Origin of the sequence: Streptomyces sp. NPDC097595 (assembly GCF_044761525.1) — a bacterium.
GTDB classification, from domain to species: domain Bacteria; phylum Actinomycetota; class Actinomycetes; order Streptomycetales; family Streptomycetaceae; genus Streptomyces; species Streptomyces drozdowiczii_A.
Genome location: NZ_JBIWCN010000007.1, coordinates 1 through 55,705 on the forward strand (window position 1 = coordinate 1; position 55,705 = coordinate 55,705).

Genomic DNA, 55,705 nt, shown 5'->3' on the forward strand with positions numbered 1-55,705 from the left:
AAACGCCCGGTTACATTCCGAACCCGGAAGCTAAGCCTTTCAGCGCCGATGGTACTGCAGGGGGGACCCTGTGGGAGAGTAGGACGCCGCCGAACTCCTTTTAGGAAGAGCCCCGTGCCCTTGTGGCACGGGGCTCTTTCGCGTTTCCGGGGGCCCCCGGCACCCCTGTGCACCCGCCGGCCGGGGCTGAGGGTAGGGTCAGGGGGCATCATTGGCACGTTCTTGACACAGGAGGCCCCCGGGTGGAGGTCCAGGAGACCCGCGTTCAGACGGACCGGGTACTCACCATCCCCAACATCCTCAGCATGTTGCGCCTGGTCGGCGTGCCTGTCTTCCTGTGGCTGATTCTCCGCCCCGAGTTCGGCGGGCCCCATAGCGATGGCTGGGCTTTGCTGGTCCTGATGTTCAGCGGGGTCAGCGACTATCTCGACGGCAAGCTCGCGCGCCGGTGGAACCAGATCAGCAGCCTCGGACGGCTTCTCGACCCCGCTGCCGACCGGCTCTACATTCTTTCCACCCTCGTCGGACTCACCTGGCGCGAGATCCTGCCGCTCTGGCTCACCCTCGCTCTGCTCGCCCGCGAGCTCATGCTCCTCGTGATGGTGGGAATCCTGCGCCGGCACGGCTATCCGCCGCCCCAGGTGAACTTCCTGGGCAAGGCCGCGACGTTCAACCTCATGTACGCATTCCCCTTGTTGCTGCTCAGTGACGGGCATGGTTGGCTGGCAGAGGTGGCGACTGTTTTCGGATGGGCGTTCGCAGGGTGGGGTACAACCCTCTATTGGTGGGCAGGAATCTTGTACGTGGTTCAGGTCCGCCGCCTGGTCAAGGCGGATGCAGTAGCCGATTGAGCTCGCTGATGTGGTGCCGTGCAACGATGCCGGCCGCGCGGCTGATGACACAGAAGCTGCCCTGACGGGCGAAGTCGGCTCGACCGTCGTCTCTCAAGGAGGACGTTTCCGACATGAAGGCCGTCGTGATGGCTGGCGGCGAAGGCACTCGTCTTCGCCCTATGACCTCAAGCATGCCCAAGCCGCTCCTGCCTGTGGCCAACCGGCCGATCATGGAGCATGTGCTCCGGCTGCTGAAACGCCACGGGCTCAATGAGACGGTCGTGACCGTCCAGTTCCTCGCCTCCCTGGTGAAGAATTATTTCGGGGACGGCGAAGAGCTCGGCATGGAGCTGACCTATGCCAACGAGGAGAAGCCGCTCGGCACCGCCGGCAGCGTGAAGAACGCCGAAGAGGCGCTGAAGGACGACACCTTCCTCGTCATTTCCGGTGACGCGCTCACCGACTTCGACCTCACGGATCTCATCGCGTTCCACAAGGAGAAGGGCGGCCTGGTCACCGTCTGCCTCACCCGCGTTCCCAATCCCCTGGAATTCGGGATCACGATCGTGGACGAGCAGGGCCAGGTCGAACGCTTCCTGGAAAAGCCGACCTGGGGCCAGGTCTTCTCGGACACCGTGAACACGGGCATTTACGTCATGGAGCCCGAGGTCTTCAACTATGTCGAGGCCGACACCTCCGTGGACTGGTCCGGGGACGTCTTCCCGCAGCTCATGAAGGAAGGCAAGCCCATCTACGGCTATGTCGCCGAGGGCTACTGGGAGGACGTGGGCACCCACGAGAGCTATGTGAAGGCCCAGGCCGATGTGCTGGAGCGCAAGGTCGACGTCGAGATCGACGGCTTCGAGATCTCGCCCGGGGTCTGGGTGGCCGAAGGCGCCGACGTGGACCCCGACGCCGTGCTGCGCGGCCCGCTCTACATCGGGGACTACGCCAAGGTCGAAGCCGGTGTGGAGATCCGCGAGCACACGGTCATCGGGTCGAACGTCGTCGTCAAGAGCGGCGCCTTCCTGCACAAGGCCGTGGTCCACGACAACGTGTACATCGGTGACCACAGCAACCTGCGCGGCTGTGTGGTCGGCAAGAACACCGACATCATGCGCGCCTCCCGGATCGAGGACGGCGCCGTCATCGGCGACGAATGCCTCGTCGGTGAGGAATCGATCATCCAGGGGAACGTCCGCGTCTACCCCTTCAAGACCATCGAGGCCGGCGCCTTCGTCAACACCTCGGTGATCTGGGAGTCCCGGGGGCAGGCCCATCTCTTCGGGGCGCGCGGCGTCTCCGGAATCCTGAACGTCGAGATCACCCCCGAGCTGGCCGTCAGGCTGGCCGGTGCCTACGCGACGACGCTGAAGAAGGGCTCCACCGTCACCACCGCCCGGGACCACTCCCGAGGCGCCCGGGCGCTCAAGCGCGCGGTGATCTCCGCGCTCCAGGCCAGCGCCATCGACGTACGGGACCTGGAGAACGTACCGCTGCCCGTCGCGCGTCAGCAGACCGCGCGCGGCAGTGCCGGCGGGATCATGATCCGTACGTCGCAGGGTGTGCCCGACTCCGTCGACATCATGTTCTTCGACGAACGCGGAGCGGATCTCTCGCAGGCGCGGCAGCGGAAACTGGACCGGGTCTACGCCAGGCAGGAGTACCGGCGGGCCTTCCCCGGCGAGATCGGCGACATCTACTTCCCGTCCAGCGTCTTCGACTCGTACACCGGGTCCCTCCTGCGCAACGTGGACACCACCGGGATCGCCGACGCCCAGCTGAAGGTCGTGGTCGACGCCTCCAACGGCAGCGCGGGGCTGGTGCTGCCGAGCCTGCTGGGGCGGCTGGGCGTGGACGCGCTCACCATCAACCCCGGGCTCGACGAATCCCGGCCGACCGAGACGGCCGAAGCCCGGCGCAAGGGTCTCGTGCGCCTCGGCGAGATCGTCTCCTCGGCGCGGGCGGCCTTCGGCGTCCGCTTCGACCCCGTCGGCGAGCGGCTGTCCCTGGTGGACGAACGCGGCCGGATCGTGGAGGACGACCGGGCTCTGCTCGTCATGCTCGACCTCGTCGCCGCCGAGCGGCGCAGCGGGCGGGTGGCCCTCCCGGTCACCACGACCAGGGTCGCCGAGCAGGTCGCCGCGTACCACGGGACGCAGGTCGAGTGGACGACCACGTCGCCGGACGACCTGACCCGGGTGGGGCGTGAGGAAGGCACCATCTTCGGAGGAGACGGGCGCGGCGGCTTCATCGTTCCCGAATTCGCCAGTGTCTTCGACGGTACGGCCGCGTTCGTGCGGCTCATCGGGCTCGTCGCCAGGACCCAGCTCACGCTGAGCCAGATCGACGCCCGCATCCCGCGCGCCCACGTCCTGCGCCGTGACCTGGCGACACCGTGGGCCGTGAAGGGCCTGGTGATGCGCCGGGTCGTGGAGGCGGCCGGCGACCGGGACGTCGACACGACGGACGGTGTACGGGTCGTGGAGGCGGACGGGCGCTGGGTCATGGTGCTGCCCGACCCGGCGGAAGCCGTCACCCACCTGTGGGCCGAAGGGCCCGACGACGCCTCCGCCGAGGCCCTGCTCGACGAGTGGGCGACGGTCGTGGACAGCGCGGGCAACTGAAGGCCGGGCCGCGGGGACGGGCGAACGTACGGCCCGTCCCCGCGGCCGCACTGTCATCGGTGGGGCCATTCGGCGTAAGCAGCCGCGACATGCGACGATGTGCGGCATGTCGCAGCAGCCCCCCGGCCGGAGCACGGATCCGCCGCCCAAGCGCCCCGACGCGTCCATGTTGCTGCTGACCAACGTGATGGAACACAGCCTGGACGACGGCTACGCCGAAGCGGCGGCCCGCCGGGAGGCGGAGGGGCGTGCGGGCATGCCCCGTACGCTCAAGGCCAAGCTCGGTCTCGCCGCCTGTCTGGTCCTCGCCGCCCTGGTCGTCACCCTCGGCGCGGCCCAGGCGCGGGTGACCGCGCCGGTCCTGGCCAAGGAGAAGCAGGAGCTCATCGACCGCATCGACGCCGAGACGGACGCGGCCGACTCCCTGGAATCCCAGGTGGAGGAGGTCCGCGACGACGTCAACAGCCGGCAGCGCAAGGCCCTCCAGGAACACGGGGGAGACCAGGCCGAGCTGGTGGCGCTGCTCTCCGGGGCCACGCCCGTGCACGGGCCCGGGCTCAAGGTCGTCGTGGACGACGCCGAGGACACCGATCAGGGCGGCGGCGGACCCCGCGAGACGAGCGGCTTCTCCGACACCGGGCGGGTCAGGGACCGGGACATGCAGCGCGTCGTCAACGGGCTGTGGGAGTCCGGCGCGGAGGCCATCGCCATCAACGGGCAGCGGCTGACGGCCCTGTCGGCGATCCGGGCCGCGGGCGACGCCATACTGGTCGACAACAAACCGCTCGTGCCCCCGTACTCGGTGCTCGCGGTGGGGGACGGCAAGAAGCTGGGTGCGGCCTTCCGGGACAGTGCCGACGGCCAGTACCTACAGGCGCTGAAGGAAAGCTTCAACATCCGGACCAGCATCTCCGTCCAGGAGAAGCTGAGCCTTCCGGCCGCCCCGAGCCTGATCGTACGGACAGCAGAGCCATACAAGGCCGCAGACACAGGGAAGGGCACATCGTGATCGCCGTACTGGGCCTCGTCGTGGGAGTCGTGGTCGGACTGTTGGTCCGGCCCGAAGTTCCGGCGGTGGTCGAGCCCTATCTGCCCATCGCCGTCGTCGCCGCGCTCGACGCGGTGTTCGGCGGACTGAGGGCCATGCTCGACGGCATCTTCGTCGACAAGGTCTTCGTGGTCTCGTTCCTCTCGAACGTGGTCGTGGCGGCCCTCATCGTCTTCCTGGGCGACAAGCTGGGCGTCGGCGCCCAGCTCTCCACGGGTGTGGTGGTCGTGCTGGGCATCCGGATCTTCTCCAACGCCGCGGCGATCCGTCGGCACGTCTTCCGGGCCTGATGCCGATGAGCAACGACGACACCCATCAGGAGCTCACCGGGCGGCAGCGGCTGACGGCCGGTCTCTGGCCGCCCCGGGTGACCCGCGCCCAACTCATCGTGGCCCTCCTGCTGTTCGGCCTCGGGCTCGGGCTCGCCATCCAGGTGCGGTCCAACAGCGACAGCAACGCCCTGCGCGGCGCGCGCCAGGAGGACCTCGTGCGCATCCTCGACGAGGTGGACGACCGCACGCAGCGGCTGGAGGACGAGAAGCAGCGCCTCGACGCCCAGCGCACGGAGCTGGAGAACAGCTCCGACCAGGCCGAGGAGGCCCGGAAGCAGACCGTCGAGAAGGAGCGGCAACTCGGTGTGCTCGCCGGGACCGTGGCGGCCCACGGCCCCGGGATCACCATGACGGTCAACGACCCCGCCGGCGCCGTGCGGCCCGACATGCTGCTCGACGCCCTTCAGGAGCTCAGGGCGGCCGGCGCCGAGGCCGTCGAGGTCAACGGGGTCCGTGTGGTGGCCAATACGTACTTCTCCGGTGACGCGGGTGCCGTCAAGGTCGACGGGCGCAAGATCACCGCCCCGTACGTCTTCAAGGTCATCGGCAAGCCGCAGGATCTGGAACCGGCGCTGAACATCCCCGGGGGTGTGGTGCAGACGCTGGAGAAGGAGCAGGCCACCGTGCATGTGCTGCGGGCCGACGACATTGTCGTGGACGCCTTGCGACCGGCGGAGCGGCCTGACTACGCTCGGTCGTCGGGCCAGTGATCCCCGGGCGCCCGGGCGTCGGGGAACACGAGCGGACGGTTGCGGGGGGTCGCCGCATCGTAATCGTGGCGCGTGGTGGAAACTGTCGGGTGGATACGGACGTTGTGAAGATGTCCGGGTCGGCAGGTGTGTTCATTCAGGGTTCGTCCTGCCCCACGGGCGGGTCTGTTTCGGTCAAGGGGAATCGCCCGTGAAGTTGTTTGGGAAGTTGTTCGGCAAGAGCGCCCGCGATGAGAACGCACGTCATCGCGCGCCGCGCCATGGTCAGCCCGACGAGCAGGGCGCGGAGCGCCCGCTCTTCCGTGACCAGGTGACAGGCCAGGGGGGTGACTACCCGGGCGGTCCCGGCGCGTCGTCCGTTGACCCTGCCGGTCCCGGCCGCATAGGTTTCGGAGCCCCGAGCCAGGAGGCTTCGTCCATGCCGGTGTGTACGAGGTGCGGCCACCGCAACGCCGAGGCCAGCCGTTTCTGCTCCAACTGCGGTGCGCCGCTGCGGGGCGGGGTCCCGGAGCGCGCCTCGGAGACGACGTCGACCATCTCGATCTCGGGCCTTGAGGCGTACGAGGCGGAGGCCACCGGCCAGACCGCCGTGCCGTCGCTGTCGCCCGAGGCGCAGGCCGCCGTCGACGCCCTGCCGCTCGGCTCGGCGCTCCTGGTGGTGCGCCGCGGTCCGAACAGCGGCAGCCGCTTCCTGCTGGACGGTGAGCTGACCACGGCCGGCCGTCACCCGCAGAGCGACATCTTCCTGGACGACGTGACGGTCTCCCGCCGGCATGTGGAGTTCCGCCGGGGCGCCGACGGCAGCTTCACGGTCGGGGACGTCGGCAGCCTCAACGGCACCTATGTCAACCGTGAGCGGATCGACTCCGTCGCCCTGTCCAACGGCGACGAAGTCCAGATCGGCAAGTACCGGCTGGTCTTCTACGCGAGCCAGCGGGGCATCTGACCCGCCCCCGGACACCGTCCGGGGGGAACCCCAGGAAGGTCCATGCTGAGAACACCGAGCGGCGGTGCCCGACAAGGCACCGCCGCCGACGGCCGGCCGATGAGCATCGGCACGGTGCTCCTGCAATTGCAGGAGGAGTTCCCCGAGGTCACCATCTCCAAGATCCGCTTCCTGGAGGCCGAAGGGCTCGTCGAACCGCAGCGGACCCCTTCCGGCTACCGGAAGTTCGTCGCCGCGGACGTCGAGCGGCTCGCCCAGGTGCTCCGGATGCAGCGGGACCACTATCTGCCGCTGAAGGTGATCCGCGAGCATCTGGACGCCCTCGCCCGCGGCGAGCAGGTGGCCCTGCCGTCCCCCGACGGGGAGCCGCCCCAGGCAGACGGTGAGCCGACCGGGGTGCCGGGCCGGGCCACGGCCGCCCGGATCGGCCGCGCCGAGCTCATGGTCGCCGCCGAGGTCACCGAGAGCGAGCTGGACGACTGGGAGTCGTACGGTCTGGTCGTCCCCGCTGCGGACGGCGGGTACGACGCCGACATGGTGACCGTCGCCAGGCTTGTGGCGGAACTGGGGCGATTCGGTCTGGAACCTCGTCACCTGAGGGCCGTGCGCGCAGCCGCCGACCGGGAGGCCGGGCTCATCGAGCAGATGGTCGCGCCCCTGCGCCGGCACCGGAATCCGCAGACCAGAGCGCATGCCGAGGCGACCGCGAGGGAGCTGGCGGAGCTGTCCGTACGGCTGCACTCCGCGCTCGTACAGACCGCTCTGCAGGTACGGCTGCGCTGAAGGCGGACCAGCCCGACTACCCAAACCTGCCGGGCACGTCCTAGGGTTGCTGTGTGAACGAGCTCGACGTTGTGGGTGTCCGGGTGGAAATGCCCTCCAACCAGCCGATCGTGCTCCTGCGTGAAGTGGGAGGCGACCGGTACCTCCCCATTTGGATCGGTCCTGGTGAGGCGACCGCGATCGCCTTCGCTCAGCAGGGCATGGCTCCGGCCAGGCCGCTGACCCATGATCTCTTCAAGGATGTGCTCGAGGCCGTCGGCCAGGAGCTCACCGAGGTCCGGATCACGGACCTCCGCGAAGGGGTCTTCTACGCGGAGCTGGTCTTCGCCGGCGGTGTCGAGGTGAGCGCGCGGCCTTCCGACGCCATAGCCCTCGCCCTGCGCACCGGCACGCCGATCTACGGCAGTGACGGGGTGCTGGACGACGCGGGGATCGCGATCCCCGACGAGCAGGAGGACGAGGTGGAGAAATTCCGCGAGTTCCTCGACCAGATCTCTCCGGAGGACTTCGGGACGAACAACAGCCAGTGACGTCTTCGGCCGCGGCCACCGGCACATCCGGTGAGCCTTTCCCCGTCAACGGTCACGCGAAACCACCCTCAGGGTGATTATCACTCGGCGTGCCGAGTGTGGCGATCGTTGACGCACCCCGGGTGACTGCCTACCTTCGAGTGGGCAGGTCAAGGACGGAGGTCGGCGTGAGAAGCAGCGGCGACGGTACGGCAGCGGGTGCGCCGTATCCGCAGCAGGGGAGTACGGCCGACCGGACCATCAGGCAGTCGGCCGCGCCGGCTGCGATGGCGGGGGACGGCGTGGCATCGGCCGACGACATCGGTTATCGCGGGCCGACGGCGTGCGCGGCGGCGGGGATCACATACCGGCAACTGGACTACTGGGCGCGCACCGGCCTCGTGGAGCCGAGCGTCCGTCCGGCGTACGGATCGGGCACCCAGCGGCTCTACAGCTTCCGGGACGTCGTCCTGCTGAAGATCGTGAAGCGCTTCCTGGACACCGGAGTGGCGCTCCAGAACATCCGGACCACCGTCCAGCACCTGCGGGCCCGGGGCTTCCAGGACCTGGAGCGGATGACGCTGATGAGCGACGGGGCCACGGTCTACGAGTGCTCGTCGCCCGCCGAGGTGGTCGACCTGCTCCAGGGCGGCCAGGGCGTCTTCGGGATCGCCGTAGGAGTCGTGTGGCGGGACGTGGACGCGGCCCTGTCGCAGCTGCACGGGGAGCGCGTGGACACCGGCGAGACGCTGATCGGGCACAACCCGGCCGACGAGCTCGCGCGGCGCCGCAACCGGGCCGTCTGAGCCGCCGAGAGGGCGCCCGGGGCGGGAATCGCGGGCGCCCGGGCCCTGACGGGGCGGCGATTGTCAGTGCCGTAGGGCAGCATCGGCAGGTGTGAGAGCCGCGCCCACCATCCTGCATCTGGACATGGATGCCTTCTACGCCTCCGCGGAGCAGGCGGCGAAGCCCAGCCTGCGCGGCAAACCCGTCGTGGTGGGCGGCCTCGGGACGCGCGGGGTCGTCGCGACCGCCTCGTACGAGGCACGGCGCTTCGGGGTGCACTCGGCGATGCCGATGGCGCAGGCCAGGCGGCTCGCGCCGAACGCCGCCTATCTGGTCCCGCGCTTCACGCTGTACCGCTCGGTGAGCGACCAGGTCATGGAGCTCCTCGGCCGGCTCTCGCCGCTGGTGGAACCGCTCAGCCTGGACGAGGCGTTCGTGGACCTCGAAGCGGGCGGCACCGCCGACGACACCGCCTCCGCCCTGGAAATCGGCCGGGAACTGCGCGAGGCCATCCAGGCGGTCACCGGACTGAGCGGATCCGTCGGGCTCGCCGGCTCCAAGATGCTCGCCAAGATCGCCTCCGAGGAGGCCAAGCCCGACGGCATACGCCTGATCGAGCCCGGCACCGAGCGGGCGCACCTCGCGCCCATGCCGGTGCGCACCCTGCCCGGCGTCGGCCCCGCCACGGCAGACCATCTGCGCCGCGCCGGGATGACGACGGTGAACGACCTCGCCGAGGCGGGCGAGGCGGAGCTGGTCCGGCTGCTGGGCAAGGCGCACGGCGCCGCGCTGCACCGGATGGCCTCCGGCTTCGACGACCGGCCCGTGGTGGCGGAGCGCGACGCGAAATCCGTCTCCGTCGAGGACACCTTCGAGGTGGACCTGCACGACCGCGTCCGGGTCCGCACCGAGGTGGAGCGGCTGGCCGACCGGTGCGTCCAGCGGCTGAGGGGCGCGGGGCGCTCCGGGCGCACGGTGGTGCTCAAGGTGCGCCGGTACGACTTCTCCACGCTGACCCGCTCCGAGACGCTGCGCGGCCCCACGGACGACCCGGCGGTCGTCAGGGAGGCCGCCGCCCGGCTCCTGGAGGCCGTGGACACCACCGGCGGGGTGCGGCTGCTGGGCGTCGGCGTCACGGGGCTCGCCGACTACACCCAGGAGGACCTGTTCGCCCAGGCCGCCGGCGAGCGGGCGGCGGCGGCCCCGCCGGAGGGCGACGGGGCCCGGCCGCAGGGGGAGGACGATGCCCGCGAGGGGGCGGCGGACGAGGGGCCCGGGCCGGAGGAGGCCGCCGAGCAGCTCGCGGCGCGCCGCTGGCCGGCCGGGCACGATGTGCACCACGAGGTCCACGGACACGGGTGGGTGCAGGGGAGCGGGGTGGGGCGGGTGACCGTACGGTTCGAGGAGCCGGGGGCCACGGCACCCGGCCGGGTGCGCACGTTCCGCGTGGACGACCCCGCGCTGCGGGCCGCCGACCCCCTGCCGCTCGTCCCGGACCCGCCGGACTACTCCTCCTGGCCCGCCAGCCGGCCGAAGTCGCGGTCCGGGGCCGGTGCGCCGGGGGCGGCGTCCAGGCCGTAGTGCCGGTAGAGCTGGAGCTCCTGCTCGGGGGAGAGGTGGCGGCCCACGCCGAAGTCCGGCGCGTCCTTGATCAGCGCCCGGTCGAACGGGACGCGCAGCGTGTCGTCCACGAACTCGCTGGGCTCCAGCGGGACGAAGGCGTCACGGCTGAAGAGGCCGGTGCGCACGGCCGCCCATTCGGGGACCCCGGTCGCATCGTCGAGGTACACCTCGTCCACGGTCCCGATCTTGGTGCCCTTGCGGTCGAAGGCCTTGCGGCCGATCAGGCTGCGCGGGTCGATGTCGGTCTGCACGGTCCCTCCCACACTGGTCGCGGCTGGTCCACAGGGACTACAGAAATGCAGTTCCGTGGTCTTGGCCACTCGAGAATTCTCGTCGTGTACCCCGCTGGTAGGCTGGTCATGGCTGCTGACCCCGTGCGGGAGAGTCGTCCGGAGCCCATCCGGAGGACGCCGAAGGAGCAAATCCTCCCCGGAATCTCTCAGGCCCCCGTACCGCACGGACGAGGTCACTCTGGAAAGCAGGGCGGGTTGCGCGCGGCCTATGGGCCGTACGGAGCCTCTCCCTCACCGACGGTGAAAGCCGGTGCCCGTGTGGTGCCGGTGAAGCTCTCAGGTTGAGATGACAGAGGGGGAGGCCGTCAGGGCACCCGACGCCGTGGTGCCCCTCGCAGGTCGTGACAGACCAGGAGGCCTCCACCATGACCCCCCGTCGCACCCCGCTCACGCAGCTGGAACAGGGCATCCCCTTCGAGCAGCGCCACATCGGCCCCGACGCCGAGGCGCAGGCGAAGATGCTCGCCCAGGTCGGTTACGGCTCGCTGGACGAGCTGACCGCGGCCGCCGTGCCCGACGTGATCAAGAGCGCCGAGGCGCTGGCCCTGCCGGGGGCCCGGACCGAGGCCGAGGTGCTGGCCGAACTCCGCCGGCTCGCCGACCGCAACCAGGTCCTCGCCCCGATGATCGGCCTCGGCTACTACGGCACGTTCACCCCGCCGGTGATCCTGCGCAACGTCATGGAGAACCCCGCCTGGTACACGGCCTACACGCCGTACCAGCCCGAGATCTCGCAGGGCCGCCTCGAAGCCCTCCTGAACTTCCAGACGATGGTCGCCGAGCTCACCGGCCTGCCCACCTCCGGCGCCTCGCTGCTCGACGAGGGCACCGCCGCCGCCGAGGCCATGGCGCTCGCCCGGCGCGTCGGCAAGGTCAAGAACGGCGTCTTCCTGGTCGACGCCGACACCCTGCCGCAGACCGTCGCCGTCATCGAGACCCGCGCCGAGCCGACCGGCGTCGAGGTCGTCGTCGCCGACCTCGGCGAGGGCATCCCGGCCGAGGTGGCCGAGCGCGGCGTCTTCGGCGTGCTCCTCCAGTACCCCGGCGCCTCCGGAGCCGTCCGGGGTCTCAAGCCCGTGATCGACCGGGCGCACGAGCTGGGCGCGATCGTCACCGTCGCCGCCGATCTGCTGGCCCTCACGCTGCTCACCTCGCCCGGCGAGCTGGGCGCCGACATCGCCGTCGGCACCACGCAGCGCTTCGGCGTCCCGATGGGCTTCGGCGGCCCGCACGCCGGCTTCATGGCGGTCCGGGACAAGTTCGCCCGCAGCCTGCCCGGCCGCCTGGTCGGTGTCTCCGTGGACGCCGACGGCAACAAGGCGTACCGCCTGGCCCTCCAGACCCGCGAGCAGCACATCCGCCGCGAGAAGGCCACCAGCAACATCTGCACCGCCCAGGTGCTGCTCGCCGTCATGGCCGGCATGTACGCCGTCTACCACGGCCCCGACGGGCTGCGCACGATCGCCCGGCGCACCCACCGCTACGCCGCGATCCTCGCCGAGGGCCTGCGCGCCGCCGGGATCGACGTGGTGACCGGCTCCTACTTCGACACGCTCACCGTCCGCGTCCCCGGCAGGGCGGGCGAGGTCGTCGCCGACGCCCGGGAGCGCGGGGTGAACCTGCGCCTGGTCGACGCCGACACCGTCTCGCTGGCCTGCGACGAGACCACGACCCGCACCCAGGTTGCCGCCGTCTGGGCCGCCTTCGGCGCCGACGGGGACGTCGAGGCGCTGGACGCGACCACCGAGGACGCGCTGCCCGAGGCGCTGCTGCGCACCGACACGATCCTCACCCACCCGGTCTTCCACCAGCACCGGTCCGAGACCGCGATGCTGCGCTACCTGCGCAAGCTCGCCGACCGCGACTACGCGCTGGACCGCGGCATGATCCCGCTCGGCTCCTGCACCATGAAGCTGAACGCGACCGCCGAGATGGAGTCCGTCACCTGGCCCGAGTTCGGCGCGCTGCACCCGTTCGCGCCCGCCGAGCAGGCCCAGGGCTTCCTGACGCTGATCCGCGAGCTGGAGGAGCGGCTGGCCGAGGTCACCGGCTATGACGCGGTGTCCCTCCAGCCGAACGCCGGATCGCAGGGCGAGTTCGCGGGGCTGCTGGCCGTCCGCGCGTACCACCGCGCCAACGGCGACGAGAACCGGACCGTCTGTCTGATCCCGTCCTCCGCGCACGGCACCAACGCCGCGAGCGCCGTGATGGCCGGCATGAAGGTGGTCGTCGTCAAGACCGCCGACGACGGCGAGGTCGACATCGAGGACCTGCGCGCCAAGATCGCGCAGTACCGCGACGAGCTGGCCGTGCTCATGATCACCTACCCGTCGACGCACGGCGTCTTCGAGGAGCACGTCGCCGACATCTGCGCCGAGGTGCACGACGCCGGCGGCCAGGTCTACGTCGACGGCGCCAACCTCAACGCGCTGGTCGGTCTGGCCAAGCCCGGCCGGTTCGGCGGCGACGTCTCGCACCTCAACCTGCACAAGACCTTCTGCATCCCGCACGGCGGCGGCGGCCCCGGCGTCGGCCCGGTCGGGGTGCGCGCGCACCTGGCGCCGTACCTGCCCAACCACCCGCTCCAGCCCGCGGCGGGCCCGGAGACCGGCGTCGGCCCGATCTCGGCGGCCCCGTGGGGTTCCGCCGGCATCCTGCCCATCTCGTGGGCGTACGTACGTCTCATGGGCGGCGAGGGCCTGAAGCGTGCGACGCAGGTCGCCGTACTCGCGGCGAACTACATCGCCAAGCGCCTCGAACCGCACTACCCGATCCTGTACAACGGCCCGGCCGGGCTCGTGGCGCACGAGTGCATCGTGGACCTGCGTCCGATCTCCAAGGCGACCGGCGTCAGCATCGACGACGTCGCCAAGCGGCTCATCGACTACGGCTTCCACTCGCCGACCATGTCGTTCCCGGTCGCCGGGACGCTGATGATCGAGCCGACCGAGAGCGAGGACCTCGCGGAGCTGGACCGGTTCTGCGACACGATGATCGCGATCCGCGCCGAGATCGAGAAGGTCGCGTCGGGGGAGTGGGGCGCGGACGACAACCCGCTCGCCAACGCCCCGCACACCGCCGCCGCGCTCGGCGGGGAGTGGGAGCACGCGTACAGCCGCGAGGTCGCGGTCTTCCCGGCCGGCGTCTCGGCCGCAGACAAGTACTGGCCGCCGGTGCGCCGGATCGACGGTGCGTTCGGTGACCGCAACCTCGTCTGCTCGTGCCCGCCCCTGGACGAGTACGACAACTGATCCGGTGATCGAAGCGGTGTGACGCGGACACGCGTCGGGGCCGGTGCGGAGACTTCTCCGGGCCGGCCCCTTCTTTTCCGTACGGGCCGCTCAGGCGGCTTTGACCACCCGGCTCGCCGCCAGGGGCCTGTGCGGGGCGATGATCTGCCCGTCCGGGAGCAGCTCACCGGTGTCCTCGAAGAGCAGGACGCCGTTGCACAGCAGGCTCCAGCCCTGCTCCGGGTGGTGGGCCACCTGGCGGGCGGCCTCCCGGTCGGCTGAGTCGGCTGTCGGGCAGGGTGGCTGATGCTGGCACATGGATGGGTTCTTTCGCTGCGTCGAGTTGAGTGACCTGCGGTGTGAAGAGGTGTTCATGACCGCCCCCGTATCGATCGGTCGAATCCCAGTGTTGCCCCACGGGCGACAATCCGCAGGGATTTCGCCGCAGCGCTTCCACTCCTCCCATGACGCGTCACCCGCCCGGAGGGTTCAACTCAACTGCACTGTCACTTCGGGTGGTTCGGGGTGGCCGGATGGGACTAGTCCGGATGGGCGGGGTGTCGTACGCGTGACCGCGTGCTGTGCCCCGCCGCCGGACGGGGCGACGGGGCACAGCACGCGGAGGGAGAGGCCGGCTCAGGCCGGGGCCGGCGAGCCCAGCAGCGGGCCGGGGCCCGGCGTGATCCGGGTGGTGATCACCGGCAGCAGGTCGGCGGCCCGGTGCGGCCGGTGCGCGGCGAAGCCGGGCGGCGCCGGGGACAGCGGCACGAGCACGTCGTCCGGGCCGGGCGCGCCGCAGGAGGCGTCCGCCGTGGGGTCGCCGTGCAGCCACAGGGCCAGCATGTACAGGTTGGGGATGGACAGCAGACGCGGCTGGTAGGGGCCGCTCATCCCCTCGGCCTGGCGCAGCGCCAGCTCCGTCGAGGCGATGTACGGGCCCTCGAAGAAGTGCGAGAAGGTCCAGCCGTCCGCGGTGAGCATGGTGTCCGCCGCCGCCACCGCCCGCTCCGTGCTGCGGATCTGGAAGCGCCAGGCGGCGAGCCGGGTGGCGGGTGCGAGGTCGCCCGGGGCGACGCCCAGCACATGGACGGGCAGCGGGTGTTCGGGGCTCAGAGGTCCCTGTGCGGACCGCAGGGCGGGCGTGCGGGCCTCGCGGACCGCGGTCGGTGAACCGAGCGCCGCGAGAACGCTGCGCAGTGCGGGCGCGGGGGCCGGGGGAACATGCAGCGGCATAGTGGGTCGCCTCTCACTTCGGAGACACGGTGGTGCGCGGGCGGGTGCGGACGGCGTTGTCGGCGGGCGGGGCCAGAGGAGGCCGGTGACTGAGCCGGTGCGTCAACTCTCTGCCTCGTCCGCGGAGTTTATACGACACGTGTTCACGCGGTGTTTCCACTAGCCGCCACGGCTATTGCCGGCAAGGCGGTATCCGGACTTTATTATGCGGAGATCATGCTGATTCGGCGCGAGCGGCGCAGCCGCCGCCTCGGGTTTTTCCCGCGTCGCGGTCGGCCGAAACCCATCGGGGCTTTACGGTCCCGCCGTACGGGAAACCGCCCGCTGCGTCATGCCGAGTGAATGTGCCCGGGGCCCCGGCGCTCAGATTAGCGCGTGTGCGCCGTCCGCGGGGCGTTACGGATCACGTCCTGCGGGCATTATCGATCGTGATGCGGGCGGCCCGGGCCGCGTGCCGGCCACTTGAGGAGGACACTTCGATGGGGGAGAAGGTCGTCGCGGGCGCCTTTGACCTGTCCGACCGGCAGAGGTACCGGAGGAAGCTCCACCAGTGCGTGGAGGCCCTGTCCGGACTCCTGGCCGAGCGGCGGTTCGACCGGCCGCGCAACCTCATGGGCATGGAGATCGAACTGAATCTCACGGGCGCCGACGCCATGCCGAAGATGTTGAATGGGCAGGTACTGGAGCGCATCGCGAGTCACGATTTCCAGACGGAACTGGGGATGTTCAATCTTGAGGTGAACATAGTCCCCCACCATCTGTCGGGGCGTGTTCTGGATCAGTTGGCCGAAGAGCTGCGGACCGGGCTCGGATATGCGGACCGGAAGGCCGGTGAAGTCGATGCCGGGATCATGATGATCGGAATCCTGCCGACGCTCGGCCGTGACGACATGGTCCGGTCCAATCTCTCCGACGTCGACCGCTACGCCCTCCTGAACGATCAAATGCTGGCGGCGCGCGGCGAGAGTTTCTCGCTCGATATCGAAGGCGTCGAGCGGCTGGTCGCGACCGCCGGATCGATCACCCCGGAGGCGGCCTGCACCTCGCTGCAACTGCATCTCCAGGTCACCCCGGAACGCTTCGCCGACGTGTGGAACGCGGCGCAGGCCGTCGCCGCCGTCCAGGTCGCGCTGGGGGCCAACTCGCCGTTCCTCTTCGGCCGGGAGGTGTGGCGCGAGTCGCGGCCGCCGCTGTTCGAGCAGGCCACGGACACCCGGCCGCCCGAACTGCGCAACCAGGGCGTGCGGCCCAGGACCTGGTTCGGGGAGAAGTGGATCGGCTCGGTCGAGGAGCTCTTCGAGGAGAATCTGCGGTACTTCCCGCCGCTCCTGCCCATCTGCGACGAGGAGGAGCCGCTGCGCGTCCTCGCCGACGGCGGGGTCCCCCAGCTGAAGGAGCTGGTCCTCCACAACGGCACGGTCTACCGCTGGAACCGGCCGGTGTACGGGATCGCCGACGGCGTCCCGCACCTGCGCGTGGAGAACCGGGTGCTGCCCGCGGGCCCGACCGTCGCCGACGTCATCGCCAACACCGCGCTCTACTACGGCCTGGTGCGGGCGCTTGCGGAGGAGTCGCGTCCGGTGTGGACCCGGATGCCGTTCTCCGCCGCCGCCGAGAACTTCGAGACCGCGTGCCGCCACGGCATCGACGCCGAGCTGCTGTGGCCCAGGCCCGGCCGCTCCGGCGGGCTGACCCGGGTGCCCGTGACGAAGCTGGTGCGCGACGAGCTCCTGCCGCTCGCCGCCGCCGGCCTCGACGGCTGGAACATCGAGCCGGCGGACCGGGCGCACTACCTCGGGATCATCGAGGAGCGCTGCAAGCGGCGGACGAACGGCGCGTCCTGGCAGGCGGACACCTATCACCGGGCGCGCGACGCGGGCCTCGACCGGGGCGCCGCGCTCGCCGCGATGACCCGGCGCTACGGCGAGCTGATGCAGGGCGGCGACCCCGTGCACACCTGGCCGGCGGGCATCCCGGCGCCGTGACGGGCGGCCGGTCCGTGCCGCGGACCGGCCCCCTCCTATTCCCCGGCCGCGCGGGCGCCCTGGCCGGCCGTCATCACCGCCTGGAGGATCACCGCCTGGATCTCGGCCGGGTCGTTCACCTGGTAGCCGCCGCCCCCGGTGACCTTGGCGATCTCGTCCAGTTCCTCGCGGTCCGCCTCGGGCCCGACGGCGATGGCCAGCAGCGGGACCGGGCGCGTCGGGTCCGCGATGGACTTCAGCTCGTCCACGAGGGCGGCGCGCGAGATGGACCGCTCGTCCTGGTTCGACCCGTCCGTGAGGATCACCACCGCGTTGAACTTGCCCTTCACATACGTGCGCTGCGCCTCCTTGTACGCGGCCAGCGCGGTGTCGTACAGACCGGTGGCGCCGTCCGGCACCGGGCGCAGCGCGGCGAACGCGGCGGCGAGCTTCTCCCGGTGGGTGCCGCCCCCCTTCACGGCGTCGCCGAGTCTGGCGGTCGTCACCAGCTGCCGGTAGTCCTTGTCCCCGTCGAGCGTGGTCGCGAACTCCCAGAGCCCGATCTCGTCGTTCGGGGTGAACTGGTTGAGCGCCTGGATCAGCGACGCCTTGGTGACGTCCATCCGGGACTGGTTGCGGCCCGGGACCGTCGCGGCCATCGAGCCGGAGGCGTCGACCACGGTGGTGAGCCGTGCGCTCTGCACGGTGATCGTCCACATGCCGAGCGTCTCCTGGAGCGCCTCGTCCGTCGGGGCGGGCGGCTGCGTCGCGTCGTACGGCTGGGGCGACCGGCCGCCCGCCGCCGCGACCACCTTCTCGTCCGCCGCGCCGTACGTGGTCCGGAAGCCGTGCTCCCGGAGGGTGCGCAGGGAGCTGTCCTCGGAGAGCAGGATCATGAACCGCAGCGCGGCCCGGCTCTCGTCCGTGGAATGGTGGCGCTCGTCCACCATCGTGAGCGGGTAGTTGAGCAGCGGGGTGCCGTCCTCCGGATAGAACAGGTCCAGCTTGCCGTCGGCCGCCGATTCGGCGTTGTGGGCGAAGGCGGCCTGTTCGGAGAGGAGCACCGCCTGGTTGCGCGCCGGATTGCCCTCCTCGGCGCCCGAGCCGTCCTGCGGCAGGGTCGCCACGACCTGGGTGTCGCCGTCGGACATCCGCTGGGCGAGCAGCTTCGCGGTGGCCGCGACCCGGGTGTCGCTGTCGCCGCCCTGCTTCCCGGCGGAGGTGCCGATGCTGTTGAGGGCCAGCAGGCCGGTCGCCGAGCGCGCGGGGTCGGCGGAGCCGAGGCGTACCCGGTCGGACTCCATGGCCGCGCCCGTCAACTCGGCCCAGGTGTACGTCTTCTTCGGCCAGCCGAGCTGCTTGGCCGCCGGGGGGACCGCGGCGAGCGTGACCGGTGAGGTCGCGACGGAGCCGCCGGGCGTGATGGAGGTGCCCTCCCCGGCGCCCTTGGCCCTGGTCAGCCAGAGGTCCGAGTCGGGCAGCCATATCTGGTAGTCGGGGCGGGCTCCGCTCGCGAGCGCGTCCGCCACCTTGTACGAGTCACGGGCCACCACGTTCACGTCGACACAGCGTCCGTCCGAGCGCACCTCGTCCGTACGTGCCCGGTCGGCGATGGCACGTACGGCGGGGGCGATGTCCGGGGAGGTCACCATCGAGAGGTGGACGGCGTTCTCCTCGCACGACTTCGAGAACGAGAGCAGGCCGCCCTGCACCGCGACCGCCGCTCCCCCCGCCACGGCGAGGACGAGCACGGTGGCGATGGCCACGGTCCGGCGGCGGCGCGGTGGACGGTCCCCGCCTCCGGCCGCCGCGCGGTCATCGGGCAAGCTGTGACGTCCCATGTCGGTGGTGCCCCTCCTTGAGGATGTACAAGGAAAAGGGGGACCACGCCATCGGCAATGGCGCTCGTCCCCCGGCCAGTCGCGCATGATCTTCGTACCTGCATTCGAGACCCTAGCGGGGCGGCGAGGGGCGTGGGACGCGAATGCACAACTGAGGGCAGGTGTACAGGTGGAGGCGGGGCGCGTGGCTGATTCTTTTCCCCAGGAGGCCGTGTCACAACGGATTCTCCGGTCCGAGACGGTGCTGGTGCTGGCGCTCTCGCTGGGGGCGAGTGGCGTGTCCGCCCTTATCAGCTTTGTCGGATCGCTGACGAAACCAGGGGGTTTGAAGGATCAGGCGGCGACCCTCAACAGCTCGGCCGCCCCGGGACGCCCTTGGCTGGATCTCGCCTGGCAGCTCTTCGGTATCGCGACCGCGCTGGTGCCCGTCGCGCTCGTCGCGCATCTGCTCATCCGGGAAGGGACCGGGCTGCGCGTCCTCGGCTTCGACCGCACCCGGCAGGGGCAGGACGTGGCACGGGGCGCGTTCGTCGCGGCGGGCATCGGCAGCGCCGGGCTGGCCTTCTATCTGGTGGCCAGGGCCGCCGGCTTCAACCTCACCGTCGTGCCCGAGTCGCTGCCCGACGTGTGGTGGAAGTTCCCCGTGCTCATCCTGTCGGCCCTCCAGAACGCCGTGCTGGAGGAGGTGATCGTCGTCGGCTATCTGCTGCGCAGGCTGGGGCAGCTGGGCTGGACGCCGATGGCCGCGCTGCTGGCGAGCTCCGTGCTGCGCGGCTCGTACCACCTCTACCAGGGCATCGGCGGGTTCATCGGCAACATGGTGATGGGCGTCGTCTTCGTGCTGCTCTACCGGCGCTGGCAGCGGGTGGGCCCGCTGGTCGCGGCGCACGCGCTCCTGGACATCGGCGCGTTCGTCGGTTACGCGCTGCTCGCCGGCAAGGTGGGCTGGCTGCCCACCCCGTGAGCCCCGGGGTCACGGGCCGACGAGCAGTTCGCCGTCCAGCACGGTGACCGCGCGGCCGGTCAGCAGGGTGCGCGCGCCGCGCAGCGATGTCCGTACGAGACCCGAGCGCGCGGACGCCTGGAGTCCGGTCAGCTCGTCGCGGCCGAGCCGGGCCGACCAGAACGGGGCCAGGGCGGTGTGCGCGCTGCCGGTCACCGGGTCCTCGTCGATGCCCACGGCCGGGAAGAAGCCGCGCGAGACGTAGTCGTACGCACGCGTCGGCGCCGCGGCGGCCGTGGCGATGACACCGCGCCGCGAGAGACCGGCCAGCGCCGCGAAGTCCGGGGCCAGACCCCGTACGGCCGCCTCGTCCTCCAGCTCCACCAGCAGGTCCCCGACGTGCGCACCGGTGTCGTGCACGGACAGCGGCTCCGCGCCCAGGGCCTCCGCCAGACCGTCCGGCGCGGGCTCCGGGGTCAGCGGGGCGGTCGGGAAGTCCAGCGTCAGCGAACCGTCCGGACGGGCGGTCGACGTCAGCGTGCCGCACCGGGCGGCGAAGCGGACCGTGCCGGTGGCGGCGCCCGTGGTGTGCAGGACGTGGGCCGTGGCGAGCGTGGCGTGGCCGCACATGTCCACCTCGGTGACCGGGGTGAACCACCGCAGCGCCCAGTCCGCGCCACCGCCCGGCGGCAGCGGATGGGCGAACGCGGTCTCGGAGAGGTTCAGCTCGGCGGCGACCCGCTGGAGGAAGGCGTCCTCGGGGAAGCCGTCGGGGCCGAACAGCAGGACGCCGGCCGGGTTGCCGGTGAAGGGGCGGTCGGTGAACGCGTCTACGGTGCGAATCCTCATGGGCCGACCGTAGGCATACGTCCCGGCCCGGAACCAAGGCCAATCGCGGGCCGGTGGCCCCGGAAACCCGCCGGGCTTGACCTTGTCACGGTGACAACCGCTTCACTCGGCCGCGAGGAGGTGGTCCCCATGGCCACGGCGAACGAGGACACGGCCGTCGCGCGGGCGCTGCGCGGACTGGAACACGGTGACGCGTCGGTGCGGCTGCGGACCGCGCTGGCGGTCGGATCGGCGCCGGACGCGCGGCTGGTGGACCGGCTCGTGGAGCGGTGCGCGGACGAGCCGGACTTCTCCGTACGGGAGATGCTGACCTGGGCGCTCACCCGGCATCCGCAGGACCTGACGGTACCCAGGCTCGTCGGCGAGCTCGGCTCGGAGCACCCGCAGGCCCGCAGCCAGGCCCTGCACACCCTGTCCAAGACCGGCGACCGGCGGGCCTGGCCGGCGATCACCCGGGACCTGCTCACCGACCCCGACGACGAGGTGGCGCGTGCCGCCTGGCGCACCGCGGTCCTCCTCGTGCCCGAGGACGGGGCGCCCGCGCTCGCCGCGGTGCTGGCCGGGCAGCTCGGGCGCGGCGGACGCGAGACGCGGCTGAGCCTCAGCCGGGCGCTGATCGCCCTCGGCGCGCCGGCCGGACCTGCGCTGTACGCCGCAGCCGCGCACCCCGAGCCCCGGGTCCGCGAGCACGCGCTCGCCACCGAGGAGCTGCGGCGCGACCCGGACGCCGGGTTCGACTCCGCGATCGAGGAGGCGAAGCGGAGGGTGGCCCTCGGGCCGTACGGTGATCCAGCCTGATCCAAACGAAAGGCCCCAAGTGTTGATCGGTGAGGTGGCGCGGCGGTCCGGGGTCAGCGCGCGGATGCTCCGGCACTACGAGTCGCTGGGGCTGGTGCGGCCCACGGGGCGCAACGACGTCGGATACCGGGAGTACTCCGGCGAGGACGTCCGGCGCATCTTCCACATCGAGAGCCTGCGGTCCCTCGGTTTGTCGCTGCGCGAGGTGGGGCGCGCGCTGGACGATCCCGGCTTCAGCCCGGCCGGTCTGGTGGACGACCTCGTCCGGCGGACCCGGGAACGGATCGCGAGCGAGACGGAGCTGCTGACCCGGCTCAGCCGGATCGGCGCCGCCGGACCGGAGGACTGGGAGGGCGTGCTGCGTACCGTCGCCCTCCTCCAGGGCCTCGGCTCCAGCAGCCCCGGCACCCGGCAGCGGGCCGCGCTGTCCTCGGGCGGCGAGGCGCCGGTGGAGGCCCTGGTCGAAGCGGTGCTGAGCGAGCGCGACCCGAGCGTGGCCGGCGCGCTGCGGTGGGCCCTGGCGCGCGCGGGCGGCGGGCTCCCCCTGCTGGCGGAGGGCCTGGACTCGCCCGACGCGGCGGTGCGCGCCCGTGCGGTGCGGGCGGTCGCCGGGATTCCGGGCGAGGCCGCGAGCGCGCTGCTGCGGGACGCCCTCGGCCATCCCGATGTCGCGGTACGCCGGTACGCGGCGCCCGCGCTCGGTGCGCGCGGGGTGGCCGAGGCGGTCCCGACGCTGATCGGCATGGTCGCGGAGGCGGTACGGGACGTGGACGCTGCCGACGCGCTCGGTGTGCTGGCCGGGGATCCGGAGACCGCCGAGCGGATCGCCTCCGCGCTCGTGGGCCGCCTCGCCGATCCCGTGCTCGACGCGCCCGCCCGCCGCCGCCTCACCCAGGCGCTGGCGGACATCCCGGGCCCGACGGCGACACGCGCGCTCGGGGAGCTGGCGGAGGACGGGGACCGGGGAGTGGCCGTGACGGCGGTGTATCTGCTGGGGCTGCGCGGTGAGGGGTGAGCCCGGCCGGTCTCAGCCCCTGGCAGCGGCGAGGGCCGCGGTGTCCATGTAGTCGCGGACATGGGTGATCAGGCCGTCGCGGACCCGGAGCACGAGCAGGCCGGGGACGGTGAAAGCGGTGCCCGCGGCCGGCAGCGTCCCCGCCACCACATGCTCGGCGACGATCACCTCCGGGTCGTCCGTCCCGTACACGGACACCCTCCTGACCGCGTCGATCCGTACGGGGCTCGCGCCCCAGACCGCCCGGTAACCCGTACGTACGGCCTCGCGGCCCTCGTATCGCGGGGGGAAGCCGGGAGCGGTGAAGGGGAACTCGTGCACCGCGTCGGCCGCGTACAGATCCGCGAGATCGTCCGCGGACTTGTCGAGCATGGCCCGGTGGTAAGCGGCCAGGGCCTCACGAGGGGTGCGGACGCGGGTGGTTTCCGGGTGCGGCACGGTACGGTTCCATTCGCTCAACGCTTGTTGAGTGTGACCGTAGGCCGGGCGGAGGGGTTCGGTCAACGGCTGTAGAGTCGCGGCGTGACCACGCCCCGGGAGACCCGCGCCGACCGCCGCCGCGCCACCGAGGCACGCATCCTGGAAAGGGCCCGGGAGGAGTTCGCCGCCAAGGGGTTCGACCGGACCACCATCCGCGCGGTGGCAAGCGCGGCCGGTGTGGACCCGGCCCTGGTCATGCAGTACTTCGGCTCGAAGCGCGAGCTGTTCGGCCGGGCCGTGCAGACGTTCGCAGCGCCTCCGCCGGAGGCCGCCGGAGCGGACGTGTTCGCCGACCGGATGCTGGCCACGCTGGGCCTGAAGCTGGGCGGTCTGCCGGAGGGGACGCTCGCGGTGTTGCGGTCCATGCTCACCGACCCGGCGGCCGCAGAGCATGTACGGACCGCGCTGGGCGGTCAGATCGCCGACGCCGGAGCCGCTGTCCCGGCGCCCGACGACCGGGAACTCCGCGCCGCTCTGGCGGTCACCACGCTGCTCGGTGTGACCATCGGTCATCAGCTCCTGGGGCTGCCCGCCCTGCGCGAGGCGTCGCCCGACCGCATTGCCGCACTGCTCCGACCGGCGCTCAACGCGCTGGCCGAGCCCGCGCCGTGAACGCGGTGCGGTGCTCCGCCGGTGTTCCCCTCCCGTAGGGCGGCCGCCGCCTCCAGCAGGGTCCAGCCGTCCAGCTCCACCCGACGCCGGTCCGACGGCTGCCATCCGTGGGCCGTCGCCGCGTCGAGCAGGGCACGGACGGCCCCCGGTTCGTGCAGGTTGAGGGAGGCGCCCCCGACGTAACCCACGTCTCCGGAGCCCAGAGGGGCGCCGCCCGGGACATAGCGGCGCGGGCCCTCGGTGAAGACGATGCGGAGGGGTCCGCCCGGGTCGCGGTGGAGCGTGAGGATCTGGCGGCTGGGCCGAGCGTACGGGTCAGTCCAGCAGGGCGGCCGTGAACGTCCGGCGGTGGTTCGCCAGCCAGGTCTGTACGCGGTCCCAGCGTTCCCATCCGCCGCGCTCGTCCAGTGCCCGGAGATAGACAGGGTCTCCGTCGGCCACGCGCCGCGCGACGAAGGCCCGGCAGACCTCCGTGGCCTGCTCGATGACGCCGGGCAACTCGACGCGGTCCTCCGCCGCGAGGCCGTAACCGTCGGCGAGGATCCGCAGCCGTGCGGCGGCGTCCAGGCCGGGCGGATAGAGGGCGGCCGCGGATACGGGATCGAGCATCGGCGCCCAGTAGCGAGCGGTCATGGCGATGTCCCAGAGGGGGCGGCCCGGGGCCGCCAGGTCGAAATCGATCAGGGCCGTCGCGCGGCCGTCGCGGAAGACGACGTTGTCCGGGCACACATCGTTGTGGCACACGGTCGTCCCGCCCTCCGGGTCGGCGAGGTCCGGAGGCCACTCGGCGCGGGTGTCGACCGCGACGGCCGCACCGGTCTCGTGCAGGCGCCGCAGCAGGCTCCCCACCGATGCGAGGGCGGAACCCGTCATCGCCCAGTCCGGGAACGGCGGCAGAGCCACGTCGCCGGGGATGAACGTCAGCTGCTCACGGCCGTCCGCGGTGAGACCGGCAGGGGCCGGTGCCGCATCGAAGCCGTGAGCCTTCAGCCCACGGAGATACGCGCGCAGGGCGCGCGCGTGGCGCGGTGCCGGCCGGTCCACCAGCTCCCCTCGGAGGAAGACCGCGCCCGCGTTCGCCATGCCACCGACCAGCGCCTCGCCCTCAGCCGTCATGGGCATCACGCTATCGCCGGACCGCCCCCGCACGGGCCGTTTCGGGCAGGGGTTGTCATGCGATCGGTTCCGATATATCGTTGAGGCGTCGCGACAGTACAGCGATAGACCAAAAGATCAACGTAAGCAGAGGAGTACGTCATGCGTTCACACGGATTCGAGCAGGGACATGCACATGGTCACGGGCGCGGCCCGTACGGCCCCGAGGGGCGACGTGGTGGTTTCGAGGGGCAGCGGGCGGCGTTCGGGCCGTTCGGGCCGCCGTTCGGCGGGGGGCCGTTCGGTGGCGGACGGGGCCGGGGCGGCGGCCGGGGGAGGGCGCGGCGCGGTGACGTGCGCGCTTCGATCCTGGCGCTGCTCAAGGACCGGCCGATGCACGGGTACGAGATGATCCAGGAGATCGGCGAGCGCAGCGGCGGGGCCTGGCGGCCCAGCCCCGGCTCGGTGTACCCGACCCTTCAGCTGCTGGAGGACGAGGGGCTGATCACCAGCGCGAGCGAGGGTGGCAAGAAGCTGTTCACGCTCACCGACACCGGCCGCACCGAGGCCGAGACCGGTCCCGAGGCGCCCTGGGAAGAGGCCGGGCGCGGGGTCGACTGGGAGGGCATGAACGAGGTCCGGCAGGCCGGGTTCGGCCTGATGGAGGCGTTCGGCCAGGTCTGGAAGACCGGCTCGTCCGACCAGCGCGACAAGGCGGTCGCCGTCATCAACGAGGCCCGCAAGAAGCTGTACCTCATTCTCGCCGACGAGCACTGAGCCCCGCCGTGGGCAGGTGTGAAGGAGCCCGGCGGCCCCCCAGGCCGCCGGGCTCCCCGCTGTTCACGTGTCCGCGGTGATGGGCCAGATCCGGGCCGCGTCGAAGCGGTCGGACGCGCGGGGGTGCGGTCCGTCGTCGTGGCAGTGGAACGCGCACCAGAAGAGGTCCGCGGGCAGGGCGTCCAGTGGCGCGTGGACCCGGTAGACGTATTCGCGCCCGTCCAGCGCCGGCAGGGACACCAGCCAGCTCACCCCGGTCCCCTCCCGCCGTGCCGCGAACAACCGCTTCGTGCTGTGGGACGTGTCCGGGCGGGGCGTCGGTTGCCCCGTCCCCAGGAGTACTGATCGAGTCAGGTGTCACCGGGGTGACGCTCCTGACCGCAGCTGTCATGATGTGCCGATGCACGCGTCTCAGGGGAGAAGCGCCGGCCTGGGACTCGCCCTCGCCTCGGCCTTCGCATTCGGTGGTTCGGGAGTGGCGGCCAAGCCGCTGATCGAGGCGGGGCTCGACCCGCTCCACGTGGTCTGGCTACGCGTCGCGGGCGCCGCGCTCGTCATGCTGCCGGTGGCCTGGCGCCACCGGGCGCTGGTGCGGAACCGGCCTGTGCTCCTGCTCGGCTTCGGGCTGCTCGCCGTCGCGGGCGTGCAAGCCTGCTACTTCGCCGCCATCTCCCGTATCCCGGTGGGCGTCGCGCTCCTGGTGGAATACCTCGCCCCGGCGCTCGTCCTGGGCTGGGTGCGCTTCGTGCAGCGGCGCCCGGTCACGCGGGCGGCTGCCCTCGGGGTCGTCCTCGCGGCCGGCGGACTCGCCTGCGTGGTCGAAGTGTGGGCCGGGCTGAGCTTCGACGTGGTCGGCCTGGTCCTCGCGCTCGGCGCGGCCTGCTGCCAGGTCGGCTACTTCGTCCTCTCCGACCAGGGCGGCGGGGCCGAACCCCCGCACCCGGTCGGCGTCATCGCGTACGGCCTGCTGATCGGCGCCCTCGTGCTCACCGTGATCGCCCGCCCCTGGGGCATGGACTGGTCGGTGCTCGGCGGGGACACGGTCATGGACGGCGCCGCGGTGCCGGCCTGGCTGCTGCTCGTCTGGATCGTGCTGCTGGCCACCGTCATCGCGTACGTCACCGGGGTGATCTCCGTACGCCTGCTCTCACCGGCCGTCGCGGGCGTCGTCGCCTGCCTGGAAGCGGTCATCGCGACCGTGCTCGCCTGGATCCTCCTCGGCGAGCACCTGGCCGCCCCGCAGCTCATCGGCGGCGCGCTCGTCCTGGCCGGCGCCCTCATCGCCCAGTCGTCCACCCCCCGGCCGCCCTCCGGTCCGGTGGCCTCGGGGGTGGGGGCGGGGGCGGGAGCGCCGGACGTCGTCGTGGATCGCGCGGACGCCCGCCGCTAGGGCAGGTACGCCGGTACCGCGATCGACGGGTCCAGATCGTCCGCCGGGACCGGGGTGCCGTGGGCCGGGGCGACGGGGACGACGCCGGACCAGTACGGCAGGCCGAGGTCCCGGGGGTCGTCGTTCGGGCCGCCCGTGCGGATCTTGGCCGAGACCTCCCGCAGGTCGAGCCGGACGACGGCGGTGGCGGCCAGCTCCTTGTCGTCGGCCGGGCGCGAGTCCTTCGAGCGGCCCGGCACCACCTGGTCCACGATCGCGTCCAGGGCGATGCGCCGCTCCTCCGGATCGGTCACGGTGTACGCGGTGCCGTGGACGACCACCGACCGGTAGTTGAGCGAGTGGTGGAAGGCCGAACGGGCCAGCACCAGGCCGTCGACATGGGTCACGGTCAGGCACACGGGCAGCCCCTCGTCGCCGCCCCCGGCCGCCCGCAGCGGCCGCGAGCCGGTCGAGCCGTGTACGTAGAGCCGCTCGCCGACCCGGCCGAAGAGCGTCGGCAGGACGACCGGCGCGCCGTCGCGCACGAAGCCGAGGTGGCAGAGGTAGGCGGCGTCGAGTATCGAGTGGACCGTCTCCCGGTCGTACGCGGCGCGGTCCCGCGACCGGGTGGGGACGGTGCGGTCCGTCGGCTCGTAGCCGGATGAGGCGTCCGGGGACGTGGTCTGCTGGGAAACGGTCTCCGGCATTGCGCACTCCATTGCACTAGTGCATACTGTTGTTTGTGCTAGGAGAGTATCGGATCAGTGGACGGCGTGCACAGGAAATTGCCGCGAGCGTCGAGCGCGGCGTCGCTTCGGGTGAGCTGCCGCCGGGTCATGTGCTGCCTCCCATGCGGGAGCTGGCGGCCCGTCTGGAGGTGAACCCGAACACCGTCGCGGCGGCCTACCGCACCCTGCGCGAGCGCGGGGTGATCGAGACCGCCGGGCGCCGGGGCAGCCGGATCAGACCGCGCCCCGCGAGCACCGCGCGCGGTTCGATGCGGGTCGAGGCGCCGCCCGGGGTGCGGGACCTGGGCGACGGCAGCCCCGATCCGGCGCTGCTCCCGCGCCTGGGCGAGGCGCTCGCCTCGGTCGCCGAGAGGTACGCACGCGAGCCCGGGCTGTACGGGGAGGCGGCCGTGGACCCGGAGTTCGCCGCGCTCGCCCGGGCCGCGATGGACGCCGACGGGGTGCCGGCCGGACCGGTGGCGGCCGCCTCCGGTTCGCTGGACGCGATCGAGCGGGTGCTCTCCGCCCACCTAAGGCCCGGTGACCGGGTCGCGGTCGAGGACCCCGGCTGGGGCGGGCTCCTGGACCTGGTCCCCGCCCTCGGCATGCGGCCCGTGCCGATGGCGCTGGACGAGGACGGGCCGTTGCCGGACGCGCTCGAAGCGGCGCTCCTGGCGGGCGCGCGGGCGGTCGTGATCACGGACCGGGCGCAGAATCCGACCGGGGCCACGGTCTCCGAGGACCGGGCGGGGCGGCTGCGGGCGGTCCTCGCCCGGCATCCGGACGTCCTGCTCATCGAGGACGACCACGGCCACGCCATCGTGGACCAGCCGCTGTACCCGCTGGCCGGGGCCACGGGCCGGTGGGCGTTCGTCCGCTCGGTGGCCAAGGCGTACGGGCCGGACCTGCGGGTCGCGGTGCTGACCGGGGACGCGGTCACGGTCGACCGGGTGGCCGGCCGCCAGCGGCTCGGGCCCGGCTGGGTCAGCCGGCTGCTGCAACGGACCGTGGTGCACCTGTGGAGCACCGGCGCCGTGGACGCGCGCGAGGTGGCCCGGTCCTACGCCCGCCGCCGGGACGCCCTCGTCCTGGCCCTGGCGGAGCGGGGCGTCCCGGCGTACGGCCGCAGCGGGATGAACGTGTGGGTGCCGGTGAGCGACGAGACGGGCGCGGTGGCCCGGCTGTTGCAGGCGGGCTGGGCGGTGGCGCCCGGGGCCCGGTTCCGTATCGCCGCGCCCCAGGCGGTCCGGATCACCGTCTCCCCGCTCACCGACGCCGACATCGGACCGCTGGCCGACGCGGTGGCGCAGGCGGCGGGACCGGCGAGGCCGATGAGCTACGGGTGAGGCCCGGGAGCCACGGCCGAGGCCCCGGCGCTACGGGTGAGGCCCCTCGTTGCGGACGGAGCCCCCGTCCCTCAGGCGCGCCGTCTGCTCTGGGTGAGCGCGGCGCCGGCCAGGACGACGAGCGCGCCGACGGGGGTGTTCCAGCTCAACTGTTCCCCGAGCACCGCCACTCCGGCCGCCGTGGCGATGACCGGAATGAAGTAGGTGACCATCTGCGCGGTCGTCGGCCCGACCTCGTTGACCAGGCCGTACTGGAGCAGCACCGCAAGGCCCGTGCCCAGCGCCCCGAGCGCGACGACGGCGAGGGTGGGCACGACCGGGAAGCTGTCGGGGACGGTGGTGAACAGCGGGGTGACGAACGCGAGTTGCACGGTGCCCAGGAAGAGCTGGCTGCCGGTGAGCGCGAGGGTCGACGCGCCGCTGCCGGCCAGCGTCCGGCGCACGTAGATCCAGCCGATGGGGTAGCTCAGCGAGGCCAGGAGCGCCATCGCCGTGCCGCTGAAGTCCAGCCCGGAGAAGCCCTGCCAGGCGCCGAGCACCGTCAGGACGCCGAGGAAGCCGAGGCCGAGACCGGCGACGCGGCGGCGGGTCGGCCGGTCCTCCGAGAGGGCGACGAGCGAGAGTGCCATGCCCCACAGCGGCGAGGTCGCGTTGCAGATGCCCGCCAGCGTGGACGGGATGGACAGCTCGGCGTAGGCGAACAGGGAGAACGGCAAGGCGTTGAGGAAGAACGCCGCCACCGCCAGATGGCCCCAGGTCCGGGCCGAGCGTGGCAGCCGCTCCCGCTTGACCACCATGACCACCGCCAGGACCGCCGTGCCCGACAGGAGCCGACCCAGGGTCACCTGGAACGGGGCGTACGCGTCGGTCCCCACCTTGATCAGGAGGAAGCTGAAGCCCCAGATCAGCGAGAGCGCCGCGAACCGCAGCCGCCAGTCCAGGGCCGGGCGGCGGGCGAGGCCGGAGGCGGCGGGGGTGTTGGTGGAGGGCGGCGGTACGGCCGGGGACGGGCACGGCTCGGGGGTGGTTCTCGGTGCGGTCGGGGCGCTCATGGTGACAACGATCGCCGCCTCAACCTCGTAGCACAAGTGAGAATGTGTGCGCGGATTCGCGTAGCATCGCTTACATGTTGAACCTGGAGCGCCTGCGCACCCTCGACGCCCTGGCCAGGCTCGGTTCGGTCAGCGGCGCCGCCGAAGGGCTGCACGTCACGACGTCGGCCGTTTCGCAGCAGATGGCGAAGCTGGAGCGCGAGGTCGGCCAGCAACTCCTCGCCAGGAACGGGCGCGGGGTGCGGCTCACCGACGCGGGGCGGCTGCTCGCCGACCACGCGGCCCGCATCCTCTCGCAGGTCGAGCTGGCCCAGTCCGACATCGAGGCCCAGCGCGGCGAGGTCGTGGGGGAGATCCGGCTCGGCGCCTTCCCCACGGCCGCGCGCGGCCTCTTCCCCGCCACGCTGCTCGCCCTCCGCACCGGCCACCCCGAACTGCGGGTGCGCACCCTGGAACTGGAGCCGGAGGCCGGTATCCGGGCAGTGCTCCGGGGCGACATCGATCTCGCCGTGGTCCTGGACTGGAGCAACAAGCGGCTCCCGGTGCCCGGCGGCCTGACCCGGGCCGAACTGCTGGACGACGCACCGGACATCGCCATGCCGGCGGACCACCCGCTGGCCGACCGGTCCGAAGTGGACCTGGAGGACTTCGCGGACGACGACTGGGTGTCCTGGCCCGAGGGCGAATTCTGCTACGACTGGCTGATGTTCACGCTCCGCTCCAAGGGCATCGAACCGCGCATCGCCCACCTCGCGGGCGAGCACCACACGCAACTCGCACTGATCGCCGCCGGGATGGGCGTGTGCGTGGCGCCCCGGCTGGGGCGGGGTCCGGTGCCCGACGGGGTGCGGCTGGTGCCGGTGCGCCAGCGGATGCGCCGCCATGTCCACGCGGTGTGGCGGACGGACGCGGACCGGCGGCCCTCGGTCCGCGCGGCGGTCGCGGCCCTGCGTGAGGCGGGGCGTGGGCTGGACGAGCCCATGTTGCCGGAAAGCTGACCCCAGCCAGGCCGTCAGACCCCCAACGACCTCCGCAGGAAGTCCCGCTCAAGACGCAGCAGCCCGCTCGCCGTGCGGTCCCGGCCCACCAGATGACCGGCCCCGGACAGCGGCAGCACCGTGTGCGGGCGGCCGGCGGCGAGCAGGGCCGAGGAGAGCCGCAGCGTGTGCGCCACGGTGACGTTGTCGTCGCCGAGCCCGTGCACCAGCATCAGCGGGCGGGTCAGCGAAGCGGCCTCGTCCAGCAGCGAGTTGCGGTCGTAGTTCTCCGGCAGCACGTCCGGGTGGCCCAGGAAGCGCTCCTCCCAGTGGGTGTCGTAGAGCCGCCGGTCCGCCGGGGCCGCGCCCGCCACCGCCGCGTGGAAGACCTCCGGGTGCCGGAGCACCGCAGCCGCCGCGAGGTACCCGCTGAACGACCAGCCGCGCATCGCCACCCGGGTCAGGTCCAGCTCCGGGCGGTCGGCGGCCACCGCGTGCAGGGCGTCGATCTGGTCCTCCAGGACGGCCGTCAGGCGGTCGCCGTGCACCGACTTCTCCCACGCCTCGCCGCGCCCCGGCGTCCCGCGCCCGTCCGTGACGAGGACCGCGAACCCCTGCTCGGCGAACCACTGGGCCACCGCCGTCCACCACGTCCGCACCTTCAGCACGACCTGCATGCCGTGACCGGCGTACGGGCTCAGCAGCACCGGCAGCGGTCCGTCGCCCGGCCGGTGCCAGGACGGCAGGTAGAGGCGGCTGCGCAGCTCGCGCGCGCCGAGGCTCAGGGCCAGCGGGCGCGGGGTGACGAGCGGTTCCTCGGCCAGGACGGCGATCCGGCCCGCCTCCACGCCGTCCCGCAGCACGGTCACCGTTTGGCCCTCCGGCGTCCGGCTGTCGAGGACCACCACCGGGCCGCCGGCCGCTGCGGTGTGCACACCGGGCGTGCCGGAGACCCGAGCCAGGCCGCCCCCGGCCGCGTCGTACGACCAGACGTGGACCTCCGTGGGCTCCTCGCCGCCCGTGAAGTACACCCGCCCGTCCGCCGCCCCGAGCACCTCGCGCACCTCCAGGCCCGGGGGCGTCGCGGCACCGCCGATGTCCAGGCCCTGGGTGTCGCCGCCGGGATGCGCGGGGACGACGAGCGCGCCGGACGGCAGGCGCAGCGGGGTGCCCGGGCGCAGGGACACCCAGGCGGGGTCGTGGGCGCGGTGCACGGTCGTCGTGCCCCCGGTCGCCTCGTCCACCGCCAGGACGTGCACCGAGCGCTGGTCCCTGGTCTGTACGGAGACCAGCGGGCCCCGGTCGTCCCAGCCCGCCGCCACCACGTACTCGAACGCCCGGTCCGTCCAGGCGGATTCGGGGTGCCCGTCGCCCGCCGCCTCGGGGAGGCGGACGGCGGTGCGCTCGCCGGAGAGCCGCACGAGGTGCAGCGAGACCTTCGCGTTGGGGGTCCCGGCGGCCGGGTACGCGAGCTCGCGGGGTGGCCGTTCGGGGTGGGCGGGGTCGGTGAGATAGTGGCGCCGGACGCGGGAGGTGTCGGTGCGGGCGACCAGGAGGGCGTCGCCGCGCGGGGACCACCAGTAGCCGCGCGGACGGCCGATGGACTCCTGCGACACGTAGTCGGACAGGCCGTACGTGAGGGACGCGCCGTCCGGGCCGGCGAGCGCGCGGTCGCCGGTGCCGTCCGCCCGTACCGTACGCAGCGCGCCGCCGGAGACGTACGCGATCAGCGAGCCGTCCGGGGAGGGGCGGGGGTCCACGGCGGGGCCGGCCGTGGGCAGCCGGCGGGGTGCGGAGCCGTCCGTGGGGACGAGCCAGAGGGTGCCCGCGAGGGCGAAGGCCGCCAGGCGCACCGAGGCGTCGGTGGCGTACGAGACGACGCCGGACGAGGTCTCGTGGGCGCGCTCGCGCCGGGCCCGCTCCTCAGGCGGGACCTCGCCGGGGTCGTCCTCCGCGAAGCCCGGTCCGAGCGGGTCGGCGAGCATCCGCTCCGTGCCGTTCTCGTACAGCCAGAGCCGGCTCACCGGGTCGGTGCCCGAGGTGCCCCGGACGAAGAGGACCCGCTCGCCGTCCGGGGAGACGGTGAACTGCCGGGGCACGCCCAGCGAGAAGCGCCGGGTGCGGGCGAACTGGTCGGGGAAGAGGTCGGCGGGCGAGGGGGAGGGGTCGGTCATCTCGACACCATGACAGGTGGTGCGGCGCGGAAGCCGTCCGGGGCCCGTTCACCGTGAACGGGCCCCGGACGGGGGGTCAGTGCGCGGCCGGCTGGGCCGCCGCCGTCTCCTCCGCCAGGCGCTCCATGCCGCTCTGGGTGCGCAGCGGCTTCTCCTTGATGAAGAGGACCGCGACGAGTGCCAGGAACGCGAAGGGGGCGCCGATCAGGAAGACGTCGGCGGTGGCGACGCCGTACGCGTTCTCCACGATGACGCGCGCCGGTTCCGGCAGCTTGCTGAGCTCGGGGACCCCGCCGCCGGTGCCGCCGCCGGCCGCCCCGCCGAAGCCCTTCTTCAGCTCCTCGGCCACCCGGTGGCCGAGAACCGCGCCGAGCGCGCTCGTACCGATGGCGCCGCCGAGGCTGCGGAAGAACGACAGGACCGAGGTGGCCGCGCCCAGTTCGGAGGCGGGCACGTCGTTCTGGGCGGCCAGGACGAGGTTCTGCATCAGCATGCCGACGCCGACGCCGAGGACCACCATGTAGACGCTGAGCAGGGCGAACGAGGAGTCGGCGCCGATCGTGGAGAGCAGCCCCATGCCCGCGGTCATGATGACGCCGCCCGCGATGAGGAAGCCCTTCCACTTGCCCCGGGCGGAGATGATCTGGCCGGCCACGGTCGTCGAGACCATCAGACCGAGGATCATCGGCAGGCTCATCAGGCCCGCGATCGTCGGGGACTTGCCCAACGAGATCTGGAAGTACTGCGAGAGGAACACCGTGCCGCCGAACATGGCGACACCGACCAGCAGGCTCGCCACGGTCGTCAGCGCCACCGTGCGGTTGCGGAAGATGTCGAGCGGGATGATCGGTTCCGCGACCCGGGACTCGACCCAGACCGCGGTGGCCAGCAGCACCACACCGGCGGAGACGAGCGCGGCGGTCTGCCAGGACGCCCAGTCGAAGTTGTTGCCCGCGAGGGTCACCCACAGCAGCAGCGAGCTGACGCCGCTCATGATGAGTACGGCACCGACGTAGTCGATCCTCACCTCGCGGCGGATCGTCGGCAGCTTCAGGGTCAGCTGGAGCAGCACGATCGCGAGCAGCGCGAACGGCACACCGATGAAGAAGCACCAGCGCCAGCCCAGCCAGGACGTGTCCACCAGGACCCCGCCGATGAGCGGACCCGCGACCGTGCCGACGGCGAAGACGGCACCGAAGATGCCGGAGTAGCGGCCGAGTTCGCGCGGCGGGATGATCGCCGCCATCACGACCTGGGCGAGCGCGGTCAGACCGCCCGCGCCGATGCCCTGCACGACACGGCTGACGATGAGCAGCCCCACGCTGTGCGAGAAGCCGGCGACGAGCGAGCCGACCACGAACATCGACAGCGAGAGCTGGATGAGCAGCTTCTTGTCGTACAGATCGGAGAGCTTGCCCCAGATCGGCACGGTCGCCGTCATGGCGAGGAGTTCGGCCGTGACGACCCAGGTGTACGAGGACTGGGTGCCGTGCAGGTCGGCGATGATCCGGGGCAGGGCGTTGGAGACGACCGTGGAGGCCAGGATGGCGACGAACATGCCGGCCATCAGGCCCGACATGGCCTGGAGTATCTGGCGGCGCGTCATGCCTGACGCGGCCCCCTCGGTCTTACCGGCGGCGCCGGTTTCGGGTGTGACGGCAGCGGTCATCGGCTGACGTTCCTCATTCTCTGGTGACTGGCTCCGCGCCCAGTGGTACGGGCGCGGAGGGTGGTGCGGTGGGGGCTCAGCCCTTCAGGCCGGCGGCCAGCGAGGCGAACGCCTCGCGGTACAGGCTCTGGAAGGTACGGGTACGGCCCGTGGCCACCCAGACCTCGACGGCGGCCCGCACGGCGGCGACGGCCGCATGCGCGAGGAGCCGGGGATAGAGGTCGGTCTCGGGGTCCTGGCCGAGGCGCTCGGCGACGACGGCGACCATCGCGGTCTCGTCGGCGCCCCGGGCGGCCAGGAAGTTGGGGAGCAGCGCCGGGCTCTTCTTCAGCACCTCCATCTGGAGCTCCCAGCGCTCGTGGTCCTCCTCGATGGAGGCGAGCTCCTGCGCGATGGCCTCGCTGAGGGCGTCGAGCGCGGTCAGGTGCTCTGGGGCGTTGAGCACGGCCCGGCGGGTCCGTTCGGCGGTCTCCTGGACGGGGCGCGTGATCGCGTCCTCCAGGCACGGGAAGTAGTTGAAGAACGTGCGTACGGAGACCCCGACGGCATCCGTGACCGCTTCCACGGTCACCTGCTCGAAGCCCCGGTCCGCGGCCATCCGCAGCGCCGCGCCCGCCAGGGCGTCACGCGTGGCGCGCTTCTTGCGTTCACGCAGCCCCAGGGGCGGGTCGTCGCTCATGAAGGTGCATGCTATGCAATTTTGCAGCCCGGGCAAAATTTTAGGGAGGCGGTCGAGGGCGCGGGCGGGGCGCGGGCGAGGCGCGGGCGCGTAAATCGGTGTCCGGTGCGTGGATCTCGGTGATAGGCAGTCCCGGTGACCTCACCTCATGACTTCACCACCCTGCTGCGGCTCATCGACGAGCGGTCCGCGGCCTTCCGCGCCGCGATAGCCTCCGCGCCAGGCTTCGACGCGCCCGTGCCGGGCTGCCCCGGCTGGGATCTGTACGACCTCGCCCAGCACTTGGGCGGCGGTGACCGCTACTGGGCCGACATCGTCCGGGCCGGCCCCGCCGCCGCCCCGCCCGCCGAGGCCCTGGTCGCCCGCGCCGCCCTCGTCGCGCCGCGCGACCCGGAAGCGGTGGTGGCCTGGCTCGCCGAGTCCACGGGGCAACTGCTCGACGCGCTCCGGGACGCGGGTCCGGAGCACGGCTGCTGGACCTGGTGGGCGCCGGCCCGGACACCGCAGAACGCCTGGGGTGTCGCCCGCCACCGGGTGCAGGAGAGCGCGGTGCACACGTACGACGCCCAGTGCGCCCTGGGTACACCGGAGCCGCTGCCGGAGGAGGTGGGGCTCGACGGTGTCGAGGAGTTCCTGTTCACCTGCGTCGCGACGCCGAGCCCCTGGCCGCATGCGCCGGCCGCCTTCGACTTCCACGCCTCCGAGGGCCGCTCCTGGCGCCTCGTGGTCGACGCCGATGGTGCCCGCCCCGACCGCATTCCCGCGCCCACCGCCGAGGGCGCCGGCACGGCCGGGGTGGCCGCCCGGGGTCCGGCCGGCGACCTGGTCCTCTATCTGTACGACCGGATCCCGGCGGAGGCCCTGCGGATCGACGGGGACGGGAAGCTGTTCGACCTGCTCCGGGACTGGGAGCCGGAGGCGTAGGGGCCGGCGCCTCGGCTCAGCCGGGCTGTCCGGGGAGCGTCGGGAGGATCTTCTCCACGATGCCGAGGATGACGTCGTCCTCGGGCAGGACCGCCCCGGACTTACTCCACACCGTGAAGTCGAAGGTGCCGCCCGGGTCCTTGCGGTCGAGGGCCACGGTCAGCGTCCTCGCCAGGGGGCCTTCCGTGGCGGTGCTGCTGGATCCCTCGCCCCCGATACGGAACTGCATGAGGTGGTCGGAGGTGAAGACCGCGGGCCGGCCGAGGACCTTGTCCGTCCGGTGGTCCATCGTCTGGGGCGCCAGCACCTTCGCGTACTGGGCGACCGTCAGGTGGTTGTACGTGGCCGAGAACTCCACGGTGTACGTGTCGAACTGGACCCGGGCCTCCGATTCGGCGACCTTGTCGGCGGTCAGGGACGCGGTGCCGCTGTTGCCGTACGCCACCAGCGGCGTTTCACCGGGCGTGCCGAGGAGGTCCGCCAGGTCGGAGCGGTTGAGCGCCTTGCACAGCTCGTTGCCGGTGACCGCGCCCGGCGTCCGGGCGTACGCCTTCGGCAGCTTCTTCCCGGGGTCGTTGTCCGAGCAGGTGGCGGGCTTCCGGGCAGCGGCGGTGCCGTCCCCCGTGACGCGGGGAGCCAGCCACACCGCGCCCACGAGCGCACCGACCAGGGCCAGGGCCACGAAGACCTGGGCCGCGGTGTTGGGCCCCTTCTTCGCCGGCGCCGCCGGACCGTCGACAGGGCGCGGCTGCACCTGCGGCGCCGGGGCGCCGGCCGCCTCCCTGCGGGCGCGCCAGGCGTGGCGCACCGTACGGATGCGGAACGCGGTGAGGGCGAGGAGGGCCACGCCGAGACCGGCCATGATCCACCGGGACTCGGATTCGGTGACGGCGTTGAACACCATGCCTACGCCGAAGAGGGAGCCGCCCAGGATGAGCAGGGGTTCGCGTACCCAGAAGGGCAGAACGCGGAGTATGAGACCGAGCATTCGGTGATCTCAGCAGAGCGTGATCATCTGCGCAATCGACTTCCGGGAACGGTTGGTGCCGCCGGCCCGGACCGGCGGCACCAACCATCCCCCGCGGGTCAGGCGCCCGCCCTCCGCTTGTTCCACACGTCGAAGCCGACCGCCGCCAGCAGCACCAGGCCCTTGATGACCTGCTGCCAGTCGGTGCCGACCCCCACCAGGTTCATCCCGTTGTTGAGCACACCGAGGACCAGGCCGCCGATGATCGCACCCAGCACGGTGCCCACACCGCCGCTCATCGACGCACCACCGATGAACGCGGCCGCGATGGCCTCCAGTTCGAAGTTCACCCCCGCCTTCGGCGAGGCCGCGTTGAAGCGCGCCGCGAAGACGAGACCGGCCAGCGCCGCGAGCATCCCCATGTTCAGGAAGACCGCGAAGGTCACCTTGCGGTCCTTGACCCCGGACAGCTTCGCGGCGGGCAGGTTGCCGCCGATCGCGTACACATGGCGGCCGATCACCGCGTTCCGCATGACGTAACCGAAGCCGACCAGCAGCACGGCCAGGATCAGCAGCACCACCGGCGCGCCCTTGTAGCTCGCCAGCAGCAGGGTGGTGACCAGCACGGCGGCGACCAGCGCCGTCACCTTCAGCGCGAACAGGCTCGCCGGAAGGGTCTCCAACGTGAACTCGCGCTGCCGCCGGCGGTCCCGCAGCTCCTGGAACACCACATACGCGGCCAGCCCCAGGCCCAGCAGCAGGGTGATGTTGTGGTAGTTGGTCTCCGGCCCCACCTCGGGCAGGAAGCCGTTGGCGACCCGCTGCATGCCCTCCGGGAACGGGCCGAGCGTCTGGCCCTTCAGGAAGATCTCCGTCAGCCCCCGGAACAGCAGCATGCCCGCGAGCGTCACGATGAACGACGGGATGCCGACGTACGCGATGAAGAAGCCCTGGAGCGCTCCCGCGACGGCCCCGAGGAGCAGAGTGAGGATCACGGCGACCGGCCAGGCGAGATGGTGCTCGACCATGAGCACCGCCCCGACGCCTCCGACCAGCGCCATCAGCGAGCCCACCGACAGGTCGATGTGCCCCGAGATGATGACGATCATCATGCCGATGGCCAGGATCAGGATGTAGCTGTTCTGGAGCACCAGATTGGAGACGTTGCGCGGCAGCAGCAGGTCGCCCCCCGTCCAGACCTGGAACAGGAGCACGATCAGACCGAGCGCGAAGAGCATGCCGTACTGGCGCATGTTCCGCCGGACGCCGTCCAGGAGCACCCGGACGACCGGGACTCCCGACGGCGGTGGACCGCCCTCGCCCGAGGGTGGTGTGGCCTTCGTGTGGGTGCTGACGTCGGTGCTCATGACTGCTGTCCTTCGGGTGGTACGGGGGTGGTGTCCTGGGTCATGTGCCGCATCAGCACTTCCTGGGTGGCGTCCTCGCGGGCGACCTCACCGGTCAGCCGGCCGGCGGCCATGGTGTACACGCGGTCGCACATGCCGAGCAGTTCGGGCAGCTCGGAGGAGATGAAGAGGATCGCCTTGCCCTCGGCGGCGAGCCGGTCGATCACGGTGTAGATCTCGAACTTGGCCCCCACGTCCACACCGCGCGTGGGCTCGTCCAGGACGAGGACGTCCGGACCGGTGAGGATCCACTTGCTGAGGACGACCTTCTGCTGGTTGCCCCCGGAGAGCCGGCCGACCGGTTCGAGGACGTTCGGCGTCTTGATGTTCATGCTCCGCCGGTACCGCTCGGCCACCTTGCGTTCCTCGTGGCCGTCCACCACACCGCGCCGGGCGAGGGTGCCGAGCGAGGCGAGCGAGATGTTGCGGCCCACCGAGTCCCCGAGGTCGAGACCGTAGTGCTTGCGGTCCTCGGTGACGTACGCGATGCCGTGCGCAACCGCCTCGGGCACCGTACGGGTACGCACCTCGCGGCCGTCCCGCAGCACGGAGCCCCGCTCGTAATGCCCGTACGAGCGCCCGAAGACACTCATCGCGAGCTCGGTCCGGCCGGCGCCCATGAGCCCGGCGATGCCCACGATCTCGCCGCGCCGGACCTGGAGCGAGACCCCGTCGACCACCTTGCGGCTGCGGTCGAGGGGGTGGCGCACCGTCCAGTCCCGGATCTCCAGGGCGGGTCGGGCGTCGGTCTCGCCGGTGTACGGGGTGCGGTCGGGGAAGCGGCTGTCGAGGTCCCGGCCCACCATGCCGCGGATGATGCGTTCCTCGGTGGTGGCCGGGTCGTTGACGTCCAGGGTCTCGATGGACCGCCCGTCGCGCAGGATGGTGACGGAGTCCGCGATCCGGGCGATCTCGTTCAGCTTGTGCGAGATGATGATCGAAGTGATGCCCTGGTCCTTCAGCTCCCGCATCAGCCGCAGCAGCTTCGCGCTGTCCTCGTCGTTGAGCGCGGCGGTCGGCTCGTCCAGGATCAGCAGCCGGACGTCCTTCGCCAGCGCCTTCGCGATCTCCACCAACTGCTGCTTGCCGACACCGATGTCGGCGACCCGGGTCTCCGGATGGTCGTCCAGACCGACCCGCTTGAGCAGCGCGGACGCCCGGCGCAGCGACTCGCGCCAGTCGATGATCCCGCGCCGGGCCGGCTCGTTGCCCAGGAAGACGTTCTCGGCGATCGACAGATGGGGGACGAGCGCGAGTTCCTGGTGGATGATGACGATCCCGCGCTGCTCGCTGGCGCGGATGTCCTTGAAGTGGCACGGTTCGCCGTCGAAGAGGATCTCGCCCTCGTACGAGCCGTGCGGGTGGACGCCGGAGAGCACCTTCATGAGCGTCGACTTGCCGGCGCCGTTCTCCCCGCACAGGGCGTGCACCTCGCCGCGCCGCACGGAGAGGGTCACCTCGGAGAGCGCCCGGACGCCGGGGAACGTCTTGACGATGGACCGCATGTCGAGGACCGGCCCTGGCGCGGCGGGGGATTCGGGCGCGGCGGTCACCCGAGCTCCTTGGCGTCGATGTAGCCGGAGTCGACCAGGACCTTCCGGTAGTTCGACTTGTCGACGCTGACCGGGTCGAGCAGGAAGGCGGGCACGACCTTCTTGCCGTTGTTGTAGGTCGATTCGTCGTTGACCTCGGGCTTCTTGCCGTTGAGGACCGCGGTCACCATGTCCGCCGCGACCTGGGCCAGGGCACGGGTGTCCTTGTAGACGGTCTGGGTCTGCTGGCCCGCGATGATCGACTTCACCGAGGCGACCTCGGCGTCCTGACCCGTGACGACCGGGAGCGGCTTGGCCTTGCTCCCGTAGTCGTCGGACTTCAGGGCGGACAGGATGCCGATGGAGATGCCGTCGTACGGGGAGAGCACCGCGTCGACGTGTGCGGTGGAGTACGCGGAGGTCAGCAGGTCGTCCATGCGCTTCTGCGCGGTGCCGCCGTCCCAGCGCAGGGTGGTGACCTGGTTGAGCCGGGTCTGCTTGGAGCGCACGACCAGCTGCTTCTTGTCGAAGTAGGGCTTCAGCACCTTCATGGCGCCGTCGAAGAAGTACTTCGTGTTGTTGTCGTCGTTCGACCCGGCGAACAGCTCGATGTTGAACGGGCCCTTCTTCGCGCCGTCCTTCAGCCCCAACTTGTCGACGATGTACGTGGCCTGGAGCTCGCCGACCTTCTCGTTGTCGAAGGAGGCGTAGTAGTCGACGTGCGGGGAGCCCAGGATGAGCCGGTCGTACGAGATCACGGGGATGTCGGCGTCCGCGGCCTGCTGGAGGACGTTGGACAGGGCCTCGCCGTTGATCGCGGCCACGACCAGCGCGTCCACGCCCTGCGTGATCATGTTCTCGATCTGGGCGACCTGCTGGTCGGGGTCGTCCTCGCCGTACTGGAGCGTGGTCGCGAATCCGGCCTTCTTCAGGCTCGCGGTCATGTTCTTGCCGTCGGCGATCCACCGCTCGGAGGACTTGGTGGGCATCGCGATGCCGATGGTGAGGTCCTTCTTGTCCTTCCCCTCCTGGCTGCCCCCCTCACTGTTCTGTCCGCATGCGGTGAGGAGCAGGGCGCAGCCGGTGGTCACCGCCACGAGGGCGGACGCGGCTCGGAAGTTCTTCATGGGCATTACCTGACAATCCCGTCGTGGCGGCGGCCTTGGTGGAGCTCGATTGTTAGCGCTCGCATCCAAGCCGTGCAAGGGTCCTCGACGTCTTTTCTTGCGCCGGTGCACGGCCGTAACCGGAGGAAAGGGAGGTAATCGTGGCGCATCCCGCAGGTTCAACCGGATGACCGCGCTACGCGCGGAGTCGGGTGTCGTCGCCGGGTCGGCCGGTGACGACAAGTGTGCACGCAACCCTTGCCCCCAGGGATTGTGAGCGCTAACAATCAACCAGGGCTGTTGTCGCCCCGCTCACCCCCGACGAGAGAGACCGCATTGTGACGCCACACGCCTCCTCCGGCCCCGCCGGACGTCACCACCCCGACGCCTGCACGGTCGGGGTGGACTTCGGCACCCTGTCCGGGCGCGCCGTGGTGGTCAGGGTCCGCGACGGCGCCGAACTCGGCTCGGCGGTCCACGACTACCGCCACGCCGTCATCGAGGACCGCCTCCCGCTCACCGGCGCACCCCTGCCCCCCGACTGGGCGTTGCAACACCCCGAGGACTGGCGCGACGTGCTCCGCACCGCGGTCCCGGCGGCGGTCGAGGCGGCCGGGGTCGACCCGGCCCGCGTCATCGGCATCGCCACCGACTTCACCGCCTGCACGGTCCTGCCGGCCACCGCCGAGGGCATCCCGCTCGCCCTGCTCCCCGAATGGTCCGACCGCCCGCACGCCTGGCCGAAGCTGTGGAAGCACCACGCCGCGCAGGAGCAGGCCGACCGCATCAACGCCCTCGCGCACGACCGGGGCGAGAAGTGGATCAGCCGGTACGGGGGCCGGATCTCCTCCGAGTGGCAGTTCGCCAAGGCCCTCCAGGTGCTGGAGGAGGACCCCGCGGTCTACGCCGCCTGCGCCCGCTGGATCGAGGCGGCCGACTGGATCGTCTGGCAGCTCACCGGCGCCGAATCGCGCAACACCTGCACCGCCGGCTACAAGGGCATCCACCAGGACGGGGCCTACCCCTCGCCGGCCTTCCTCGGGCAACTCCACCCGGACTTCGCGGACTTCCCCGCCACCCGCCTCGACCACCCGCTCGCGCCCCTGGGCTCCCGCGTCGGCGGGCTCAGCGGCCGCGCCGCCGCCTGGACCGGTCTGCCCGAGGGCATTGCCGTGGCCGCCGGAAACGTCGACGCGCATGTGGCGGCCCCCGCCGCCGGAGCCGTCGAGAACGGCCGCCTGCTCGCCATCATGGGCACCTCCACCTGCCATGTGCTGAACGGCGCCACCCTCGCCGACGTCCCCGGCATCTGCGGGGTCGTCGAGGGCGGCATCGTGGACGGCGCCTACGGCTACGAGGCCGGGCAGAGCGCGGTCGGCGACATCTTCGCCTGGTGGCTCCGGCAGGGCGTACCCGACGACTACCGCACCGAGGCCAGGGACGCCGACGAGGACCTGCACCAGCTGCTGACCCGCAAGGCCGCCGGGCAGCCGGTCGGGGCGCACGGCCTGGTCGCCCTGGACTGGATGAACGGCAACCGCTCCACCCTGGTCGACCACCACCTCTCCGGCGTCGTCGCGGGGCTCACCCTCGACACCCGCCCCGAGGACGTCTACCTCGCCCTCCTCGAATCCACCGCCTACGGCACCCGGGTGATCGTGGAGGCGTTCGAGGACGGCGGGATCCCCGTCGAGGAGTTCATCGTCACCGGCGGCCTGAAGAAGAACGCCCTCCTCATGCAGATCTACGCCGACGTCCTGCGCCGCCCCGTCTCCCTCGGCACCTCCGAGCAGGGGCCCGCCCTCGGCTCCGCCATCCACGCCGCCGTCGCCGCAGGCGCCCACCCGGACGTCCGGACCGCCGCCGCCGCGATGGGCAGCGTCCAGCGGCACGCGTACACCCCGGACCCCGGCCGGGCGGACGCCTACGACGCGCTGTTCCGCGAATACCGCGCCCTGCACGACCACTTCGGCACCGGCGCCGACCTCCTCCTGCACCGCCTGCGCCGCATCCGCAACACCGCGCGCACCGCCACCGCCGGCTGACCGGCACGGACCTGTCTTTCCAGTACAACGAGGAGCACACCCGACATGACGCTCGCCCAGCCCGACCGCGAGATCTGGTTTCTCACCGGGAGCCAGTCCCTCTACGGCGACGAGACCCTGGCCCAGGTCGCCGACCAGTCACGGGTCATCCGCGACACCCTCGCGGACCAGCCGCAGATGACGGTGCGCGTGGTCTGGAAGCCCGTCCTCACCGACGCGGCCGCCATCCGCCGGGTCTGTCTCGACGCGAACGCCGACGACCGGTGCATCGGCCTCATCGCCTGGATGCACACCTTCTCCCCGGCCAAGATGTGGATCGCCGGCCTCGACGCGCTCAGCAAACCCCTGCTCCACCTGCACACCCAGGCCAACCGCCGACTGCCCTGGTCCACCATCGACATGGACTTCATGAACCTGAACCAGGCCGCCCACGGCGACCGCGAGTTCGGCTTCGTGCAGACCCGCCTCGGCGTCCCCCGCAAGACCGTCGCCGGCCACGTCACCACCCCCGAGGTGGTCGACCGCATCGCCGGCTGGGCACGCGCCGCCGTGGGCCGCGCCGAGCTGGCCGATCTCAAGCTCGCCCGGTTCGGCGACAACATGCGCGACGTCGCCGTCACCGAGGGCGACAAGGTCGAGGCCCAGCTGCGGTTCGGTGTCTCGGTCAACACCTACGGCGTCAACGACCTGGTCACCGCCGTCGACGGCGCCGACGAGGACACCGTCACCGCACTCGTCAAGGAATACCAGGACCTCTACACCCTCGCCCCCGAACTGCGACCGGGCGGCGAACGCCACGACTCCCTGCGCTACGCCGCCCGCATCGAGGCCGGACTGCGCGCCTTCCTCACCGAGGGCGGCTTCCGCGCCTTCACCACGAACTTCGAGGACCTCGGCGGGCTGCGCCAGCTCCCCGGGCTCGCCGTCCAGCGCCTGATGGCCGACGGCTACGGCTTCGGCGGGGAGGGCGACTGGAAGACCTCCGTCCTGCTGCGCACCCTCAAGGCCATGGCGCACGGGCTGCCCGGCGGCACGTCGTTCATGGAGGACTACACCTACGACCTCACACCCGGCCAGGAGCTCATCCTCGGCGCCCACATGCTGGAGGTCTGCCCCTCGCTCACCACGGCGACCCCCAGCTGCGAGATCCACCCGCTCTCCATCGGCGGCCGCGAGGACCCGGTCCGGCTGGTCTTCGACGCGGCCCCCGGGCCCGCCGTGGTCGTCGGGCTCGCGGACATGGGCGACCGCTTCCGGCTCGTCGCCAACCACATCGACGTCGTCACCCCGCCGGAGCCGCTGCCCAAACTGCCGGTCGCCCGCGCCGTGTGGCGGCCCAGCCCCGACCTGCGTACCTCCACCGAGGCATGGCTGACGGCCGGCGCACCGCACCACACCGTCCTCACCACCGCAGTCGGCGGCGAGGAGCTGGAAGACCTCGCCGAGATGCTGCGCACCGAACTCGCCGTCATCGACCGGGACACCACCATCCGCCGCTTCACCCGCGAACTGCGCTGGAACCAGGCGTACCACCGGCTGGCCCAGAGCCTGTGACCGCCGCCGACACCTCCACCAGGACGGAGCCCTCCGTGGCCGGGACCGTATCGAACGAGCTGCGCCGAGAAGTGCTCGAAGCCAACCTCCGCATCCCCCTGGCCGGGCTCGCCACCCTCACCTGGGGCAACGTGAGCGGAGTCGACCGGGAGGCCGGTGTCTTCGTCATCAAGCCGTCCGGGGTCTCCTACGACGCGCTGGGCGCCGACGACCTCGTCGTCGTCTCGCTGGCCGACGGCAGCGTCGTGGAGGGCCGGCTGCGCCCGTCCACCGACACCGAGACGCACCGCAGCCTCTACCTGGCGTTCCCCTCGATCGGCGGGGTGACCCACACCCACTCCACCCACGCCGTCGCGTTCGCCCAGGCCAGGCGTCCGATCCCGGTGCTCGGCACCACCCACGCCGACACCTTCAACGGGCCCGTCCCGGTCACCGCCGCGCTGACACCCGAGCAGTGCGCCGAGGACTACGAGTACAACACCGGGCAGGTCATCGTGGACCTCCTGGAGCGCGACGACACCCGGGCCGGGGAGGTGCCCGGCGCCCTGGTCGCCCACCACGGTCCGTTCACCTGGGGCGCCGACGCCACCAAGTCCCTGGAGCACGCCATCATCTGCGAGGCGGTGGCGGAGATGGCCCTGCACACCATCGCCCTGGGCACGGTGGAACCCCCGCAGCACCTGCTGGACCGCCACTTCACCCGTAAGCACGGCCCGGACGCCTACTACGGCAACCCCGGAGCCGCGTGACACCACCGCACGGCACACCTGCCCGGGCGCCGGCGGACCGGGTCAGCGGCCGGCGGGTGGCCGTACGCTCTCCCGGCGGACGAGCTCCGGGGTGATCACGGGCTGCGCGCCCTTCGTCTCGGCACCGTTGATCAGCCCGAGCAGGAGGTCGAGCGTCGTGGTGGCGACGGCGCCGAAGTCCTGGCGCACGGTGGTCAGCGGCGGCGAGTAGAACGCCGACTCGGGCACGTCGTCGAACCCGATGATGCTCACCTGGTCCGGGACCGAACGCCCCCGCTCGGTCATGGCGCGCAGGGCGCCGAGTGCCTGGTGGTCGTTGGCCGCGAAGACCGCGGTGACCTCGGGCATCCGGGCCAGCATCTGCCCCGCCCGGTGCCCGGAGGCGGCGGACCAGTCGCCCGTGCTGACCGGCGGCACCTCCGCCCCGGCCTCCTGGAGCGCCCGGCGCCAGCCCCGGATGCGGCCCGCCGCGTCGAACCAGTCCGGCGGGCCCGAGATGTGCCACACCGTCTCGTGGCCCGCCTCCAGCAGGTGCTTCGTGGCCTCGTACGCGCCCTGCTCCTGGTCGACGGCCACCATCGGCGCGCCGCGCTCGGGGTCGCCGTCGATGGTGACCAGGGGGACCTCGGCGGGCACCGCGGCCAGCGCGGCGTCGGCCGACGCGGTGGGCGCGATGACCACGATCCCGGCCACGCGCTCGTCGCGGTGGCGCTCGACGGCGGCGGTGATCGAGGACTGCCCCAGCTCGGGCACCCGGTGCACGCTCACCGCGAAGCCCTGGCGGGCGGCGGCGATCTCGAAGGCGGCCAGGAGCGAGGAGGGTCCGTACAGCGTGGAGTTCTGGGCGATCACGCCGATCAGCTGGGAGCGCCCCGTCACCAGGGCGCGCGCCGCACGGTTGGGCCGGTAGCCCAGCTCCTTCACCGCCGCGAGCACCCTGAGCCGGGTCTGCTCGCGCACATTGGGGTGGCTGTTGAGTACCCGGGACACCGTCTGATGGGACACGCCCGCGAGCCGCGCGACATCGGTCATCGCCGGTTCCCGCACCACTGGACTCGTCGCCGTGGCGTCCTCCACACCCATCTCCTCCTGACGGTGACCGCCCCGCCCCCGGCTATCCGCCGGCGGCCGCGGGTGATCCGCATTGAACGTTCAATCTACGCCCGGCCGAGGTGCGGCCCTCGCGGTGCGGGCTCCCACCGCCATACGGCGGTGCGGGAGCGTCGCTACGAACGGCCGGAAGCCGTCGAGGTGTGGGCGGCGTACGTGCACCTCGGACCGTAATTGGACTGCCGGGCCCTGGCGTGATGCGCGGTGGCAGTGGAGCCACAACGAACCACGCCCGACCCGCGTCGGCGCGGCCCGGGGTTGTCGCTGGATATCGATGCATCTTCCTTGATCAGGAGTTACATTGATTGGTTGGCTCTGTTCCGTAGCCGGTGGTTACGGTACGTGACAGTGGTAGTTGGCAGTACATGCGAACGTTTTCTCGTCCTGTTCCGGTATGTGGGGTACTGGCCGAGAAAGTTCACGGATACCACGGCTGAACCGTTACGGATGTGCCGGTCGACGGCCGCTAGGCACCACGATCTGGTGGCCACCTTCGAGAGCTGCCTGCAACCGACTGCCCCGCCACTGGCCCGTGTCCGACACAGGAATCTGATACATGGGATCATCCTCGACCACTGAACCGTCCCCACCCTCGGCGTCCGGCCCGCCCGCACCGGCGCCCCCAGACCGGTGGCCCGTGCCGCTGCGCCGGCACCGTCCGCTGCTGCTCCTGGTCATCGAGCAGCTGACGAGTTCGGTGGGGCGACAGGTCACCGCCCTGGCGCTTCCGCTGCTCGCCATCGCCCATCTCAACGCCGGTCCGCTGGGCGCCTCCACGCTCATGGCGATGACCTATCTGCCCGCTGTCGTGCTGAGTCCGCTGATCGGGGTCGCCGTCGACCGAACCCGGCTGCGCCGTCTGCTGGTGACCACCACCTGGGCCCAGGTCCCCGTCATCGGCAGCTTGACGCTCGCGGCGGCCTCGGACGGACTGACCTGGCCGCACCTCCTCGCCGTGGCAGCCGTCTCCGGCACCCTGAACTCCACGCAGAGCGTGGCCCTGCAGTCCTGTCTGCCCCGCGTGGTGCCCTCGGAGCAGCTGCTGCCGGCCAATACCTCGCTCGCCGGGGCCCGGACGATCGGCCTGATCGGGGGGCCGGCGCTGGGCGGCATCCTGATCGGCATCATCGACCCGGCGCCGGCGCTGCTGGTGGAGTGCGTCGCCTACGTCATCGGCGGGGGCCTGTTCCTCGCGTTGCCGATGGTGCTGAACCGGTCGGTGAACGACGCCGACGCGAACCCGAAGTCCAGGATCGACGCCCTCAGGGAAGGGCTGACGGTGATCCGGCGCGAGACGCTGCTGCGTCGTCAGGCGCTTGCCGCGGCCGGCCTAAACCTGGGCGGTGGTGCGGGCAGTGGTTTGTTCATCCTGTACGCGGACCAGCAACTGAGGCTCCCTACATGGCAGTTGGGTACGGTGTACGCCGCGTACGCTGTCGGCATGGGGACCGGTGTGCTCGTCGCGACGGCGGCCACCCGTGCGCTGGGCATGGCCCGGGCCATCCAGGTGTGCGCCCTGGGGGCGGGGGCAGCCCTCTTCCTTATCCCCGCGGCCTCCCTGGGGCTGGCGTTCCCGGTGCTGGTGCTGTACGAGCTGCTGTCCGGGCTGATGGCCACCGTGTGGTCGATCGCCATGGTCACGGGGCGGCAGCTCATCACCCCGCCTCATCTGCTGGGCCGCGTCAACTCATTCCTCCAGGCGGTCCTGACCGCCACCCTGCCCGTCGGCGCCTTCGCGGGAGGGTGGCTCGCCTCCCGGGTCGGCATCGTGCCGGTGCTGATCGGGGCGGCGGCGGTCGCCCTGGCGGGCGCGAGCAGTCTGTGGTTCCCGCGCGATCTGCTCGCCGATGTCGAACGGGCGGCGGACACGCCCTAGCCGCGGAAAAGTTTTCGTCACTGGCGGGGAGATCCTGCACCCTGTGGACGTCAATACCCTGCAGGCTGCCCTGCCGGCGGTGCGGCTCCTGAACGTGTACGGTCCCACCGAGACCAACGTGTGTACTTTCCACGAGATCAACCCCGCCTTGAAACCCGAGGAGGAAGTGCCCATCGGGCGCGTGCTGCCCGGCGCGGAGCGATGCTGATGACCGGCTACCTTGCCCCCGCGCAGACCGCCGCGCGGTCGACGGTGCGGACCGCCGACGGTCGCGAGTGGTAGGCGAGTGGCGACCAGGTCTGCGAGAACCCAGACGGTGACCTGCGGTTCATCGGGCGGGTGGACGCGCAGATCAAGTCGCACGGCTACCGCGTGGAGCTCGGCGAGGTGGAAACGACCGTACGACGCTGCAGGGGCATCCACGAGGCGGTGGCCGCCGGCACCCCGGACCCCGTCTTCTCCAACCTGATCACGGTATTCGACACCGCAGAAATGGAAGCGGCTCGCGCACTCTGCGGACGACCGCCGGAGTACCTGCCGCTCCATATGCTCCCGCATCACGTCGTGCACGTCGACGGAGAACTCCCCAGGCTCAGCAACGGAAGGGTTGACCAGAAATCACTCTCTGAGTTGGGGAGTTCGCCGCGGCTGCCCATAATGAGCGGCTTCGCGATCTTCAACCAGTGGATGGAGGCGCTCTTGTGGTGACCACAGAGGGAAAAGCCGAATCCGAGTCCGAAGTCCTTCGGGTTCCCGGCTTCAGGCGACTGTGGGGATCGAACGGGCTGCGGTTCTCCGCGGCCGAGATCGCCAGCTTCGCCCTCCCTATCACGGCAGTGACGTTGCTGCACGCGAACCCGTTCGAAGTCGGTCTGATCTTCGTCTTCAGCCGTCTCGGCTACCTGTTGGTCGGTTTGCCCGCCGGCGTCTGGGTCGACCGCTGGAACCGAAAGTCTGTCCTGCTGTGGTCGGACGCGATCTACGTAGTCAGCTTCGCCAGCATTCCGCTCGCCTACGTCCTCGACGCCTTAACCGTGCCGCATCTCATAGCGACGGCCTTCGTCGGCAGCGTGAGCGGCGTGTTCTTCGACGTCGCGCACAACAGCATCCTGCCGCAGCTGTTGCCCAAGCGTCAGATAGCCGACGCCAACGCCCGGCTGCAGACCTCCTCCACCACGATCATGGCGATCTCGCCCGGCGCGGCAGGCCTGGCGACCCGGGCCGTCCCCGCCCCCTCCTGTACCTGTTCGCCGTCGTCTGCCACGTCGTGTCCATCCTGATGGTCAGAGGCATCAAGCCCGCCGAGATGGAGCGACCCCTCAATGAGAAGCGCAACTTCCGCCGCGAAGTCGTCGAGGGCGTACGATTCCTCTTCAAGCACCCCCTGCTCCGCCTGATCGTTTGCCAGGCCGCCTTGAACAACCTCGGCGCCAGCATCATGCTGGCGATGCTGCCGGTCTTCCTCCTGGACGAGATCGGGGTCTCCTCCTGGGTCTTCGGCCTGCTGTCCACGCTGGGTGCCGTGGCCGGTATCGTCGCCTCGCTGTTCTGCCCGCGGCTGCGGCGCCGGTTCGGCGAGATCCGGATGACGATGGTCTTCTCCGCGCTCGCCCCCTTCGCCCTCGTTGCCGCGCCTCTCGCCGCCGTCTTCCGCGGCGCGGCCGTTCCCCTCGTCGCCACCGCCCAGATCCTCATCGGCTTCGTCGTGGTCGGCCGCGCCGTCGCCGTCGCCGGACTGCGCGCCCGTGCCACCCCGCTCGCCTATATGGGGCGCGTCACCGCCGCCAACGGTGTCGTCACGCAGGGTGCCACCCCGCTCGGGGGGTTGATCGGCGGTCTGCTGGCCGGTGTCTGGTCGACCACGGTCGCCCTCTGGGTCGGTGTGGTCGTCACAGCGATACCCGTCGTCATTCTGCTGCGTTCGCCGCTTCGCTCACAAAGGATCTTTCCCTCGGAGTGGGAGGTGTAACGGGCTCGACACCCGCGCCGCACGCCTCCATCGGCTGTGGCCCCGGCCGGCACGCCACCCATTCACTGAAACAGGGCCGCCAAGTGCTCGGCGTAAAGTCCTCGCCCGGCGCAGCCGACATCGCCCGCTTGCGGGGGGAGAGAAGAGAGAGACGCTCACCACCACCGTCGAGGGCCTCACGCCCGACATCGGTAGGTTCGACACCGTGCTCCTCGTCGGCCAGAACATCTGGCTCTTGGGCAACCGCGAGAAGGCCGGGAAGATTCTGAGCCGTCTCGCCGTCGTAACGCGCCCCGGAGGCTCATTCCTCGGCGTGAGCGTCGACCTGCATGCCCTGAGCAGCGCCTGGATCCGGGCCTACCGGCCAAGGCCGGCGTCATCCCGCCACGTGTCGAGGGGGCGACAGCCTGGCAGTGGGCGGCGGCCCCGAAGGACGGCTTTCCACATGCTCCGGCACACCTGTGCGTCGATCATGTTGGAGGCCGGAGAGCCTGTCGTGATGCTGGCTCGGTGGCTCGGACGTTCCCCGCCTGCGATCACCCTCCGTTACTATGCTCACTCATGCCGGAAGCTGGCGGTAAGGGGCGCGGTGCCATCGACGGTCTGCTCGGGGAGCGGGGACAACGGCTGGTCGGTCGGCGGCCCGTGATTCCTGCCTCCGCGCTCCGGAGAAGTCGTCCATGGATGGCAAGGCTGAAGAGATGGGTGGCCTGGGAAAGTGTTGCAAGAGGTTGTAGCGACCCGCTATGTCACGCCCTTGCGTGAAGGCGGCTCGCTCCCCGGGATCGTCGAGGCCGACGACCTCGGCACGTACGTCATGAAGTTCACCGGAGCCGGGCAGGGCCGCAAGACCCTCGTCGCGGAGGTGATCTGCGGGCAGCTCGGGCGGCGGCTCGGTCTGCGGGTGCCCGAGCTCGTGCAGATCCAGCTCGACCCGGTCATCGGGCTCGCCGAGCCCGACCAGGAGGTGCAGGAACTACTGAAGGCCAGCGGCGGCCTGAACCTCGGGATGGACTTCCTGCCCGGCTCCCTCGGCTTCGACGCGCTCGCCTACGAGGTCGACCCGCGCGAGGCCGGGCGGATCGTCTGGTTCGACGCGCTGATCAACAACGTCGACCGGTCCTGGCGCAACCCCAACATGCTGATCTGGCATGGCGACCTCTGGCTCATCGACCACGGCGCCACCATGATCTGGCACCACAACTGGCCCGGCGCCCAGGCGTCCGCCGCCAAGCCCTACAACGCGTCGGACCACGCCCTCGCCCCCTTCCGCCCCGACATCGCGGCCGCCGCCGCCGAGCTCGCCCCGCTGGTGACGCCCGAGCTGCTCGCCGAGGCCGCCGCCGACGTCCCCGACGAGTGGCTGGTGGACGAACCGGGCTTCGGCTCGACGGACGAGCTGCGGCAGGCGTACGTGGACGCGCTGGCCGCCCGTGCGGGCACCATCCACGAGCGGATCGTCCTGGACGCGCCCACCCCCGACAAGCCGTCCCAGGCCCCGGGCTGGATCACCGAACGCCTCGACCCGACCACCCACGCCAGGACCGGAGAGAAGGGCGGCCGGGCATGAGCGGGCGCGATGTCTTCGAGTACGCGCTGCTGCGCGTCGTCCCCCGCGTCCAGCGCGGGGAGTGCTTCAACGCCGGGGTGGTCGTCTACTGCCGCGCCAAGGGCTTCGTGGCCGCTCGCACCGAGCTGGACGAGGCCAAGCTGAAGGCGCTCGACCCCGGCGCCGACGTGACCGGGGTCCGGGCGGCGCTGCACGCCGTCGAGGGCGTCTGCCGCGGTGGTACGGACGCGGGCCAGGCCGCCGGTGACGACGCGGGCAGGCGCTTCCGCTGGCTGATCGCGCCGCGCTCCACCGTCGTACAGCCCGGGCCCGTGCACAGCGGCCTCACCGCCGATCCCGAGGCCGAGGTGGAGCGGCTGCTCGACCTGCTGGTGCGCTGATCCGCGCCCCGGGCCGCCGTCCGCGCACCGCGTGACGGCGGCCCGGCGGGGTGTGACATGCGCCGCTGCGCCCGTGGCCCGTTGACACCGGGTGCCAGGGCTTCTAGCGTCTCGTCTGCTGAAGGTACTAAGCGGTTGCTCAGTCATCGGGCGGTTTCTCTCCGGAGCCCCCGACGTCCGCTGAGCCGCTATCCAAGGGCGAGGAGAGCCAAGCATGTCGACCAGCGAGCAGCGCGTAGCCATCGTGACGGGAGCGGCCCGGGGCATCGGTGCCGCCACCGCGGTACGTCTGGCGGCCGAGGGCCGCGCCGTCGCCGTACTCGACCTCGACGAGGCGGCCTGCAAGGACACCGTCGAGAAGATCACCGCCGCCGGGGGCAAGGCCCTCGCCGTCGGCTGCGACGTGTCGGACAGCGCCCAGGTGGAGGCCGCCGTCGCGCGGGTCGCCGCCGAGCTCGGCGCCCCGACGATCCTCGTCAACAACGCGGGCGTGCTCCGCGACAACCTGCTCTTCAAGATGAGCGAGTCCGACTGGGACACCGTGATGAACGTGCACCTCAAGGGCGCGTTCCTGATGGCCAAGGCTGTCCAGAAGCACATGGTGGACGCCAAGTTCGGCCGTATCGTCTCGCTGTCCTCCTCGTCGGCGCTCGGCAACCGCGGCCAGGCCAACTACTCGGCGGTCAAGGCCGGTCTCCAGGGCTTCACCAAGACGCTCGCCAAGGAGCTCGGCAAGTTCGGCATCACCGCCAACGCCGTCGCGCCCGGCTTCATCGTCACCGAGATGACCGCGCAGACCGCCGCCCGCGTCGGCATGGGCTTCGAGGAGTTCCAGGCGGCCGCCGCGACGCAGATCCCGGTCCAGCGCGTCGGCGTCCCCGACGACATCGCCAACGCCATCGCCTTCTTCACGGGCGACGCCGCCGGCTTCGTCTCCGGCCAGGTCATGTACGTGGCCGGCGGACCGCTCAACTGACCCGAAGGGCTGCGGACAACATGACTGTGCAGGACAGCGGCAAGGTCGCGCTGATCACCGGCGCGAGCCGGGGCATCGGCTACGGCATCGCGCAGGCGCTCGTGGAGCGCGGCGACCGGGTGTGCATCACCGGGCGCAACGAGGACGCCCTGAAGGAGGCCGTCGAGACGCTCGGCGCCGACCGGGTCATCGGCGTCGCCGGCAAGGCGCACGACGAGGCGCACCAGGCGGTGGCCGTCGCCCGCACCATGGAGGCGTTCGGCCGGGTCGACTTCCTGGTCAACAACGCCGGCACCAACCCGGTCTTCGGGCCGATCGCGGAGCTCGACCTGAACGTCGCCCGCAAGGTCTTCGAGACCAACGTGGTCTCGGCGCTCGGCTTCGCCCAGCAGACCTGGAAGGCGTGGCAGAAGGAGAACGGCGGCGCGATCGTCAACATCGCCTCGGTCGCCGGTGTCTCCGCCTCGCCCTTCATCGGCGCGTACGGGATGAGCAAGGCGGCCATGGTCAACCTGACCCTCCAGCTGGCGCACGAGTTCGCGCCGGTGGTCCGGGTCAACACGATCGCCCCGGCGGTCGTCAAGACCCGCTTCGCCCAGGCGCTCTACGAGGGCCGCGAGGAGGAGGCCGCGGCCGCCTACCCGCTCGGCAGGCTCGGCGTCCCGGAGGACATCGGCGGCGCCGCCGCCTTCCTCACCTCCGGCCAGTCCGCCTGGATCACGGGCCAGACCCTGGTGGTCGACGGGGGCATTTTCCTGAATGCCGGAGTCGGCTGATCCGGCCTGGGCCGATATGGCCCCGATTGCCTCAAGTGCCCCGCCGGACCTGCGGATTGACCCGGCGGGGCGCTGCGGTATGGTCTGCCGACCCATGGCTGATCGAGGAGCGTGCACGTGTTCTACCGGGCCAGTCTGCAAGCCGCTGCAGCCCTTGCGTCCCTGTCCTTGCTGGCCGGCTGCGGGCTGTTGCCCGGCGGCGGCTCGGAGGTGGACCAGAAGCTCGCCGTCGGGACGACCAGTGAGCCGTCGACCCTCGATCCGGCGGCGGCGTGGGACGGCTCCTGGGAGCTGATGCGGAACGTCTTCCAGACCCTGGTCAGCTTCCCCACCGGCAGTACGAAGCCCGAGCCGGACGCGGCCGAGGAGTGCAGGTTCACCGACCGCACCAGCACCGCCTACCGGTGCACGCTCCGCAAGGGGCTGAAGTTCTCCAACGGCGACAAGCTGGACGCGGCGGCCGTGAAGTACTCCATCGACCGGATCTCGGAGATCGCGGTCAAGGGCGGACCCGTCGGCATGCTCGGCTCGCTCGACCGGGTCGAGACCAAGGGCGACGACGTCGTCATCTTCAACCTGAAGAAGCCCGACGCCACCTTCCCGTTCGTGCTGGCCACCCCGGCCATGTCCCTGGTCGCGCCGAGCGCGTACTCGAAGCACAAGATCCGCGACGACGGCAAGGTCACCGGCTCCGGCCCCTACCTGCTGGACTCCTACACGCAGGGCGACCGCTCCGAACTGGTGAAGAACCCCGACTACGAGGGCTTCGCCGACCGCAAGAACGACGCCGTGACCATCCGGTACTTCAAGGAGTCCGGCGCCATGGTGAAGGCGCTCCGGGAGAACGAGATCGACGCCACCTACCGCGGCCTGTCCGCCGAGGACGTCGTCAGCATCGAGGACAGCAGGAGCAGCGGCGACGGGAAGGGCAGTGACCTCCAGATCGTGGAGTCCACCGGCGCCGACATCCGCTTCCTGGTCTTCAACCCGGACGACCCCGCCGCCGGGAAACCGGCCGTCCGGCGGGCGATAGCCCAGCTGGTCGACCGGGACGCGCTCGTCGCCAAGGTCTACCGGGGCACGGCCGAACCGCTGTACTCGATGGTCCCCAAGGGCATCGCCACGCACACCACCAGCTTCTTCGACACCTTCGGCAACCCCAGCAAGGACAAGGCCCGCCAGATCCTGGCCGACGCGCACATCACCACGCCCGTCCCCATGACCTTCTGGTACACCACCGACCGCTACGGCTCCTCGACCGAGCCCGAGTTCGATGAACTGAAGCGCCAGCTGGAGCAGTCCGGACTCTTCCGCATCACCCTGAAGCACCGGCCGTGGAAGACCTTCCAGGAGGGCTTCACCAAGGGGGAGTATCCGGTCTTCGGCCGCGGCTGGTTCCCCGACTTCCCGGACCCGGACAACTTCATCGCCCCCTTCGTGGGCA

53 protein-coding genes, 1 rRNA gene and 1 riboswitch (1 of these 55 cut by a window edge) are annotated in these 55,705 nt (G+C 71.5%); of the genes, 36 read left to right on the forward strand and 18 right to left on the reverse strand.

Translation table 11 applies throughout. From position 1 onward, the window contains the following. From rrf to ACIQZN_RS13020, 11 genes are all read left to right on the forward strand, one after another. A 5S ribosomal RNA gene (rrf, locus tag ACIQZN_RS12970) occupies window positions 1-95 on the forward strand; the annotation flags it as partial. A 147-nt stretch (window positions 96-242) separates the two neighbouring features. After that, the gene (locus ACIQZN_RS12975) at window positions 243-851 is read left to right on the forward strand and encodes a CDP-alcohol phosphatidyltransferase family protein (RefSeq protein ID WP_403991655.1); all 609 of its coding nucleotides are present in this window, start codon (window positions 243-245) and stop codon (window positions 849-851) included. Between the two features lie 113 nt (window positions 852-964). Beyond that, window positions 965-3,460, forward strand: a complete 2,496-nt coding sequence (locus ACIQZN_RS12980) for a sugar phosphate nucleotidyltransferase (RefSeq protein ID WP_403991658.1) — start codon at window positions 965-967, stop codon at window positions 3,458-3,460. A gap of 106 nt (window positions 3,461-3,566) precedes the next feature. Further along, entirely contained in the window at window positions 3,567-4,469 is a 903-nt protein-coding gene (locus ACIQZN_RS12985) for a DUF881 domain-containing protein (RefSeq protein ID WP_403991661.1), read from the forward strand. Then, window positions 4,466-4,798, forward strand: a complete 333-nt coding sequence (locus ACIQZN_RS12990; protein ID WP_003970459.1) for a small basic family protein — start codon at window positions 4,466-4,468, stop codon at window positions 4,796-4,798. Before ACIQZN_RS12985 ends, ACIQZN_RS12990 begins: the two co-directional genes overlap by 4 nt. Continuing rightward, the gene (locus ACIQZN_RS12995; RefSeq protein ID WP_403991664.1) at window positions 4,798-5,550 is read left to right on the forward strand and encodes a DUF881 domain-containing protein; all 753 of its coding nucleotides are present in this window, start codon (window positions 4,798-4,800) and stop codon (window positions 5,548-5,550) included. Before ACIQZN_RS12990 ends, ACIQZN_RS12995 begins: the two co-directional genes overlap by 1 nt. Window positions 5,551-5,632: 82 nt before the next feature. Beyond that, entirely contained in the window at window positions 5,633-6,496 is an 864-nt protein-coding gene (locus tag ACIQZN_RS13000; protein WP_403992301.1) for an FHA domain-containing protein, read from the forward strand. Window positions 6,497-6,538: 42 nt separating this feature from the next. After that, window positions 6,539-7,279 (forward strand): MerR family transcriptional regulator, encoded by a 741-nt coding sequence (locus ACIQZN_RS13005; RefSeq protein ID WP_403991666.1) that lies wholly within the window; start codon window positions 6,539-6,541, stop codon window positions 7,277-7,279. Between the two features lie 53 nt (window positions 7,280-7,332). Beyond that, window positions 7,333-7,809, forward strand: coding sequence for a bifunctional nuclease family protein (locus tag ACIQZN_RS13010; protein WP_026171779.1), 477 nt, complete (start codon window positions 7,333-7,335; stop codon window positions 7,807-7,809). A gap of 167 nt (window positions 7,810-7,976) precedes the next feature. Continuing rightward, entirely contained in the window at window positions 7,977-8,594 is a 618-nt protein-coding gene (locus ACIQZN_RS13015; protein WP_403991670.1) for a MerR family transcriptional regulator, read from the forward strand. A gap of 91 nt (window positions 8,595-8,685) precedes the next feature. Beyond that, a complete protein-coding gene (locus ACIQZN_RS13020) occupies window positions 8,686-10,155 on the forward strand; it encodes a DNA polymerase IV (protein ID WP_403991673.1) in 1,470 nt (489 codons plus the stop codon). On the opposite strand, the gene ACIQZN_RS13025 is transcribed toward ACIQZN_RS13020, so the two are convergent. Further along, window positions 10,080-10,448, reverse strand: coding sequence for a PRC-barrel domain-containing protein (locus ACIQZN_RS13025; RefSeq protein ID WP_164401929.1), 369 nt, complete (start codon window positions 10,446-10,448; stop codon window positions 10,080-10,082). The genes ACIQZN_RS13020 and ACIQZN_RS13025 overlap by 76 nt on opposite strands. A 116-nt stretch (window positions 10,449-10,564) precedes the next feature. Further along, window positions 10,565-10,662: riboswitch (glycine riboswitch) on the forward strand. Window positions 10,663-10,855: 193 nt separating this feature from the next. Between ACIQZN_RS13025 and gcvP the strand changes: the two genes are divergently transcribed. Then, window positions 10,856-13,741 (forward strand): aminomethyl-transferring glycine dehydrogenase, encoded by a 2,886-nt coding sequence (gene gcvP / locus ACIQZN_RS13030; RefSeq protein WP_403991676.1) that lies wholly within the window; start codon window positions 10,856-10,858, stop codon window positions 13,739-13,741. 90 nt (window positions 13,742-13,831) lie between these two features. Here the strand turns inward: gcvP and ACIQZN_RS13035 are convergent, their stop codons facing one another. Next, window positions 13,832-14,038 (reverse strand): DUF5999 family protein, encoded by a 207-nt coding sequence (locus ACIQZN_RS13035; RefSeq protein ID WP_073969024.1) that lies wholly within the window; start codon window positions 14,036-14,038, stop codon window positions 13,832-13,834. Between the two features lie 318 nt (window positions 14,039-14,356). After that, entirely contained in the window at window positions 14,357-14,953 is a 597-nt protein-coding gene (locus ACIQZN_RS13040) for a hypothetical protein (protein ID WP_403991679.1), read from the reverse strand. A 479-nt stretch (window positions 14,954-15,432) separates the two neighbouring features. On the opposite strand from ACIQZN_RS13040, the gene ACIQZN_RS13045 reads away from it, so the two are divergent. Then, on the forward strand, window positions 15,433-16,938 hold the full coding sequence (locus ACIQZN_RS13045; RefSeq protein ID WP_403991682.1) for a glutamate-cysteine ligase family protein: 1,506 nt from the start codon (window positions 15,433-15,435) through the stop codon (window positions 16,936-16,938). A gap of 35 nt (window positions 16,939-16,973) precedes the next feature. Here ACIQZN_RS13045 and ACIQZN_RS13050 read toward each other — a convergent pair whose 3' ends face one another. Next, window positions 16,974-18,758 carry a substrate-binding domain-containing protein gene (locus ACIQZN_RS13050; RefSeq protein WP_403991685.1) on the reverse strand — a complete coding sequence of 595 codons (1,785 nt, stop codon included), beginning with the start codon at window positions 18,756-18,758 and terminating at the stop codon, window positions 16,974-16,976. A gap of 184 nt (window positions 18,759-18,942) precedes the next feature. Here ACIQZN_RS13050 and ACIQZN_RS13055 point away from each other — a divergent pair, with 184 nt between their 5' ends. Further along, on the forward strand, window positions 18,943-19,722 hold the full coding sequence (locus ACIQZN_RS13055) for a CPBP family intramembrane glutamic endopeptidase (RefSeq protein ID WP_403991688.1): 780 nt from the start codon (window positions 18,943-18,945) through the stop codon (window positions 19,720-19,722). 9 nt (window positions 19,723-19,731) lie between these two features. Here ACIQZN_RS13055 and ACIQZN_RS13060 read toward each other — a convergent pair whose 3' ends face one another. After that, window positions 19,732-20,550 (reverse strand): PhzF family phenazine biosynthesis protein, encoded by an 819-nt coding sequence (locus ACIQZN_RS13060; RefSeq protein WP_403991690.1) that lies wholly within the window; start codon window positions 20,548-20,550, stop codon window positions 19,732-19,734. A gap of 129 nt (window positions 20,551-20,679) precedes the next feature. Here ACIQZN_RS13060 and ACIQZN_RS13065 point away from each other — a divergent pair, with 129 nt between their 5' ends. Beyond that, window positions 20,680-21,348 (forward strand): HEAT repeat domain-containing protein, encoded by a 669-nt coding sequence (locus ACIQZN_RS13065; RefSeq protein ID WP_403991693.1) that lies wholly within the window; start codon window positions 20,680-20,682, stop codon window positions 21,346-21,348. 19 nt (window positions 21,349-21,367) lie between these two features. After that, window positions 21,368-22,363: a HEAT repeat domain-containing protein gene (locus ACIQZN_RS13070; RefSeq protein ID WP_403991696.1), complete on the forward strand. Its 996-nt coding sequence runs from the start codon at window positions 21,368-21,370 to the stop codon at window positions 22,361-22,363. Window positions 22,364-22,375: 12 nt separating this feature from the next. Here ACIQZN_RS13070 and ACIQZN_RS13075 read toward each other — a convergent pair whose 3' ends face one another. Further along, window positions 22,376-22,801: a nuclear transport factor 2 family protein gene (locus tag ACIQZN_RS13075; RefSeq protein WP_403991699.1), complete on the reverse strand. Its 426-nt coding sequence runs from the start codon at window positions 22,799-22,801 to the stop codon at window positions 22,376-22,378. Window positions 22,802-22,885: 84 nt separating this feature from the next. Between ACIQZN_RS13075 and ACIQZN_RS13080 the strand changes: the two genes are divergently transcribed. Then, window positions 22,886-23,455 carry a TetR family transcriptional regulator gene (locus tag ACIQZN_RS13080; protein WP_403991702.1) on the forward strand — a complete coding sequence of 190 codons (570 nt, stop codon included), beginning with the start codon at window positions 22,886-22,888 and terminating at the stop codon, window positions 23,453-23,455. A 315-nt stretch (window positions 23,456-23,770) separates the two neighbouring features. Here the strand turns inward: ACIQZN_RS13080 and ACIQZN_RS13085 are convergent, their stop codons facing one another. Further along, on the reverse strand, window positions 23,771-24,571 hold the full coding sequence (locus ACIQZN_RS13085) for a phosphotransferase (protein ID WP_403991705.1): 801 nt from the start codon (window positions 24,569-24,571) through the stop codon (window positions 23,771-23,773). A gap of 141 nt (window positions 24,572-24,712) precedes the next feature. On the opposite strand from ACIQZN_RS13085, the gene ACIQZN_RS13090 reads away from it, so the two are divergent. After that, window positions 24,713-25,327 carry a PadR family transcriptional regulator gene (locus tag ACIQZN_RS13090; RefSeq protein WP_403991708.1) on the forward strand — a complete coding sequence of 205 codons (615 nt, stop codon included), beginning with the start codon at window positions 24,713-24,715 and terminating at the stop codon, window positions 25,325-25,327. A gap of 63 nt (window positions 25,328-25,390) precedes the next feature. On the opposite strand, the gene ACIQZN_RS13095 is transcribed toward ACIQZN_RS13090, so the two are convergent. Beyond that, entirely contained in the window at window positions 25,391-25,579 is a 189-nt protein-coding gene (locus ACIQZN_RS13095) for a hypothetical protein (protein ID WP_161210305.1), read from the reverse strand. A 148-nt stretch (window positions 25,580-25,727) separates the two neighbouring features. Here ACIQZN_RS13095 and ACIQZN_RS13100 point away from each other — a divergent pair, with 148 nt between their 5' ends. Beyond that, window positions 25,728-26,717: an EamA family transporter gene (locus tag ACIQZN_RS13100; protein WP_403991711.1), complete on the forward strand. Its 990-nt coding sequence runs from the start codon at window positions 25,728-25,730 to the stop codon at window positions 26,715-26,717. Here the strand turns inward: ACIQZN_RS13100 and ACIQZN_RS13105 are convergent. Further along, entirely contained in the window at window positions 26,714-27,403 is a 690-nt protein-coding gene (locus ACIQZN_RS13105; RefSeq protein ID WP_403991714.1) for a pyridoxamine 5'-phosphate oxidase family protein, read from the reverse strand. The two genes, ACIQZN_RS13100 and ACIQZN_RS13105, sit on opposite strands and share 4 nt — an antisense overlap. Before the next feature lie 35 nt (window positions 27,404-27,438). Between ACIQZN_RS13105 and ACIQZN_RS13110 the strand changes: the two genes are divergently transcribed. Then, on the forward strand, window positions 27,439-28,770 hold the full coding sequence (locus ACIQZN_RS13110) for an aminotransferase class I/II-fold pyridoxal phosphate-dependent enzyme (RefSeq protein ID WP_403991716.1): 1,332 nt from the start codon (window positions 27,439-27,441) through the stop codon (window positions 28,768-28,770). A 71-nt stretch (window positions 28,771-28,841) separates the two neighbouring features. Here the strand turns inward: ACIQZN_RS13110 and ACIQZN_RS13115 are convergent, their stop codons facing one another. Then, complete coding sequence (locus ACIQZN_RS13115) at window positions 28,842-29,822, reverse strand: DMT family transporter (protein ID WP_403991719.1); 981 nt, start codon at window positions 29,820-29,822, stop codon at window positions 28,842-28,844. Window positions 29,823-29,896: 74 nt separating this feature from the next. On the opposite strand from ACIQZN_RS13115, the gene ACIQZN_RS13120 reads away from it, so the two are divergent. After that, the gene (locus ACIQZN_RS13120; RefSeq protein ID WP_403991722.1) at window positions 29,897-30,820 is read left to right on the forward strand and encodes a LysR family transcriptional regulator; all 924 of its coding nucleotides are present in this window, start codon (window positions 29,897-29,899) and stop codon (window positions 30,818-30,820) included. A gap of 14 nt (window positions 30,821-30,834) precedes the next feature. On the opposite strand, the gene ACIQZN_RS13125 is transcribed toward ACIQZN_RS13120, so the two are convergent. From ACIQZN_RS13125 to ACIQZN_RS13135, 3 genes are all read right to left on the reverse strand, one after another. After that, the gene (locus ACIQZN_RS13125; RefSeq protein ID WP_403991725.1) at window positions 30,835-32,973 is read right to left on the reverse strand and encodes a prolyl oligopeptidase family serine peptidase; all 2,139 of its coding nucleotides are present in this window, start codon (window positions 32,971-32,973) and stop codon (window positions 30,835-30,837) included. 76 nt (window positions 32,974-33,049) lie between these two features. Continuing rightward, window positions 33,050-34,642, reverse strand: a complete 1,593-nt coding sequence (locus ACIQZN_RS13130) for an MDR family MFS transporter (protein WP_403991728.1) — start codon at window positions 34,640-34,642, stop codon at window positions 33,050-33,052. A 76-nt stretch (window positions 34,643-34,718) separates the two neighbouring features. Then, window positions 34,719-35,321, reverse strand: coding sequence for a TetR family transcriptional regulator (locus tag ACIQZN_RS13135; protein ID WP_403991731.1), 603 nt, complete (start codon window positions 35,319-35,321; stop codon window positions 34,719-34,721). Between the two features lie 135 nt (window positions 35,322-35,456). On the opposite strand from ACIQZN_RS13135, the gene ACIQZN_RS13140 reads away from it, so the two are divergent. Then, window positions 35,457-36,245, forward strand: coding sequence for a maleylpyruvate isomerase family mycothiol-dependent enzyme (locus ACIQZN_RS13140; RefSeq protein ID WP_403991734.1), 789 nt, complete (start codon window positions 35,457-35,459; stop codon window positions 36,243-36,245). A gap of 16 nt (window positions 36,246-36,261) precedes the next feature. On the opposite strand, the gene ACIQZN_RS13145 is transcribed toward ACIQZN_RS13140, so the two are convergent. The 4 genes from ACIQZN_RS13145 to chvE form a co-directional block, all read right to left on the reverse strand. Beyond that, complete coding sequence (locus ACIQZN_RS13145) at window positions 36,262-37,233, reverse strand: DUF6215 domain-containing protein (protein ID WP_403991737.1); 972 nt, start codon at window positions 37,231-37,233, stop codon at window positions 36,262-36,264. Window positions 37,234-37,331: 98 nt separating this feature from the next. Then, a complete protein-coding gene (gene mmsB / locus ACIQZN_RS13150) occupies window positions 37,332-38,579 on the reverse strand; it encodes a multiple monosaccharide ABC transporter permease (protein ID WP_403991740.1) in 1,248 nt (415 codons plus the stop codon). Further along, window positions 38,576-40,123, reverse strand: a complete 1,548-nt coding sequence (gene mmsA / locus ACIQZN_RS13155; protein ID WP_403992303.1) for a multiple monosaccharide ABC transporter ATP-binding protein — start codon at window positions 40,121-40,123, stop codon at window positions 38,576-38,578. Before mmsA ends, mmsB begins: the two co-directional genes overlap by 4 nt. A gap of 44 nt (window positions 40,124-40,167) precedes the next feature. Then, on the reverse strand, window positions 40,168-41,277 hold the full coding sequence (chvE, locus tag ACIQZN_RS13160; protein ID WP_403991743.1) for a multiple monosaccharide ABC transporter substrate-binding protein: 1,110 nt from the start codon (window positions 41,275-41,277) through the stop codon (window positions 40,168-40,170). 317 nt (window positions 41,278-41,594) lie between these two features. Between chvE and araB the strand changes: the two genes are divergently transcribed. Genes araB through araD form a run of 3 tightly spaced genes read left to right on the forward strand, consistent with a single transcriptional unit; the run spans window position 41,595 to window position 45,604 of the window. Continuing rightward, the gene (gene araB, locus ACIQZN_RS13165; RefSeq protein WP_403991746.1) at window positions 41,595-43,301 is read left to right on the forward strand and encodes a ribulokinase; all 1,707 of its coding nucleotides are present in this window, start codon (window positions 41,595-41,597) and stop codon (window positions 43,299-43,301) included. A 45-nt stretch (window positions 43,302-43,346) separates the two neighbouring features. Next, complete coding sequence (gene araA / locus ACIQZN_RS13170; RefSeq protein WP_403991749.1) at window positions 43,347-44,855, forward strand: L-arabinose isomerase; 1,509 nt, start codon at window positions 43,347-43,349, stop codon at window positions 44,853-44,855. A 35-nt stretch (window positions 44,856-44,890) separates the two neighbouring features. Next, entirely contained in the window at window positions 44,891-45,604 is a 714-nt protein-coding gene (gene araD / locus ACIQZN_RS13175) for an L-ribulose-5-phosphate 4-epimerase AraD (protein WP_403991752.1), read from the forward strand. A 42-nt stretch (window positions 45,605-45,646) separates the two neighbouring features. Here the strand turns inward: araD and ACIQZN_RS13180 are convergent, their stop codons facing one another. Next, window positions 45,647-46,687, reverse strand: coding sequence for a LacI family DNA-binding transcriptional regulator (locus ACIQZN_RS13180; RefSeq protein WP_403991755.1), 1,041 nt, complete (start codon window positions 46,685-46,687; stop codon window positions 45,647-45,649). Window positions 46,688-47,351: 664 nt separating this feature from the next. On the opposite strand from ACIQZN_RS13180, the gene ACIQZN_RS13185 reads away from it, so the two are divergent. The 11 genes from ACIQZN_RS13185 to ACIQZN_RS13235 all read left to right on the forward strand — a co-directional run. After that, window positions 47,352-48,590 (forward strand): MFS transporter, encoded by a 1,239-nt coding sequence (locus tag ACIQZN_RS13185; protein WP_403991758.1) that lies wholly within the window; start codon window positions 47,352-47,354, stop codon window positions 48,588-48,590. A 43-nt stretch (window positions 48,591-48,633) separates the two neighbouring features. Further along, a complete protein-coding gene (locus ACIQZN_RS13190; RefSeq protein ID WP_403991761.1) occupies window positions 48,634-48,798 on the forward strand; it encodes a hypothetical protein in 165 nt (54 codons plus the stop codon). A gap of 131 nt (window positions 48,799-48,929) precedes the next feature. Continuing rightward, on the forward strand, window positions 48,930-49,298 hold the full coding sequence (locus ACIQZN_RS13195) for a hypothetical protein (protein ID WP_403991764.1): 369 nt from the start codon (window positions 48,930-48,932) through the stop codon (window positions 49,296-49,298). Next, on the forward strand, window positions 49,292-49,870 hold the full coding sequence (locus tag ACIQZN_RS13200) for an MFS transporter (RefSeq protein WP_403991767.1): 579 nt from the start codon (window positions 49,292-49,294) through the stop codon (window positions 49,868-49,870). Before ACIQZN_RS13195 ends, ACIQZN_RS13200 begins: the two co-directional genes overlap by 7 nt. After that, window positions 49,858-50,559 carry an MFS transporter gene (locus tag ACIQZN_RS13205; protein ID WP_403991769.1) on the forward strand — a complete coding sequence of 234 codons (702 nt, stop codon included), beginning with the start codon at window positions 49,858-49,860 and terminating at the stop codon, window positions 50,557-50,559. The genes ACIQZN_RS13200 and ACIQZN_RS13205 overlap by 13 nt, the downstream gene beginning before the upstream one ends. Window positions 50,560-51,031: 472 nt before the next feature. Then, on the forward strand, window positions 51,032-51,208 hold the full coding sequence (locus ACIQZN_RS13210; RefSeq protein ID WP_403992305.1) for a hypothetical protein: 177 nt from the start codon (window positions 51,032-51,034) through the stop codon (window positions 51,206-51,208). A 69-nt stretch (window positions 51,209-51,277) separates the two neighbouring features. After that, the gene (locus ACIQZN_RS13215; protein ID WP_403991772.1) at window positions 51,278-52,129 is read left to right on the forward strand and encodes a HipA family kinase; all 852 of its coding nucleotides are present in this window, start codon (window positions 51,278-51,280) and stop codon (window positions 52,127-52,129) included. Beyond that, window positions 52,126-52,509, forward strand: coding sequence for a DUF3037 domain-containing protein (locus ACIQZN_RS13220; RefSeq protein WP_361026629.1), 384 nt, complete (start codon window positions 52,126-52,128; stop codon window positions 52,507-52,509). Before ACIQZN_RS13215 ends, ACIQZN_RS13220 begins: the two co-directional genes overlap by 4 nt. Before the next feature lie 214 nt (window positions 52,510-52,723). Next, a complete protein-coding gene (gene fabG, locus ACIQZN_RS13225) occupies window positions 52,724-53,485 on the forward strand; it encodes a 3-oxoacyl-ACP reductase FabG (RefSeq protein ID WP_383305048.1) in 762 nt (253 codons plus the stop codon). 20 nt (window positions 53,486-53,505) lie between these two features. Continuing rightward, window positions 53,506-54,261: an SDR family oxidoreductase gene (locus ACIQZN_RS13230; RefSeq protein WP_161211349.1), complete on the forward strand. Its 756-nt coding sequence runs from the start codon at window positions 53,506-53,508 to the stop codon at window positions 54,259-54,261. A 117-nt stretch (window positions 54,262-54,378) separates the two neighbouring features. Beyond that, window positions 54,379-55,705, forward strand: the 5' portion of a protein-coding gene (locus ACIQZN_RS13235) for an ABC transporter substrate-binding protein (protein WP_403991776.1). 266 nt of this gene lie beyond the right edge of the window; the window shows 1,327 of its 1,593 coding nt (coding positions 1-1,327); the start codon lies at window positions 54,379-54,381; its stop codon lies off the right edge, out of view.

What these genes read in the sequence shown, in the direction of transcription:
- ACIQZN_RS13005 (WP_403991666.1), top strand. Translation starts at nt 6,539, where the DNA reads ATGCTGAGAACACCGAGCGGCGGTGCCCGACAAGGCACCGCCGCCGAC.
- ACIQZN_RS13210 (WP_403992305.1), top strand. Translation starts at nt 51,032, where the DNA reads ATGTTGGAGGCCGGAGAGCCTGTCGTGATGCTGGCTCGGTGGCTCGGA.
- ACIQZN_RS13120 (WP_403991722.1), top strand. Translation starts at nt 29,897, where the DNA reads ATGTTGAACCTGGAGCGCCTGCGCACCCTCGACGCCCTGGCCAGGCTC.
- ACIQZN_RS12985 (WP_403991661.1), top strand. Translation starts at nt 3,567, where the DNA reads ATGTCGCAGCAGCCCCCCGGCCGGAGCACGGATCCGCCGCCCAAGCGC.
- ACIQZN_RS13125 (WP_403991725.1), bottom strand. Translation starts at nt 32,973, where the DNA reads ATGACCGACCCCTCCCCCTCGCCCGCCGACCTCTTCCCCGACCAGTTC.
- ACIQZN_RS13065 (WP_403991693.1), top strand. Translation starts at nt 20,680, where the DNA reads ATGGCCACGGCGAACGAGGACACGGCCGTCGCGCGGGCGCTGCGCGGA.
- ACIQZN_RS13060 (WP_403991690.1), bottom strand. Translation starts at nt 20,550, where the DNA reads ATGAGGATTCGCACCGTAGACGCGTTCACCGACCGCCCCTTCACCGGC.
- ACIQZN_RS13100 (WP_403991711.1), top strand. Translation starts at nt 25,728, where the DNA reads ATGCACGCGTCTCAGGGGAGAAGCGCCGGCCTGGGACTCGCCCTCGCC.
- ACIQZN_RS13105 (WP_403991714.1), bottom strand. Translation starts at nt 27,403, where the DNA reads ATGCCGGAGACCGTTTCCCAGCAGACCACGTCCCCGGACGCCTCATCC.
- mmsB (WP_403991740.1), bottom strand. Translation starts at nt 38,579, where the DNA reads ATGAGCACCGACGTCAGCACCCACACGAAGGCCACACCACCCTCGGGC.
- mmsA (WP_403992303.1), bottom strand. Translation starts at nt 40,123, where the DNA reads ATGCGGTCCATCGTCAAGACGTTCCCCGGCGTCCGGGCGCTCTCCGAG.
- araA (WP_403991749.1), top strand. Translation starts at nt 43,347, where the DNA reads ATGACGCTCGCCCAGCCCGACCGCGAGATCTGGTTTCTCACCGGGAGC.
- ACIQZN_RS13115 (WP_403991719.1), bottom strand. Translation starts at nt 29,822, where the DNA reads ATGAGCGCCCCGACCGCACCGAGAACCACCCCCGAGCCGTGCCCGTCC.
- ACIQZN_RS13230 (WP_161211349.1), top strand. Translation starts at nt 53,506, where the DNA reads ATGACTGTGCAGGACAGCGGCAAGGTCGCGCTGATCACCGGCGCGAGC.
- ACIQZN_RS13085 (WP_403991705.1), bottom strand. Translation starts at nt 24,571, where the DNA reads ATGACGGCTGAGGGCGAGGCGCTGGTCGGTGGCATGGCGAACGCGGGC.
- ACIQZN_RS13045 (WP_403991682.1), top strand. Translation starts at nt 15,433, where the DNA reads ATGGGGGAGAAGGTCGTCGCGGGCGCCTTTGACCTGTCCGACCGGCAG.
- ACIQZN_RS13090 (WP_403991708.1), top strand. Translation starts at nt 24,713, where the DNA reads ATGCGTTCACACGGATTCGAGCAGGGACATGCACATGGTCACGGGCGC.
- ACIQZN_RS13050 (WP_403991685.1), bottom strand. Translation starts at nt 18,758, where the DNA reads ATGGGACGTCACAGCTTGCCCGATGACCGCGCGGCGGCCGGAGGCGGG.
- ACIQZN_RS13040 (WP_403991679.1), bottom strand. Translation starts at nt 14,953, where the DNA reads ATGCCGCTGCATGTTCCCCCGGCCCCCGCGCCCGCACTGCGCAGCGTT.
- chvE (WP_403991743.1), bottom strand. Translation starts at nt 41,277, where the DNA reads ATGAAGAACTTCCGAGCCGCGTCCGCCCTCGTGGCGGTGACCACCGGC.
- ACIQZN_RS12995 (WP_403991664.1), top strand. Translation starts at nt 4,798, where the DNA reads ATGCCGATGAGCAACGACGACACCCATCAGGAGCTCACCGGGCGGCAG.
- ACIQZN_RS13130 (WP_403991728.1), bottom strand. Translation starts at nt 34,642, where the DNA reads ATGACCGCTGCCGTCACACCCGAAACCGGCGCCGCCGGTAAGACCGAG.
- gcvP (WP_403991676.1), top strand. Translation starts at nt 10,856, where the DNA reads ATGACCCCCCGTCGCACCCCGCTCACGCAGCTGGAACAGGGCATCCCC.
- ACIQZN_RS13135 (WP_403991731.1), bottom strand. Translation starts at nt 35,321, where the DNA reads ATGAGCGACGACCCGCCCCTGGGGCTGCGTGAACGCAAGAAGCGCGCC.
- ACIQZN_RS13035 (WP_073969024.1), bottom strand. Translation starts at nt 14,038, where the DNA reads ATGTGCCAGCATCAGCCACCCTGCCCGACAGCCGACTCAGCCGACCGG.
- ACIQZN_RS12980 (WP_403991658.1), top strand. Translation starts at nt 965, where the DNA reads ATGAAGGCCGTCGTGATGGCTGGCGGCGAAGGCACTCGTCTTCGCCCT.
- ACIQZN_RS13145 (WP_403991737.1), bottom strand. Translation starts at nt 37,233, where the DNA reads ATGCTCGGTCTCATACTCCGCGTTCTGCCCTTCTGGGTACGCGAACCC.
- ACIQZN_RS13220 (WP_361026629.1), top strand. Translation starts at nt 52,126, where the DNA reads ATGAGCGGGCGCGATGTCTTCGAGTACGCGCTGCTGCGCGTCGTCCCC.
- fabG (WP_383305048.1), top strand. Translation starts at nt 52,724, where the DNA reads ATGTCGACCAGCGAGCAGCGCGTAGCCATCGTGACGGGAGCGGCCCGG.
- ACIQZN_RS13180 (WP_403991755.1), bottom strand. Translation starts at nt 46,687, where the DNA reads ATGGGTGTGGAGGACGCCACGGCGACGAGTCCAGTGGTGCGGGAACCG.